At 58.2% G+C, this 55517-nt stretch carries 53 protein-coding genes and 5 pseudogenes; 33 read left to right on the forward strand and 25 right to left on the reverse strand.

Features of this window, described 5'->3' with window-relative positions; all coding sequences use genetic code 11:
- The coding region (locus tag AACY52_RS00005; protein ID WP_146186410.1) for an IS3 family transposase at positions 1–98 on the forward strand (98 nt) is incomplete at its 5' end.
- A 21-nt stretch (positions 99–119) separates the two neighbouring features.
- On the opposite strand, the gene AACY52_RS00010 is transcribed toward AACY52_RS00005, so the two are convergent.
- Positions 120–1130 (reverse strand): IS5 family transposase, encoded by a 1011-nt coding sequence (locus tag AACY52_RS00010; protein ID WP_339560147.1) that lies wholly within the window; start codon positions 1128–1130, stop codon positions 120–122.
- A 250-nt stretch (positions 1131–1380) separates the two neighbouring features.
- A complete protein-coding gene (locus AACY52_RS00015) occupies positions 1381–2289 on the reverse strand; it encodes a site-specific integrase (protein ID WP_339560148.1) in 909 nt (302 codons plus the stop codon).
- Positions 2290–2465: 176 nt separating this feature from the next.
- Here AACY52_RS00015 and AACY52_RS00020 point away from each other — a divergent pair, with 176 nt between their 5' ends.
- On the forward strand, positions 2466–3467 hold the full coding sequence (locus tag AACY52_RS00020) for a DNA-binding protein (protein WP_339560202.1): 1002 nt from the start codon (positions 2466–2468) through the stop codon (positions 3465–3467).
- 70 nt (positions 3468–3537) lie between these two features.
- Here the strand turns inward: AACY52_RS00020 and AACY52_RS00025 are convergent, their stop codons facing one another.
- A complete protein-coding gene (locus AACY52_RS00025) occupies positions 3538–4446 on the reverse strand; it encodes a hypothetical protein (protein ID WP_339560149.1) in 909 nt (302 codons plus the stop codon).
- A gap of 652 nt (positions 4447–5098) precedes the next feature.
- Here AACY52_RS00025 and AACY52_RS00030 point away from each other — a divergent pair.
- From AACY52_RS00030 to AACY52_RS00045, 4 genes are all read left to right on the forward strand, one after another.
- The gene (locus tag AACY52_RS00030) at positions 5099–5728 is read left to right on the forward strand and encodes a hypothetical protein (RefSeq protein ID WP_339560150.1); all 630 of its coding nucleotides are present in this window, start codon (positions 5099–5101) and stop codon (positions 5726–5728) included.
- Entirely contained in the window at positions 5715–7586 is a 1872-nt protein-coding gene (locus AACY52_RS00035) for a hypothetical protein (RefSeq protein ID WP_339560151.1), read from the forward strand. Before AACY52_RS00030 ends, AACY52_RS00035 begins: the two co-directional genes overlap by 14 nt.
- A 213-nt stretch (positions 7587–7799) precedes the next feature.
- Positions 7800–8756, forward strand: a complete 957-nt coding sequence (locus tag AACY52_RS00040) for an ATP-binding protein (protein WP_339560152.1) — start codon at positions 7800–7802, stop codon at positions 8754–8756.
- On the forward strand, positions 8749–11250 hold the full coding sequence (locus AACY52_RS00045; RefSeq protein WP_339560153.1) for a TniQ family protein: 2502 nt from the start codon (positions 8749–8751) through the stop codon (positions 11248–11250). Before AACY52_RS00040 ends, AACY52_RS00045 begins: the two co-directional genes overlap by 8 nt.
- A 289-nt stretch (positions 11251–11539) precedes the next feature.
- On the opposite strand, the pseudogene AACY52_RS00050 reads toward AACY52_RS00045, so the two are convergent.
- Positions 11540–11916, reverse strand: a pseudogene (locus AACY52_RS00050) (transposase); the annotation flags it as partial.
- Positions 11917–12348: 432 nt separating this feature from the next.
- Here AACY52_RS00050 and AACY52_RS00055 point away from each other — a divergent pair.
- Complete coding sequence (locus AACY52_RS00055) at positions 12349–12996, forward strand: HAD-IB family hydrolase (RefSeq protein ID WP_339428509.1); 648 nt, start codon at positions 12349–12351, stop codon at positions 12994–12996.
- A gap of 151 nt (positions 12997–13147) precedes the next feature.
- Here AACY52_RS00055 and AACY52_RS00060 read toward each other — a convergent pair whose 3' ends face one another.
- Entirely contained in the window at positions 13148–14692 is a 1545-nt protein-coding gene (locus AACY52_RS00060; protein ID WP_339436058.1) for a Fic family protein, read from the reverse strand.
- A 227-nt stretch (positions 14693–14919) separates the two neighbouring features.
- A pseudogene (locus AACY52_RS00065) lies at positions 14920–15036 on the reverse strand (LysR family transcriptional regulator); the annotation flags it as partial.
- Between AACY52_RS00065 and istB the strand changes: the two are divergent.
- Together istB and AACY52_RS00075 are read left to right on the forward strand one after the other, a co-directional pair.
- A pseudogene (istB, locus tag AACY52_RS00070) lies at positions 15028–15243 on the forward strand (IS21-like element ISPre4 family helper ATPase IstB); the annotation flags it as partial. The pseudogenes AACY52_RS00065 and istB overlap by 9 nt on opposite strands.
- A gap of 285 nt (positions 15244–15528) precedes the next feature.
- A complete protein-coding gene (locus AACY52_RS00075; protein ID WP_339421352.1) occupies positions 15529–16485 on the forward strand; it encodes a hypothetical protein in 957 nt (318 codons plus the stop codon).
- On the opposite strand, the gene AACY52_RS00080 is transcribed toward AACY52_RS00075, so the two are convergent.
- Positions 16482–17147, reverse strand: a complete 666-nt coding sequence (locus AACY52_RS00080) for a hypothetical protein (protein ID WP_339421353.1) — start codon at positions 17145–17147, stop codon at positions 16482–16484. The two genes, AACY52_RS00075 and AACY52_RS00080, sit on opposite strands and share 4 nt — an antisense overlap.
- Before the next feature lie 529 nt (positions 17148–17676).
- On the opposite strand from AACY52_RS00080, the gene AACY52_RS00085 reads away from it, so the two are divergent.
- Positions 17677–18057, forward strand: a complete 381-nt coding sequence (locus AACY52_RS00085) for a helix-turn-helix transcriptional regulator (RefSeq protein WP_339417054.1) — start codon at positions 17677–17679, stop codon at positions 18055–18057.
- On the opposite strand, the gene AACY52_RS00090 is transcribed toward AACY52_RS00085, so the two are convergent.
- The 4 genes from AACY52_RS00090 to AACY52_RS00105 form a co-directional block, all read right to left on the reverse strand.
- On the reverse strand, positions 17987–18544 hold the full coding sequence (locus tag AACY52_RS00090) for a hypothetical protein (protein ID WP_339417056.1): 558 nt from the start codon (positions 18542–18544) through the stop codon (positions 17987–17989). The genes AACY52_RS00085 and AACY52_RS00090 overlap by 71 nt on opposite strands.
- A 97-nt stretch (positions 18545–18641) precedes the next feature.
- Positions 18642–20129 carry an amidase family protein gene (locus AACY52_RS00095; RefSeq protein WP_339417057.1) on the reverse strand — a complete coding sequence of 496 codons (1488 nt, stop codon included), beginning with the start codon at positions 20127–20129 and terminating at the stop codon, positions 18642–18644.
- Between the two features lie 110 nt (positions 20130–20239).
- Positions 20240–20821, reverse strand: coding sequence for a hypothetical protein (locus tag AACY52_RS00100; protein ID WP_339417058.1), 582 nt, complete (start codon positions 20819–20821; stop codon positions 20240–20242).
- A 272-nt stretch (positions 20822–21093) separates the two neighbouring features.
- Positions 21094–22143 (reverse strand): MBL fold metallo-hydrolase, encoded by a 1050-nt coding sequence (locus AACY52_RS00105; RefSeq protein WP_339417059.1) that lies wholly within the window; start codon positions 22141–22143, stop codon positions 21094–21096.
- A 122-nt stretch (positions 22144–22265) separates the two neighbouring features.
- On the opposite strand from AACY52_RS00105, the gene AACY52_RS00110 reads away from it, so the two are divergent.
- The 4 genes from AACY52_RS00110 (at position 22266) to AACY52_RS00120 (ending at position 25403) form a co-directional block, all read left to right on the forward strand.
- Positions 22266–22892, forward strand: coding sequence for a TetR/AcrR family transcriptional regulator (locus AACY52_RS00110; RefSeq protein ID WP_339417061.1), 627 nt, complete (start codon positions 22266–22268; stop codon positions 22890–22892).
- A gap of 189 nt (positions 22893–23081) precedes the next feature.
- Positions 23082–24140, forward strand: a complete 1059-nt coding sequence (locus tag AACY52_RS00115) for a diguanylate cyclase (RefSeq protein ID WP_339417062.1) — start codon at positions 23082–23084, stop codon at positions 24138–24140.
- Between the two features lie 242 nt (positions 24141–24382).
- Positions 24383–24643: a hypothetical protein gene (locus tag AACY52_RS32080; RefSeq protein ID WP_370467836.1), complete on the forward strand. Its 261-nt coding sequence runs from the start codon at positions 24383–24385 to the stop codon at positions 24641–24643.
- A complete protein-coding gene (locus AACY52_RS00120; protein ID WP_370467998.1) occupies positions 24600–25403 on the forward strand; it encodes a PAS domain-containing methyl-accepting chemotaxis protein in 804 nt (267 codons plus the stop codon). Before AACY52_RS32080 ends, AACY52_RS00120 begins: the two co-directional genes overlap by 44 nt.
- Before the next feature lie 27 nt (positions 25404–25430).
- Here the strand turns inward: AACY52_RS00120 and AACY52_RS00125 are convergent, their stop codons facing one another.
- Positions 25431–26348, reverse strand: coding sequence for a LysR family transcriptional regulator (locus tag AACY52_RS00125; RefSeq protein ID WP_339417063.1), 918 nt, complete (start codon positions 26346–26348; stop codon positions 25431–25433).
- 80 nt (positions 26349–26428) lie between these two features.
- On the opposite strand from AACY52_RS00125, the gene AACY52_RS00130 reads away from it, so the two are divergent.
- Complete coding sequence (locus tag AACY52_RS00130; protein ID WP_339417064.1) at positions 26429–27130, forward strand: CTP synthase; 702 nt, start codon at positions 26429–26431, stop codon at positions 27128–27130.
- On the forward strand, positions 27127–27447 hold the full coding sequence (locus AACY52_RS00135; protein ID WP_339417065.1) for an antibiotic biosynthesis monooxygenase: 321 nt from the start codon (positions 27127–27129) through the stop codon (positions 27445–27447). Before AACY52_RS00130 ends, AACY52_RS00135 begins: the two co-directional genes overlap by 4 nt.
- Positions 27448–27709: 262 nt before the next feature.
- Here AACY52_RS00135 and AACY52_RS00140 read toward each other — a convergent pair whose 3' ends face one another.
- Positions 27710–28033 (reverse strand): DUF2025 family protein, encoded by a 324-nt coding sequence (locus AACY52_RS00140; protein WP_339417066.1) that lies wholly within the window; start codon positions 28031–28033, stop codon positions 27710–27712.
- 232 nt (positions 28034–28265) lie between these two features.
- Here AACY52_RS00140 and AACY52_RS00145 point away from each other — a divergent pair, with 232 nt between their 5' ends.
- Together AACY52_RS00145 and AACY52_RS00150 are read left to right on the forward strand one after the other, a co-directional pair.
- Positions 28266–29393, forward strand: a complete 1128-nt coding sequence (locus AACY52_RS00145) for a glycerophosphodiester phosphodiesterase family protein (RefSeq protein ID WP_339417067.1) — start codon at positions 28266–28268, stop codon at positions 29391–29393.
- Positions 29394–30056 carry a helix-turn-helix domain-containing protein gene (locus AACY52_RS00150; RefSeq protein ID WP_339417068.1) on the forward strand — a complete coding sequence of 221 codons (663 nt, stop codon included), beginning with the start codon at positions 29394–29396 and terminating at the stop codon, positions 30054–30056.
- Here AACY52_RS00150 and AACY52_RS00155 read toward each other — a convergent pair.
- Positions 30048–30911: a sterol desaturase family protein gene (locus AACY52_RS00155; RefSeq protein ID WP_339417069.1), complete on the reverse strand. Its 864-nt coding sequence runs from the start codon at positions 30909–30911 to the stop codon at positions 30048–30050. The genes AACY52_RS00150 and AACY52_RS00155 overlap by 9 nt on opposite strands.
- Positions 30912–31066: 155 nt before the next feature.
- Between AACY52_RS00155 and AACY52_RS00160 the strand changes: the two genes are divergently transcribed.
- Complete coding sequence (locus AACY52_RS00160; RefSeq protein ID WP_339417070.1) at positions 31067–31372, forward strand: PepSY domain-containing protein; 306 nt, start codon at positions 31067–31069, stop codon at positions 31370–31372.
- A gap of 55 nt (positions 31373–31427) precedes the next feature.
- Here the strand turns inward: AACY52_RS00160 and AACY52_RS00165 are convergent, their stop codons facing one another.
- Positions 31428–33056, reverse strand: coding sequence for a methyl-accepting chemotaxis protein (locus AACY52_RS00165; RefSeq protein WP_339417071.1), 1629 nt, complete (start codon positions 33054–33056; stop codon positions 31428–31430).
- Positions 33057–33314: 258 nt separating this feature from the next.
- Here AACY52_RS00165 and AACY52_RS00170 point away from each other — a divergent pair, with 258 nt between their 5' ends.
- Together AACY52_RS00170 and AACY52_RS00175 are read left to right on the forward strand one after the other, a co-directional pair.
- Positions 33315–34334 carry a transporter gene (locus AACY52_RS00170; protein ID WP_339417072.1) on the forward strand — a complete coding sequence of 340 codons (1020 nt, stop codon included), beginning with the start codon at positions 33315–33317 and terminating at the stop codon, positions 34332–34334.
- 226 nt (positions 34335–34560) lie between these two features.
- Positions 34561–36177, forward strand: a complete 1617-nt coding sequence (locus AACY52_RS00175; protein ID WP_339428519.1) for an inorganic phosphate transporter — start codon at positions 34561–34563, stop codon at positions 36175–36177.
- A gap of 62 nt (positions 36178–36239) precedes the next feature.
- Here the strand turns inward: AACY52_RS00175 and AACY52_RS00180 are convergent, their stop codons facing one another.
- The 3 genes from AACY52_RS00180 to AACY52_RS00190 are packed head-to-tail and all read right to left on the reverse strand — an operon-like array spanning position 36240 to position 38905.
- On the reverse strand, positions 36240–37214 hold the full coding sequence (locus AACY52_RS00180; protein ID WP_339417074.1) for a biotin-dependent carboxyltransferase family protein: 975 nt from the start codon (positions 37212–37214) through the stop codon (positions 36240–36242).
- A complete protein-coding gene (locus AACY52_RS00185) occupies positions 37211–38089 on the reverse strand; it encodes an allophanate hydrolase subunit 1 (RefSeq protein WP_339417075.1) in 879 nt (292 codons plus the stop codon). Before AACY52_RS00185 ends, AACY52_RS00180 begins: the two co-directional genes overlap by 4 nt.
- A gap of 57 nt (positions 38090–38146) precedes the next feature.
- A complete protein-coding gene (locus AACY52_RS00190; protein ID WP_339560154.1) occupies positions 38147–38905 on the reverse strand; it encodes a 5-oxoprolinase subunit PxpA in 759 nt (252 codons plus the stop codon).
- Positions 38906–39026: 121 nt separating this feature from the next.
- Here AACY52_RS00190 and AACY52_RS00195 point away from each other — a divergent pair, with 121 nt between their 5' ends.
- Positions 39027–39944, forward strand: a complete 918-nt coding sequence (locus AACY52_RS00195) for a LysR family transcriptional regulator (protein WP_339417077.1) — start codon at positions 39027–39029, stop codon at positions 39942–39944.
- Between the two features lie 33 nt (positions 39945–39977).
- Here the strand turns inward: AACY52_RS00195 and AACY52_RS00200 are convergent, their stop codons facing one another.
- Complete coding sequence (locus tag AACY52_RS00200; RefSeq protein WP_339417078.1) at positions 39978–40439, reverse strand: multidrug/biocide efflux PACE transporter; 462 nt, start codon at positions 40437–40439, stop codon at positions 39978–39980.
- An 89-nt stretch (positions 40440–40528) separates the two neighbouring features.
- Here AACY52_RS00200 and AACY52_RS00205 point away from each other — a divergent pair, with 89 nt between their 5' ends.
- Both AACY52_RS00205 and AACY52_RS00210 read left to right on the forward strand, forming a co-directional pair.
- A complete protein-coding gene (locus AACY52_RS00205; protein ID WP_339417079.1) occupies positions 40529–41383 on the forward strand; it encodes a LysR family transcriptional regulator in 855 nt (284 codons plus the stop codon).
- Between the two features lie 355 nt (positions 41384–41738).
- Entirely contained in the window at positions 41739–42233 is a 495-nt protein-coding gene (locus AACY52_RS00210; RefSeq protein WP_339428520.1) for a GNAT family N-acetyltransferase, read from the forward strand.
- A 65-nt stretch (positions 42234–42298) separates the two neighbouring features.
- Here the strand turns inward: AACY52_RS00210 and AACY52_RS00215 are convergent, their stop codons facing one another.
- The gene (locus AACY52_RS00215) at positions 42299–42781 is read right to left on the reverse strand and encodes a GyrI-like domain-containing protein (RefSeq protein WP_339417081.1); all 483 of its coding nucleotides are present in this window, start codon (positions 42779–42781) and stop codon (positions 42299–42301) included.
- A 196-nt stretch (positions 42782–42977) separates the two neighbouring features.
- On the opposite strand from AACY52_RS00215, the gene alaC reads away from it, so the two are divergent.
- Positions 42978–44189: an alanine transaminase gene (gene alaC, locus AACY52_RS00220; RefSeq protein ID WP_339417082.1), complete on the forward strand. Its 1212-nt coding sequence runs from the start codon at positions 42978–42980 to the stop codon at positions 44187–44189.
- 160 nt (positions 44190–44349) lie between these two features.
- On the opposite strand, the gene AACY52_RS00225 is transcribed toward alaC, so the two are convergent.
- Both AACY52_RS00225 and AACY52_RS00230 read right to left on the reverse strand, forming a co-directional pair.
- Positions 44350–45702 carry a GntP family permease gene (locus tag AACY52_RS00225; RefSeq protein WP_339417083.1) on the reverse strand — a complete coding sequence of 451 codons (1353 nt, stop codon included), beginning with the start codon at positions 45700–45702 and terminating at the stop codon, positions 44350–44352.
- An 83-nt stretch (positions 45703–45785) separates the two neighbouring features.
- Positions 45786–46319: a gluconokinase gene (locus AACY52_RS00230; protein ID WP_339427464.1), complete on the reverse strand. Its 534-nt coding sequence runs from the start codon at positions 46317–46319 to the stop codon at positions 45786–45788.
- 213 nt (positions 46320–46532) lie between these two features.
- Between AACY52_RS00230 and AACY52_RS00235 the strand changes: the two genes are divergently transcribed.
- The 5 genes from AACY52_RS00235 to AACY52_RS00255 all read left to right on the forward strand — a co-directional run bounded on the left by AACY52_RS00235 (position 46533) and on the right by AACY52_RS00255 (position 51326).
- Entirely contained in the window at positions 46533–47564 is a 1032-nt protein-coding gene (locus tag AACY52_RS00235; RefSeq protein WP_339417329.1) for a LacI family DNA-binding transcriptional regulator, read from the forward strand.
- Between the two features lie 189 nt (positions 47565–47753).
- Positions 47754–48386: a glutathione S-transferase family protein gene (locus AACY52_RS00240; RefSeq protein ID WP_339427465.1), complete on the forward strand. Its 633-nt coding sequence runs from the start codon at positions 47754–47756 to the stop codon at positions 48384–48386.
- A gap of 15 nt (positions 48387–48401) precedes the next feature.
- A complete protein-coding gene (locus AACY52_RS00245) occupies positions 48402–49154 on the forward strand; it encodes an NAD(P)-dependent oxidoreductase (RefSeq protein WP_339417086.1) in 753 nt (250 codons plus the stop codon).
- Positions 49155–49280: 126 nt separating this feature from the next.
- Positions 49281–50696 (forward strand): MFS transporter, encoded by a 1416-nt coding sequence (locus tag AACY52_RS00250; protein WP_339417087.1) that lies wholly within the window; start codon positions 49281–49283, stop codon positions 50694–50696.
- Between the two features lie 132 nt (positions 50697–50828).
- Positions 50829–51326, forward strand: a complete 498-nt coding sequence (locus tag AACY52_RS00255; protein WP_339417088.1) for a hypothetical protein — start codon at positions 50829–50831, stop codon at positions 51324–51326.
- A gap of 71 nt (positions 51327–51397) precedes the next feature.
- On the opposite strand, the gene AACY52_RS32085 is transcribed toward AACY52_RS00255, so the two are convergent.
- From AACY52_RS32085 to AACY52_RS00265, 3 genes and pseudogenes are all read right to left on the reverse strand, one after another.
- Entirely contained in the window at positions 51398–51967 is a 570-nt protein-coding gene (locus tag AACY52_RS32085) for a methyl-accepting chemotaxis protein (protein ID WP_370467999.1), read from the reverse strand.
- Positions 51941–52762, reverse strand: a pseudogene (locus tag AACY52_RS32090) (PAS domain-containing protein); the annotation flags it as partial. The gene AACY52_RS32085 and the pseudogene AACY52_RS32090, both read right to left, overlap by 27 nt.
- Positions 52763–52883: 121 nt before the next feature.
- Positions 52884–53753, reverse strand: coding sequence for a LysR family transcriptional regulator (locus tag AACY52_RS00265; RefSeq protein ID WP_339417090.1), 870 nt, complete (start codon positions 53751–53753; stop codon positions 52884–52886).
- 96 nt (positions 53754–53849) lie between these two features.
- Between AACY52_RS00265 and gstA the strand changes: the two genes are divergently transcribed.
- The 3 genes and pseudogenes from gstA to AACY52_RS00280 form a co-directional block, all read left to right on the forward strand.
- A complete protein-coding gene (gene gstA, locus AACY52_RS00270; protein ID WP_339417092.1) occupies positions 53850–54458 on the forward strand; it encodes a glutathione transferase GstA in 609 nt (202 codons plus the stop codon).
- Positions 54459–54698: 240 nt separating this feature from the next.
- Entirely contained in the window at positions 54699–55136 is a 438-nt protein-coding gene (locus AACY52_RS00275; protein ID WP_339417094.1) for a GNAT family N-acetyltransferase, read from the forward strand.
- Between the two features lie 59 nt (positions 55137–55195).
- A pseudogene (locus AACY52_RS00280) lies at positions 55196–55422 on the forward strand (methyltransferase); the annotation flags it as partial.
- Positions 55423–55517: the final 95 nt, after the last annotated feature.

Genomic DNA, 55517 nt, shown 5'->3' on the forward strand with positions numbered 1-55517 from the left:
TAGAGGACTACATACACTACTACAATCATTCGCGAATCAGGCTGAAGCTAAGTGGCCTGAGCCCTGTGGAATACAGGACTCAAGCACGGCGGGCATAGAAGGCGTCCAACATTTCGGGGTCAGATCAAATTTAAGTGCACACCATGTCTTGGCTTTGCGGGGCTGGGTAGATGACTTGGCCGGACGCATACCGCCATCCAAAGGTTCGACAGGGCGAACAGCGTCACCATCTGAGCAGTGTTTTTCACCAAGCCTCGGAAACGCACTTTCGTATAACCAAACTGACGCTTGATCACTCGAAATGGGTGCTCAACCTTGGCGCGAACCTGGGCCTTAGCTTTCTCGATCTTGCGCATCGCTTTGTACAGCGCGCTGCGTTTACCGTGTTTTTTGTAGGTACTGCGCCGGGCTGCAATCTGCCAGATGACGTGGCGTCCCGCATGCTCTTCGCGCTTCTCGACACCGGTATAGTCTGCATCGGCGCAGACCACGTTCTCAGCACCGTGTAGCAGTTTGTCGACTTGGGTTATGTCCGCGACGTTGGCCGCAGTGACCACCACGCTGTGCACCAGCCCTGACTCATCGTCGACACCAATGTGAGCTTTGGCACCGAAGTAATACTGGTTACCTTTCTTGGTTTGATGCATCTCAGGGTCGCGTTTGCCGTCCTTGTTCTTGGTCGAACTGGGCGCATGAATCAGCGTGGCATCGACGATGGTGCCTTGTCGCAGCGACAAGCCGCGGTCGCCCAGATAGCCATTGATCACGCCGAGAATACCAGCGGCCAACTCGTGCTTTTCCAGCAGGCGACGGAAGTTGAGGATGGTAGTTTCATCTGGGATCCGCTCCAGGCTCAGACCGGAAAACTGGCGCAAGATCGTCGTCTCGTACAGCGCTTCTTCCATCGCAGGATCGCTGTAACCGAACCAGTTCTGCATGAGATGAACCCGCAGCATCGCCATCAAAGGATAGGCCGGACGACCCCCTTCGCCCTTCGGGTAATGAGGTTCGATCAGGGCAATCAAACCCTTCCAGGGTACGACCCGATCCATCTCGATCAGGAACAATTCCTTGCGGGTCTGCTTGCGCTTACCGGCGTACTCGGCATCGGCGAAGGCCATTTGCTTCATTGAAAAGCTCGGCGATTGGTGTCCGGAGATTTTGCCAAATCAGGAAGTCTTTTTCAGGATTTCCTTAGTAGGCACTCAGAAAACAACTGCTTTGGTGAGCCAGCGTCTCGCATGATTTGGCATTAAATGCCGCACGTGCGGCTTGTTGATCCCAGCCTAACGTTATGAGCCAAAGACGAGTCGGCGGTATCCCGCTAACGCCCCGTAACCCAAGCACCTCGCTAATGGGCTTAGTGACGCGAGGCAAGCGTCATCTTGCTAAATCGCCAAAGGGCGCGCTGGTGTCTACATAGCGCAGTGCCGACTGCACATCCTTCCAGCCAACATAATCCATCAATGCCTTCGTACCCCACTCATTGCGGCTGGCCCAGGTTGCGAAACCGCGGCGTAATGAATGCCCGCTGAGGCTTGCACCGTCCACGCCATTGCGGGCAAACGCCATCCGCAACAAGCGCGACACACTGTTCGGATTCAAGCCTTCTAGAGCGACATGGCCCCAGCGGTCGATCGCGCGAAACACCGGCCCCTTCTGCAAGCCGCTGGCGTACAGCCAGGCTTCATAGGCCTGTACCGGACAGAGACGTTTCAGCGCCGGGACGCTGACCGTGCGCCCCTGGTTTTGGCGATCAGTCTTGCCACTGCTCAAAAAGATCTCCAGCCCCTTCCCCGTACGGACCTGGATGTCTTCGATACGCAGACGACATAAGTCATCGCTGCGAAAGGCTCGCCAGAACCCCAGCAGGATCAACGCCTGGTCGCGCAGTGCACGCAGCCGTTCGCCAGCGGCGGCAGAAGCGGTCTGTTCGGACAAACCGGCGAGACATTCCTCCAACGCCTCCAATTGCAGAGCATCGGCTTGCTGCACCATGCGCGGGTGCTCGGCCTGAATCCCGCGCAAGATATCGCGGACTTTGGACTCCTTGGTGGGGTCCTGAAAACCATGAAGTTTGTGCCACTGCGCCAGCGCCGCCAGATGCGTGCGCAAGGTACTGCTGGATAGCGACTCGGCGTGCTCGGCAAGGTATCGCACCAGACTTTCACTGGAAGCGGGCAGCAATCCGCCCCACTGGTCTTCGAAGTGCGCGACCGCCTGACGATAGCGCCGCAGCGTGCTCTCGCGCCGTGCTGCTTTGAGGTACCGCTCCGCCGGGGTTTTCATGCCATCTGTTCCTCGCATACCGCTAAAAACCAACCGTGCGCCGAAAAACTGCCTCACGTGTGGGAAATCAGGATTCTCGAACGTCAGTCCGTCGCCTCGAAAGCAATGGGACGCGCATTTGTACACTTGTAATTCCATACTCCATATACCACCACGAAATCGTAGGAGCGTTGGCCATGGCCCGCGGCGGAATCAACAAAGCGGTTGTGCGCATCGCCCGTGACGCCTTGCTCGCCCGAGGTGTTCATCCGAGCATTGACGCGGTGCGTGTGGAGTTGGGCAATACCGGGTCTAAAAGCACCATCCAGCGCTACCTCAAGGAGCTCGTCACCCCAGTCGCCCCGCCCGCCCCCACCACCCTCAGTGCCGAATTGGCTCACTATGTGGAAAGTGTAGCCGAGCGCGTGACCGAAGAAGCCCGTCTGCAGGTGGCTGAGGAACAGTCACAGGTCGACGAAGCGTGGCGCCGCCATGAACAGACGCAGGCCCAGCAGCGCGAACTGATCCATTCGTTGCACGAGCAAGGTCGCCTCCGCGACGGGCAACTCGACGATTACCATCGCCGCGAAGCGGCGCTGCAAAAACAGCTCGGCCTACAGCACGCCGCTTGTGACCAACTGAATCAGCAGCACAGCGACCTCCAGCAGTCACTGAATCAACACGCGGCCACCATCATCTCTCTGCAGGAGCGCAATGATCAGTTGAAGACCCAACTAGAACACTTCAGGCAGCAGCAACGCAGCCAGCGCGACCAGGATCTCGACCGCCACGACCAGCAAGTGCAGCACTTGAAATTGGAAAAACAGAGCCTGCAGAACACGTTGCTGCAAAAACAGGAGGAATTGGTCGGACTGTACCGGGACCAGGAGCGGCTGATGGCCGAGCGCCGACTCGAGACCAAGCAGGCCCATACCGACCGGCAGCAGTTTCGCCATGCTCAGTCGCAGTGGGAACAAGAGGCCGAGACCTATCGGCAACAGTTGAGCCAATGCGAGGAGAACCAAAATCGGTGGCAGGCAGAGCAAGCCCAACAACGCCTTGAACTAACGGAGCAGCGCAGTCGCCTGCGCTCAGCATTGCAACGGCAACGCAGCGATGCGCACGCCCTGCGGAAAGAGCAGCGACGCGCTCATGAATTGCAGGAACTGCTGGCAAAAAAAATCTCCACACCCGCTTGATCCTGGGAGCGAGGGAGGCCTCAATAAATTCCCCTCGCCACCCACTCCTCCGGCATAGGGCGTTCAGCTTCTAGTTCGCGCCTGTAATATCAAGACGAGGATCTAGTTCCCTCATCAACTGCCGGAGCAACCGTGGACAATGCGTTACGCCACGGGACAAACTCTTCAACAATTTTCGCACCAACGGTCGTCCCCCCAGGTAGATACACCACAGCATCGCCAGATCGGCTTTCGATGGGTGTTCACGCTGGGGCAGCCAACCGCGCTCTATCATGACGTCGCGTCCTTGCTCAAAACGGTAACGGCGCAACTCATACGAGGCCCGATTGGGAGACCAGTGAAATTGCAGGCGCTTAGTTCGTATGGACTGACGCGCACATAGCCACTCATTGATCAGCGACCACAGTTCGGCAAAGCAATCCTGCTGGGGGGGCGCGAGAGAGGCCAACGCCAAATAATTGCAAAAATGCTCATTCAGCCATCGCCGCTGCAAAGGATGACCGACGTCGGCTAAGAGCGCCAGAGGTACAGCCAACCGCGTCCAGTCAGGCACTCCTAAGGCCCATTTCATTCGCGCATTGACCCGCCCGCGGTAGGTAGACCCCTCCAGCGCCCGACAGCGCGGCTGGTGCGTTTCAATGAAACGTACCGCGACCATAGGGTCCTGGCTATCCCAGCCCAATACCGTCCACAGTTCGTTGTTCAGCACTTTTCCCAGTTCCGGACATCCGTGCAGCAGTCGCTGCAGGCACCCCGTTTTCAGTTGCACCCCATGATCGAGCAACGCATACCACTTGCGGTTCAAAGGTACCGCCCTGATCTGCTCCGCGTCCATGCCCGCATAAAAACCGGGGCGGTATAGAAGATCGCAAAAGCGCGCGTAATCACTGCGGTTATCAGCCCCGGACAGCCCGTACAGCGCGGCGCCCAGAAAACGCATGCGACAGCGATTGATGCTGGTACAAGAAAGTATCGTCATTGACCACCTCCGCCCCCGCACACCCCGTACAGAACTATAGCGTTCTTACATACCATTACTAGAACCTTCTAGGTCGGGCGCCCAACGCCTTGGGTTATGCGGAAATCGAGTTCCGCTAACGCATTGATTTGCCGACCCTATCCTCGACATCGATGGTCATTTGAACGGCTGATCTGCCGGATGCAGCGGTTATATGGGCTATTGCCCAGCAATGCCCAACTTGCTGTCTGCAGCCTATTGATTTTACGGCACTCTTTTTTCTGCGCACGCGCTGACCTGCGTTGTTCTGGGCACTGACAAGGCGTACATACCGGTTCACCTTAAAGGTCGATCTGGCCAACACTTCAGGCGGAATCGGAGGTCGGCCCAAACCTACCCAACACACCCGCCAACTGTCCCTGCTGTTCTCGGTACACGCATTACGTGGCAGTCGCCCCTCTACGAGCCTTTGTTCTCGCGGACGGCAAATCTGGAGAATAACTGTCGCGAGGGGTGGCTTGATCACCGACATGCTTCCTCCAGCAGTAGCACGTCGGCGTGGCGTGCCCCAAACGGCTCACTACCGCCTTCAGTACCGCAGCACGGAGTGATCTGGTTCGCTCCGTCCATCCACTGTCAACCGAGCGATATCATCATGCAGAGATCAGCGTCCTTGCCTATCGAAAGGGTCGTACGACAAACCCTCACCAAAGGCCGACCGGGCAGCCGGGTTACCTTTTTCCCGTCTCAAAAGCGCGGCGAACCCGTAGCCTGCGGTAATTTGCTGCAAGCAGACTTCTGTGTTCACTTGGAATACAGCCAGATCGTCCAGACGTACGAGTGCCGTCCACCGGCCTTGCGTTTTGCGGAAATCGATTTTAAAGCCGATTTTCTGCTGAAGTTGCACGACGGCTCGCAGGTCTATCACCGATTCCTGTTGCCTGATGATCAGGTGTACGGGCGCTCTCCTGGTCTGAGAAGGGCAATAGAAAATCAGTTAGCAACCTGTGATGCCAGCGTTCAGTGGCTAACGCCAGTGGAGATCCCACAACGACTAGTGACCTCCAATCTGCGTTACCTCTACCACCACAGTTTCGGAAGCACCCGACTGGCTGCGCTGAAGATTTACCGCCATGTTATGAGCCTTGCTGATCATCGCGCGACCGTTGGGTCTCTGCTTGCCAGAGGTATGACTGCGCAAGACATAAGCCGAGCTATCTTCTCGCACACCCTACGGATCGACTTAGAGAGGATGCTGACTTCCCAGACCGTGGTGCAGGGAGGGCATGATGGACATTTGTAAGTTCGCAGTCGGCGAGCACTATCGCTATCGGGGACAGACATTCCAGATAGTCGACGTGGCGGATGATGTCGTGCAACTGCGCGCATTGGAAGGTCAGAAGATCGTTATTCGTCAGACGGTTCGAACACTGGCTCAAGCCATGAAACGTGGAGACTTGATCAAAAAACAGGAGGCGCTGATCGATCCGCAGAAAATCCTGGCCGGCTTGCCCAGCACCTACACCGCTGCGTTTGATCGTAAGTGGCACTATGTTCAGGGTCTGATGGACCGCTTTTACGGGTGCATGCCAAAAAGCGGGTCGTGCCAAGCAATAAGCGAATTGGCCAAACAGATCAACGACGTCAGCCAACCCAGCTTCAGCACCGCCCGCGGTTGGATGCGGGTTTTCCGCAGATCGGGCTTTAGTGCCATCGCCTTAGTCCCGACCAAACGAAAAAAGATCAAACACCGCCTTCTGCAGCAGCCACACGAATTTCAACAGATCATCACGCAACTGGTTTCCACGCTCTACATGCAAAAAGAACCTGCCTGCAAGACGGAGGTGATCGATGCCATTCGCCTGGAGTTGCAAGCCTTTAACGACAGCAGGCCTGAACCTGATCAGTTGAAGATCCCCTCAGAATCGACGCTCAACCGGATCCTGCGCGAACAGGATGCCTACAACCGAGCCGTCGCGCAGAAGGGTCAAAAATATGCCCAGAAACATCAGGGATGGACGCGCAAGCGGCCTCGGTCGGCACGGCTGTACGAGTTGGTAGAAGCGGATACTCAGGAAATGCATGTGATGGTGGTGGACGATGACGGTCAAGTCGTCGGTCGACCCTATCTCACGGTTTTTCTCGAGGTGAGTAGCCGCATGCCGACGGCCTGGACGATCGGTTTTAATCCCCCCTCGTTAGACACCACCTTGAAAGCGCTCAAACTGTCGATTTCGTCCGAGAACGCTTATGGGGGCGTTGCTGAACGCTATGTGTTCGACAGCGGTAGCGAATTTGTTGGAAAGAATCTGCAACGCACCATCGCAATGATGGGGGGTGAGATCTGTTACTGCGAGCCCGGTACCGGTAATCAAAAACCCCACGTGGAAGCATTCTTCGGTACCTGGTCAAAGGAGATTGCCCATGTGATGCCCGGTACGACCTTCTCCAGCATCGCGGCACGCGGCGCCTACAACTCCGAAAAACACGCGGCGCTGAGACTCCCGGACGTGCTGGACATCTTCGGCCGCTGGGTAAAGGACGTGTACTGCGAACGTATTCACAGCAGCCTCAATACCTCGCCGCGGCTGGCGTGGGAGGCAGGCCAGCAAGCAATGTTCCCACCCAAACGGCACTCGACCTCGGAACTGCACCAACACTTTCTTCGGGCTTTCAAAGCTTCTCCACAACAGGGACGGCTTCGTCACAACTCACTGTTCTGGACAGGCCCCGCAGTGGCCTACCTGGCGAACCGCGAGCCGAAAGTCGAAAAGCTGCTGGTCTATTACGACCCCAGCGATCTGGGAACAGCCTGGGCGTCTCACCCAGATTACCCTGAGGAAGTCTTGGAGCTGCAAGCAGTGGATCCTGACTACCAGAGCGGTTTGACGATGCACATGCACCAGTTGACCCTTAAGCGCCTGCGCGAGCAGCGTAAGCGCTTCGATTCAAATATAGCGCGTCGAGCACGGACCGAGATTCTTCGCGACCTGGCCAAACTCAAGACGCCGGCGCAACGTCGCAAGCATCAGCAAAGCGCTGAAAAGGGTTCCCTATCGATCAGGAAGGAGCGCAAGGCAGTTGCGTCCTTGGTCAACCCGCGCAAACCGGACAAATATCACTTTCATGACGATGCCCCTGATGACGATGTAGACGTTTAGGTCTGAACATAGGAGGCCACACCTGATTGTTTTTAGTAGACGGTAGGGCCAGTGGGCCTAAGCGAAGTTGTTAGGTCAACGCGACCTAGGCACCTAAGCCTAGTGCGCCAAAGCTAGCGGTCGCGTGCTCGAACTGGACTGCCACACCGCCCTGGTTTTGCACAAAATTGAGCGGGTTTGGTGTCCCTCAGCCAAGTGTGAAGAGGCCACTCTATGAATCCCCACGTACAAGCCACACTGGATAGGTTTAAACACAGAGTCATTTTCTTTGGCAGTTACAAACGCGCTTTTTCGCAGATAGAAAACGCGATTGAAAACACACGGGCACTTGGTGAACCGACGTGTGCAATTCTCTGCGGCCCGAGCGGAGCGGGAAAATCCACGTTGTGTCGATATTTCGAAAAATTTCACAGTAGCGACCCTGTGATTCGTCGGGAGGACGGCGTCTACATCCAGCTCCCGGTCTTCTACTGTGAAGTTCCCTCCCCTACAACCGTGAGAGGCCTGACTAGCCGCATGTTGTCACTGCTGATTGACGAAATACCTAATGGAACCGTCGAGAGGCTGACTCACCGATTGATAACTTGCCTCAAGACGGCGGGTGTCAAAGTGATTTTTCTCGATGAAATTCAATTGCTCTGCGTCCATACCGTGAGCGAGAAGATCCGATTAGATTCACTGCAGTGGATCGTCTCTATGCTGAATACATCCGGAATTCCAATAATTCTATCGGGCACCGAGCTTTGTCGCGACATCAGGAAAAACCACGAACCGTTTGCCGTGCGTTACCCTTACTTTGCCGAACTTTCGGACTTCGAATACGGATGCGTTAATAATGCCGACTATATGGTCATCTTAAAAAAGCTCGACCTGGCCATGTACGAGATTGCCGAATTGGGCGGCGGACTTCACCTAAACGATCCAGCCATTGCGGCTGCACTCTACGTGGGCACCTGCGGCAATTTAAAAAGAATGCGACTTATCATAAGCGACGCGCTTAAATACTGCCTGCAAAGAGGAGACCCGCGCGAATTAAAAACAGAAGATTTTTGCCGAGCGTGTGAGGTAATCGACTTGCCTAAATGTTTGGCATCGACAAATCCCTTCGAGCTAAATTACATCGATGCAATGGAACTGATATCAATCTTCCAGGCGACTAGCCATGAGTAAATTAATTTTCATTCCCGTGCCTCTGCCAGAGGAAAGCCCAACCAGCGTTCTAAAACGTATGGCAGAACGACACGGCTGCACAACGCGAGCTGAACTATGCCATCTGGGTGGGGGTACCTCGCACGAAGGTGCTCTGCTTTACTCCGATAACGACACCATTCAACGCATTGCGGATCTCATACCTGAATTCGGGGATAGGAAAAATTTCCTAAGCTGTTTTTATACGACTCGAGCCAACTTTAGAGGGCCACCGACCAAGAACGTATTAGGCATTGAGTTAGAATCATTGATGCTTTGCAGCAAGGGGCCTCAATTTTGCTCGGCGTGCTGGCAAGAAGGATGTGAACGATTCTTCAAAGATCTCAAATTATCAATTTATTGCCCCTACCACGCCAGAAAATACCTAAGCCACTGTCCCGTTTGCGGTCATAGTCTAGCGTCACTCAAAGTATTATCTGGCAGTTGCCACTGTGTAACACTGCCTGAGTCGGAACATTGCGAGGCCAGGACGATGGTGATTGAGATTAAGTTGCTGGCCCTGTTCAGATCGAAAAACTCACATGACTTAGAAAAATTCCAGAGATATCTGCTGCTGCTGGGATACCGTAGTAAAGACAGCAGCACTTGTTTCGCGACCAGAGCAGTGGTGCTGATGGCCTTGGCCCTCGTTGCCGGCGACGAAGAAGGCATTCTGCGACAATTGACCGTGCTCAATCAAATATACCCGGGCGTACCCAAACGTATCATTTGCGCTAAATTGGCTGCGATCCCTACACATGAAACCTCCCGCTGCATAAGGCAGTTCCTGCGCACGGACCACGTGACGTCAGTTGATTATGAGAAAGATGGAGGCACCCACCTCTCGACCATCTTTTCCCTGTCAAGAGCGCAAATCGAGGAGTGGCAGTCGATAAGGGTCATCGAAGCTCGTATGCTGCGTCGGTATAAGGATCTAGCTCCCCGACATGGTTGCTACGATTGGCAGATTGCAGCCAAGATCGCAGAGGTACTCCTAGACGTACGATTGAAACGTCTCTTGGGGCGACAGTCTCCCCCCGTCGATCATTCGATTAAACAAGTGCAACAAATTTTAGTACTAAGCGTCGCGGCGATAAGACGTGCAGTGTTGAACGGCCTGCTATCACCCATCATAGGGCTTCGTGGACAATGGTATTTTAGGCAGACGGATATAGAGAAATTTTCGAAAAAATACACCTCGATCCAATTGCTCTCCATCCAATCGGGTTATACAACCAAAAAAATACGTAAAACACTTAAGCGTTTCAGGATCAATGACGACGAACTCATAGGCCCAGCAATAAACTTACCCATCATCAGTCTTCAACAAAAAGACGCCGTCTTAGGCTGGCTCAACCGAACGTCCATGATCAGATACCACAAGGTGCAACATCATCACCAACTCCCCCACCTGACGGGCAGTGAGGTCGGAATATGGCATTCGTCGGTTCAGGCTGCTATGCAAATGCATGTGCACCCATGCGTTGTCAAAGAGCTGATCGGAAGAGGTTTGCTTTCGTGTAGTTTCCGTCTCAAAAAGGGGAATGGTTACGCTGTAAGCCAAGCCAGCATTGACGACTTCGAGGAAACCTATATAAATGTGGGCGAAGCAAGAGCCCTTCTACAATGTAACTATACATCCACGACGCGCATATTGGGTGAACTCAATATCTTTCCGATGGAGGCAAATGGGTCAGATGGGGTTTATTCCACGTACTTTTTAAGATCTGAAGTAATTGCGATTGCGGGTTGCCTCAAATCTTCTTTCATTGACGAAAATCTTTATTCAGTTGACGAAGCACACAGGATACTGAAAATATCTAGAAACTCGATAAAGACCTTAGTCAATCAGGGGTTACTGCAAAAATCCGACGTGAAAAATATTCGTCATAAATTTATTACCAAACAAAGCGCTAATGAATTTTTAAAGAATTTCGTAACCGCTGATACTCTTGCTAAATGGTTGAATTTACCCAGCACCTGCTTGCGTCAGCAACTGAAAAAAATGGCGATTTCACCAATCGTAGGTGGTTTGAAACACGACCATAAACTTGACATCTTTCGTCGGACTGACATATCGCGGGCTTTCCCCGAGTTCCAAAACGTCGACTTAGAACTTCCATCCAAGCTGGAATATTTAGTCGCTATCACCAGCTTGACGACGAAATACGAACTATCAACTAAAAGCTTCACAGATATTTTCATTCGCTCCGGATACCTAACCCCCTGGGGCTCGGCAAGAGATAAAAAACATGTAACTAGGAGCGACGCAATAAAAGTATCCAAAATACTTGATAAATTTTTGACTTACCCTCAGGCAGATGTGTATTTGGGCCACAAGTCTAGGAGCCACTATCTGGTACTAAAAAGCAGGCTAACCTATGAGTGTCCAATGCGGCCACTTTCGCAAATCCGTATGATCAAGCGCAGTGACCTAGCGCAACATTTACTCGGCAAAGACTACGCAAGTCGATAAAAAAACTTTCGACTCCACGCGCCCACGCGGACCTCGCTCCACCCACCAACAATTGCACCGCGTTCATAAGCGTTGCTGACTTCTGGAGAGTATAAATTTCATTTTTTGGTAGCCGAGATAGCAGCGCTTTAAACCATGCAGGTAACAATACTCCTTAAGCTGAGAAATTATTCCTCAAATAAAAAAAGACCCGGCCGAATCCGGGCCCCGACAAACATTTATCCAAGCACGTTATTGAGCGCCTGCTGACGCTGAACTCCCGCGTCTTAGGCAGACCAAACAGCGTCGCTTTGCCGCTACGCAACGACCCAGCAAAGAACCAGTTTGACCGCCCATGTGTCCACGGATGAATCAAGTTCTCGATCTGGTTGTTGCCGATGGGCATAGCACCATCTTCTAAGTAGCGCGTCCGTGCTACACGGCGTTTCCAATCTAAGACCTGCCCGTGGCCGAACCCTCGGGCACAAGTTTACGCTGAGCCAATATCCACTCATGCAGCTATTCAGCGATGGACACCGCCGTTTTCTGGCGTAATCGTGAACGGTCTTCGTCGCCCATTTCCATGGTGTGTCTTTCGACATCGTGCAGCCCGCCAATCGAGTGAAGCGACTGCTCCGCAAACTGGCTTTTCAGCTCGCTTTGATCACGTTGAGCTGCCGAGGAACAAGTCGCTAAAAAATCTACTGATCGTGAAGTATCAGTTACAAAAGTCAGTAGGTTTTGACATCGGATATATAGGTCATCATGATAAACACTAGTAAATCAACACCCCTTGCGCTGAGACAGCGTGACAAGTGGGGTAAGCCAAGCAGCATCAAGGAGCCCTGACTTGTTCAGGGCTTTTTTATGTGCGTTGATTCGCCATTGCTTGAAGCACATCGCGCTAACCACCTCGCCGAGAGGGTTCGGATCGTACGAGCAATGCTGTAGCCTTGCATCCCAATTGCCATCAGTGTTGCACCGATAAAGTGATAGGTAGCCTTCATCGACGGGCTCTACAAAAGTCCAAAGATTGGCACGGGAGTAATCTCCCGCTGTAACACCTGACACGCACCTAAAAATATTAGATAGGACCGAGGCCAACCCGTGACCCCAGACATGCTCGAAGCCGGCCCCATCGACGCCAAAGTACTTTCCGTCTTTGACTTCGACGGCACCCTGACCCACCACGACAGTTTCGTGCCCTTCCTCAAGTTTGCCTTCGGAAACGGCGAGTTTTATGGCCGGATGGTAAAACTGGCCGTGCCTGGGCTGCGTTTCTTGTTGCGGCAGATCAGCCGGGATGAGTTGAAGGCGCAGTTGATCCGCACCTTTATGACCGGGGTGGAGAAGGCGTGGGTGCAGCAGAAGGCCGAGGAGTATTGCCAGCGCAATTGGGCGCGGTTGATGCGGCCGTCCGGGGTGCTTTCGGTGGAGCAGGAGTTGGGCTCCGGGGCTGAGGTGACGTTGTGCTCGGCTTCGCCGGCGTTGGTGTTACAGCCGTTTGCCAACCGGCTCGGGATCAAGTTGATCGGGACTGAGCTTGAGGTGGTCGATGGGGTGCTGACCGGGCGCCTGACCGGGAATAATTGTCGGTGTAAGAACAAGGTGTTGCGCCTTGAGGCAGTGTACGGAGACCTGGGGGATTATCGGCTCAGGGCCTGGGGCGATACGCGCGGAGATCGAGAATTGTTGGCGGCGGCGCAGGATGCGCATTTTCGGCATTTTCATGCGAAGAAGAAAAATCGGGGTCGGTTGAAGCGGTGATGCGGGGGGTTGGGGTTGGCGGGGGGGATCGAGGTGATCCCATCGCAGCATGGCTGGGGTTCGACAGCTCCCACCGTTTGATCGGTGTCAGACTGGGTAACGCACTAGCATGGGGTGCCCGGGGTTGAGTGGCCGCATAGGCCCATCCCGATCACTCGTTAACGCTACCCGATTCTTGTTCTTCAAATGCGGATCGCACCGCTTCCACTACCCGTTCGGCTAAGTGAGCAACTTCCAACTGCGGATACGCTTTTTTCAATTTCGCCGATATCTGCCAGCCATTTTCCTTTAGCGAGCGAATGACGCGGTTTGCGTCCTGATCCGGCATTTCCAGCACTTCTTTGAGCTGCTCCTGAGCGCGCTGAAAAATGACCAATACACGCGCCTCATCAGCCATCTCTGTCCGGACCGTATGCGCCACAACCTGTGCCGTATACAGGACATGCTCAGTCAAATCGGGATAGCGCCACGCGAATTGCGCATCTTCATAGTCATCAAAGACCAGGTTGCTGCGGGTGCCGTCATCGTAGACGACGAGTTCGCCAAACCGATAAGACGCGGCGTAGCGTTGCATGAATGGTCGCGAAAACACCTCCAGCGTGCGATCGTAACGCGCCCGAAAATCAATCGAACTTGTAATCGTGGCTGATACCGGCAGGATCACGCCATCAGGCACCGCATTATCACGGATCAAGGTATCGTTGATAAGAAAGCGATGGATCCGACCATTGCCGTCCCGCATGGGGTGGATATACACGAAGGCGAAAGCGATTACAGCTGCCCGGGCCAGCGACTCAGAACCTCGTGTTGCCAGCTCGAATGCTTTCAAGCCATTGAGCAGTTGCGTCAGCACCTCAAATTGCGGCGCAATGTAGTGCACGATGTCCTCGCGCATGGTCGCCTGCCCCACAAAGACCGGCGAGCGCCGCAAGCCCAGCCCGAGAGCCTCGTCTCCCAAAATACCGGCTTGCAACGTGTGCAGGCTTTCGTTGCTCAACGGATCCTCGATATGGCCACAGTATTTGGCGATCACGTGGGCAAACCGCTGGATCCTGTCGGCTTTGTCTGCCTCTCTCTCTATCAAAAAGCTGGCACGCGACTCCTTGAACGTCAGCCAACTTGCCGTGCGCATCAGGATATCGGCGCCAAAGGTCTGGTTCAGTTCTCGCAGTGCTGCACCCAGATCAAACTGCAGCGCGTCTTGTACAGCTTCGGTACGGCGGATCAGAGGGGAGAACGCTGGCACGCCGGGAAGATTATCGTTGATGCGCCAGCGTCGTATCCTTAGAGGCTCAACGCGGGTCAGGTAATGCTGCGATGAAACAGCATCGACATAGCCGCCATTGGTGACGTCTGGCACATCAAGCTGCCGTCCGGTTACCCATTCGTAAAGGAATCCGGTGCGGCGGGCATATTGACCAAAGGGCGTTTGCCGGCACCAGGCTTCAACGGGTTCGGGGCCGGCGGCAGCAAATAAGCGAGCGAAAAATTCAAGATGAATTTCTTCATACTTGAGCCCGAACTCGAAATGCCCCGCAAAGTCGTCCGACGGCTGGTAGCTGATGGGGTACTTGCGTTCGACATGTCCATTGCTCTCGTGGGTCATACGTGTCGTACCAATTACCGATTCGACGCGTAGCGGCTGTGCAAGGGCGATACGGTAGCGGTCAGCGAGTGCCTTGAAGCCTACTTGCATTGTCGAATCCCCTAACGAGAACTAAAAAACGATAACTATCAGGAGATAGTAGGCGAAAACGATAATTTCGTGACCACGAAAACGCTAATGCATACTCAAATTTGCTAATAAATCCACCATTCACGTTGAAAACGATAACGGCTCGTATAGAGGGATACAGGTTGATGGGGTCGACAACTCCCACATTTGATCTCTGTCGCTAGGTGGAAAGGTGCTTGGCAGTAGCGTCAGATAGTGGCTTTGAGGTCTACGCCCAGGGCTCTGGCAAAGGCTTTTACCAAAGGGTTTCTCGGCGCGTTGTGGCGCAGGATCAGGTTGAAAGCAGTGGTGAGGTGGACGTGCTTGAACTGCTGGACGACCGATACGGTAACCGCTCGACGCTAGTGACCAGCCAGATGCCAGTGGACAAATGGCACGCGCTGATCGGCGATCCGACCTTGGGCGACGCGATCCTCGACCGGCTGGTGCACAACGCTTATCGGATAGAACTGAAGGGCGAATCGATGCGCAGACGCGCAACGAAATTGACGACGACAGGGACTTCAGACTAACAATGCAAACCTGCGTCGCTGCGCTCGGAGTGCCTGGCCGGATGAGCGTGGAACGGGTGGCCGGATGGCGTGGAGTGCGCAGCCTGCCAGCATGTTCTATACCCTTGGTGCACTCACAGCAATCGGTGGCACCTTGGGCTTCATGAGTGGGCGACGCGTGGCTGAGAACCCGCCGCCCCCAACACTACACATCTAATGTGGGAGGGGCTCGCTCCCACATTTTTGATCTCCATAGGGCTGATATTTGCGTAGTATCGCGCTACTCATCTCACGGACCCGAGCCCCATGAAATTCGACACGGCCTACAGCCTGAGTCTCGACGACAAGCTATCGATTTACGACGTACGAGACCTGAATTTCGACGAAACCGCTGATTTCGACTCAGACAAGGACAGCTTCCTGTGCCCCAACGATGCCTGCCGCGCGACGTTTGATACGGGCGGCAATACGCTGAGCACTTTCAACGCGAAGAACATTAACTATCAGCGCACGCCGCATTTCAAGAACAAGACCAGCACCCAGCATATCGACGGCTGCCGCTACGCCAGCACGCACAAAACCACTACGGGTGAAGGTGACGACGAGCGCGAGGAAAATTTCCCATCGGAATTTGTGCTTACGCGGCGTCAGTACGAGCGCAAGGCGCCCCTGACTGGCACGGAGGGAAACATCCCTCAAGATGCAGCGAAAACACCCTCAACTCGTGTGTCCACATCCCATAGCACCAACGACAGCACTCCAGACAAAACCAGCGTCTTTGCCCACCCAGTGGAATGCTATGTGTCCAACATCAACGACAAGGACAAGCTCAAAAGCATGCCGTTGAAGATCGGCGAGCACACGGCAACCTACTGGACGTTTTTCAAGAAGATCGAATACCTGCAAGACAACAAGGGCTTGATCTACTGGGGCAAGATCAAGGCGATCAAGCACTACACCAGTAGCTTTCGCATCGACTTCGAGAAAAAACTGTGGCTCGATAAAAAGCCTTATTCGGTCAACGTTTACCTGAGCAAGAAACTCATTGAGAACTACCGCAAGCGCACGGCGTTCCTGGAGCAGATCAAGGCTGCGGTGGACAGTGAGCGGGCATTGTATTGCTTCTTCTACGGGGTGACGCCGGAGCTGAAGCAGGTGCCGAGCAAGAAAAATCCCGAGCAGACATTTGGGGTGTTCAGCGCAAATATCGAAAATCTGGATCACTTGATCATTCGTGAGGCGCCGGGGGTGGAAGGGCTTTAATCAACCTGCGCACGTAACGCGTGCCGATAGATCTCACGAACCTGTTCCGCTTTCGAAACAGGCACGCGGCCTACGGTGATCAACCAGTGAATCAACATCTCCTCAGCGGGGTAGATGTAACCCTTCTGCTGCTTGATGCTTCTAGGTCTTTGATTAGTAAGAGCGTCGTAGCGAACAGCGCTCCAGGGCTGGTTTACAAAATCAAAATCTTCAGCATCCCATTTGAAAAATCGAAGCACTTCATTGATGTGTGTTTGGCCACTGCGATCGCCGCGCTGGAGCATAAGAAAGGATTGGCGCAAATCGTTCGATAAGTGCTCGATGATTTGCGGATCAACAAAGTCCAGTAGCCCGCCCTTCATGGCCAAATCCATGACACCGTTTGTCCAGCGGTTGATAAACGTCTGCACAAACCCTTCGGCATCAGCTTTTTTCATGTCAAAAAACAGCATGCAATAACGGGTTTTCAAGTGAATCGCCAGCAGTACATGTTTACGCTGGACGGTTGCTGCGTGTACCAGCCACTGATCGGGGTTGGTATGCAGATCCTCCCCTGAAGCTTGCGTCGGAGGCGCTTGGTGAACCGTTGTGATTTTTTTGCCCTTATGAATGCGGCTGAAGAAATCACAGGCAGCTTGTGAACAATTGAACGTCAATGTCACCGTTTTTCCTTAAAGACTAAACAGGGCGCCTAAGCCAATACCCAGGGGGCTGATTCAGGTTCATCAACCCAATTGATTTCATAAGGCTGCCTGACCGCATAGCTAATGCCATCCCGAGCGTCCTCGCTGAGCACGGCAAGCTCAGTATCCGTCAACAAATCATGAGCCACGCAGTAGAGCGTTCTGTAGCGGTTGACCGGAGACAATGCACGTTCTCACTGACAGACTTGGCGTCACTCAGTACGCCAAGGTGGAACCGCTCCAGCGCGATTTTTCTCAGCGCTTTAAATTTCTTCCAGTCGCTTTCGGAAATAGCCCTCACCCCCTCCTGCGTCCCTCTCAGAGTTTGAATATCGCAATCCACGCGGTCAATTCGGCCGAGCGGAGATCCAGTTCGAAGGCACGATGTTGCAAGCCTCAAAAATAGTCCAAAGCAAGCGCTGAAAAATATCCAGTTGATGAGCGGTCAAAACAACTGTACAAAAACACAGTATAGTTTGTCCTCCCCGTCGAACCCTGGAGAAACCCCATGTCCTCTCTGGCAATGAGCTCTTTCGTAGAACAGCAGATCGTCCTGCATCAATTCACCGCCAAACACAGCGTACAGGCACGCGCGATGCTGAGCTGGAGCCGGGAAGACCTGGCCCGCCTGGCAGGTGTGTCGGTGGAGGCGGTTCAACAGTTTGAACGCCAGCGCGATGTGGGTGATGAAACCCGCCTGGCATTGGCGTTTCGGTTGGAGGCCGAGGGGTTGGTGTTTTTCCCGGGGTTTGCGCCCGGGTGGGGGATGAGTGTGCGCCGGTTTGACACGACCTCAACCGAGCCCACACCCCAAGGCATCATCTCCCGCTTGATCGGCACAACAACGGCATCAATTGACTCACCAACCCCTCAACCGAATGGTGCGTAGAGTCCAGCCCTATCACCGGGCACGTCAGCGCCTTTAACCAGGTTTCATGCCGACGCAAGCTACCCAGGCTGTGGTTACCGCCATCATAGCGGGCAGCCCAGGCCAGAAAGGCCACGCTATTTTCATGTCGGCTGCCACCTGGGAGGATTTCAGCGCCGTAACGCTGCACTTCCCGCAGGAGCCGACGGTGCAGGCGTACTTCCGAATCCAGGCGCAGGAACACCACGTGGGTGAAGTGCGGGATCACGGGGTCGCCCCAGCGGCACAGTGAGCCGGACAGCACCCAACCTTCGAGATCGGTGGTCGGGTCCTGCAGCAGGCGGATGCGTTCATCTTTGGGGCGTGCGACGGTGGAATAGTTTGGCGTCTGCTGCCAGTAAACGTTGTCCGAATCAAAATAGGCAACGTTCAAGCGTTCGGCCGAGGCCTTGCCCAACGTCGTGGTACCGGCGCCCGCTGCACCGAGGCTGTAAATTCTGTAGGCCATGGCGGCCCTCCATGGCACTGAGTGAAGACGCCGGGAACCTCAGGACGGCGGTTGCAGTACCCGACGCCCCATTTGCGATGTGAAATTATGTGCCCGGTCAAAGCCCAGGCTTGATTGCCGCCTGGGCTGCCTGCTCATACCCATGGGCCACTGCCAACAAAGTGGGCTCGGACCAGCGGGTACCAAAAAAGTAGGCACTGGTCGGTAGCCCGTCCTCGTTCGTCCCGGAAGGTACGGCGATCCCTGGGTAGCCGGCCGCTGCGACACCGAAGTAACTGTTGGTCTCGAAATCCGAGACCATGGCGTCGAGTTTTTCCGACTTGATCGGGCCGTCCACTGTGCTGCGAAAATCCTGGATGAGCGCGTCCCACAGTGGCTTGCGCTCCTCCAGCGTCAGGGTTGAAGCGCTGATTTGCTTGAGCACTGGCTGATGATCCGCGTCGGAGCCATCGCGTTTATCGTTGAACTTGATCAGTTCGGTCAGTGACTTGACCGGCAAGCCCGAGCGCTTGGCCAGGTAACCATTCAACTCCTCTTTCACATCCGAAAGTAGCAACTCGTCGTAGCGTGAAGCATCGGCCAGGCGCATGTTGACCGGCATCAATACCGCACCCTGCTCGCGAAGCACCTCAAGTGTCCGGCCAAATTGCACACTATTCACCACTGGCAGGGTTTCGCCATGTACGGAGAACGTCGCGGGATATCCAATACGCTTGCCTTTCAAGGCGCCCGAAACCAGTAGCTCGGTGTAATCAATACCTTGGGGCGCGCCTACACTCGCTGGGTCCTGAGGATCGCTGCCGGACATGGCGTTGAGCATCAGCGCTACGTCGAACACCGAGCGAGCCATCGGGCCCGGTGTGTCCTGGCGCTGGCTCGCGGGGATAATCCCATTGCGATCCAGCAGACCGACGCTGGGCTTGAGCCCGACAACACCATTGAACGCTGCCGGCACAATGATCGAACCATTGGTTTCAGCCCCCACCGCCAAGGGTGCCAGGCCAGCGGCGATTGCGGCGGCGGAACCGGAGCTGGAACCGCCGACGTCCGCATCAGGATGGTGAGGGTTGCGGGTTTGCCCACCCCGGCTACTCCAGCCGTCAGGGCCGCCTCGAAACCCAGCCAGTTCGGTCATATTGGTTTTACCCAGGATCACCGCGCCCTGCTGAATCAGGCGATCAACCAACGGCGCGTTCTTGCCGGCCGTTGCGCCGACCATTCCATACGCACCTGCACTGGTTTGCATGCCTGAGGTTTCAATGGTGTCCTTGAGCAAAATAGGAATGCCATGCAGCGGCCCGCGCACTTTGCCGCTGGCTCGCTCACGATCCAACTCGCGTGCGGTCTCGAGTGCTTCAGGGTTGAGTTCAATGACGGAGCTCAGTTGCGGGTCCACCTTGCGAATCCGTTCCTGCAGGTAAGTGACCAGATCGGCCGATGTGAGCCCGTCCGACCGGGCCATTTGCGTGCCGAGTTCTTTGACACTCAGGTACTCGGTACCTGGAGCTACGGGCGCGTAGTCGCCAGCAAAAGACTGCACGACTTGCCGAACGATGGAGCCCATACCATATGCGATACCTAACATAAGACCTCTTCGGGGGTAAGAAATGACGAAGGACCCAGATTGATCCGTGCCCCAGCCTAAAAACCCATCCCCCGTTCAGCAGCGCGACGCAGGTCATTTACAACGTAGGATTAGTCAACGCTGTGGGTAGCCACTCCTGCATCCATCAGATCCCGAACGCTCCGATACCCCTGTACCAGGCTTTTCAGCGAATCCCTCGACCATTGCGCACCGTAGAACCAAAGTGTCGCACCATCCCCCAGTGGTTCGCCAAGCACCGGATACCCACTCCTGCAAGCGCTATGGAACGCGGCGCTGCGGCTGTCGGACACCAACGCGTCCAGTTGATATTCATGCACAAGCTCATCGATTTCATTGCGCGTGTACTGCGGGCTATTGCCTTGGTGTGCAAGCACCGGCACCGGCTGAGCCCCCGCCCGTGACAGGATGTCCAGCGCTCTCAGGAAGGATGGGCTGTGGTCTATGAACGCATGTTCATGGCCGCCGGCAAACCGCTCGGCAAACCCCACGCGCCTGCCGCTCAACGCCTGGGCTGGCGTAAAGGGGCTGTTATTTTGGACGAGGGGCACTTGCACCATCACCGGCCCAGAAGGATCGACACCACTCAAGGCAATCAGAGACAGCGACGGGTCGCGCAGGGGTTTAAGAGGAAGTCCTGGGGCGTCATACCCCGGGACCGGAACGCTGCTCACAGGCTGATCATGAGCGCGGGGATCGACACCAAAATTGATGCCTCTCAGGCTCGCATGATCCTTGGACGTAATTGCCAGACCTGGACGTTCAGCGAGCACAGGTGCGGGTTGGTCTGTCGGACACGCCATACCCGCTTGCCAATATTTCCCACACTTACTCTCCATAAGATCTGCCCCCGAGAAATGACTTCCCGGGAATCATCGCACCCTTGCCTGGCACCTGTCGCAGCTCTGAAACAGCTTGATAACTCCTTTTTCCGATACCTCTTTCGTCAGTTGGCGAGGTGTTCCTGTGCGCCTCGGGTTTCCACCTCCAACCACCATGCATACCCACGCTCGGGTTGATTCAAGCTGAATGCCTGCCCCATCGGCGGCGTGGTAATCGAAACGCTGCGCTCCCAAGCCAGGGCCATGATGCGGTCAAACGGTTCGTGCCACGCGTGAAACGCCAGGTCGAAGGTGCCGTTGTGAATCGGCAGCAGCCAGCGGCCTTTGAGGTCGATGTGCGCTTGCAGGGTTTGCTCCGGCTGCATGTGCACATGGGGCCAATCGACGTTGTAAGCACCTGTTTCCATCAACGTCAGGTCAAACGGGCCGTACTGTTCGCCAATACGCTTAAAGCCATCGAAGTAACCGGTATCTCCGCTGAAAAAGATCCGCCGCGCGCCATCGATCATCACCCAGGAACACCACAAAGTCTGGTTGGCATCAAACAGGCCGCGCCCGGAAAAATGCTGCGCAGGCGCGGCGACAAAGCGAATGCCATCCACCTCGGTGCCTTGCCACCAATCCAACTGCCGCACTTTGCTTGCCTCCACGCCCCACTTCACCAGGATGTCGCCCACGCCCAGGGGCGCAAGAAAATAGCGGGTTTTGTCAGCCAATTGGACGACAGCCTTGCGGTCGAGATGGTCGTAGTGGTTGTGGGAAAGAATTACCGCTTCCAACGGCGGTAATTCCTCAAGACTGATGGGCGGCTGATGGAAACGCTTGGGGCCGGCCCAACGGAACGGTGACGCACGCTCGGCGAACACCGGGTCGGTCACCCAGAATTTACCGCGCATTTTCAGCAGTACGGTGGAATGCCCGAGGCGGAACACGCTGTGATCCGGAGCCGCCAGTAACTGCTCGCGGGTCAGCGGTTGCACCGGGATCTGCCCCACCGGTCGCGTGCTGCGCGGCTTGTTGAACAGCATGTTCCAGAAAATACGCAAGGTCTTGCCAAAACCACCATGCTGCACAGGGGCATCGTTGCTGAAGTGGCCCTGGTCTTGCCTGGGCGCTGCTGGCGAAGAATCGACACGGGACGAGATCGTGGCCATTACCGGGTGACTCCTACGGATCGCTATAAGTTACACTGCACAGTGTAGTTTCAAGATTGCAACAAAATCCGGAGCAAGTAAACTACCGAGTGTAATTTCCCCTGAAGAGCCGAGCGCTACCCATGACTGCCCCTCAACGCCTCACCGACCGCAAACGCGAAGCCATCGTGGCAGCGGCCATCGCCGAGTTTCGCGTTTGCGGTTTCGAGGTCACCAGCATGGACAAGATCGCCGCCACCGCCGGCGTTTCCAAGCGCACGGTGTATAACCACTTCCCCAGCAAGGAAGAGTTGTTCGCCGAAATACTCCATCAACTCTGGGCCAGCAGCGTCGCACAACTCGACGTCAGCTACGCCAGCGATCGCCCGCTACGTGAACAACTGCGTGGGTTGTTGGAAGCGAAGATGAAGATGATGTCGGACGCCAATTTCCTCGACCTGGCCCGGGTCGCGATCGCCGCCACCATCCACTCACCGGAGCGCGCACAAGACATGGTCACCCGCCTGAGCAAACGTGAAGAAGGCTTCACCCAATGGGTACGCGCCGCTCAAGAGGACGGCCGGCTCAACTGCAGCGACCCGGCCTTTGCCGCGCACCAGATCCAGAGCCTGCTCAAAGCCTTTGCATTCTGGCCGCAGATCACTTTGGGCCAGCCGGTACTCGACGCGGCCAATCAGGCCAGCGTTATCGAGTCAGCCATTGACCTGTTCCTGGCCGGCTACGCGGTCCCGCCTCCCGGTCATCAGTAACAAACCATTGCTTAAGCGACATTCCTGGTCGTTTTTGACGTGTTCGCACGCTGTCCTGCACAAATGGCTTGGAAGGACACTGATTATTCCCACGCGGATCACTGACAATATTCACAATTATCCGAGCAACGGTTCAACCCGCTGACGCACATTGCTGCACCCGCGGAAAAAGAACGGCCCCAGGAATTTATGGAAAACAGACGAGGCAAAGGGCTTTCATTTGCCAGGCGTATCTACAAGCCAAGGATTATCGGTTTTGGTATCGGCTGCATCAGTGTCGCAGGCGCCCTTTATCCGCTCGCGATGCCGGGCTGGGTCTGGGCATTCCTGCTGTTCCACGGTTTTGCCTGGGCGCATCTGGCGTACCAACTCTCGACTCGTTCGCAATTCCCCTATCAGGCTGAACAGCGCAATTTGCTGTACGACTCGTTGTGTGGTGGATTCTGGGCCGCGGCCACGCAGTTCACGCCCCTGACAACCGTGACGATCCTTTCAATGATGACCATGAACAACGTCGCTGCGGGCGGCAAGCGTCTGTTCCTGCGCGGGTTGTTGGCGCAAGCCGCCGGTATCGGAGTCGCAGGTGCGCTGTTCGGCTTCACGTTCAACCCCAATGTCAGCCTCACTCAGGTTTACACCTGCCTGCCGATGTTGACCTTCTACCCCATGGCCATCGGCGCGGTCTGCTACCAATTGGCGATCAAACTGTCGGAGCATAAGCGCGCGCTCGGCGCCCTCAGCCGCACTGACAGCCTCACCGGCCTGCTTAACCACGGTTCATGGAAAGACCTGCTGCACCTCAAGTTCCACAAGTGCCAGCAGCAACAAAGCCACGCCACGATTGCCTTGATCGATATCGATCATTTCAAACAGATCAACGACACCCACGGCCACATCGTCGGTGATGCCGTACTGCGCCAATTGAGCCTGGAACTGCGGCGCAATCTGCGTGAAAACGACTTGGCGGGGCGTTACGGTGGCGATGAGTTCTGTGTGATTCTTCCGCAAGTACCGTTGGAAGAGGCGACACAGGTGATGGAACGCATGCGCGAAACCGTCTGCAATTATCGCAACCCGCAGATCCCAGAGCTGCGTGTCAGCCTGAGCATCGGCCTGGCAGATTTCCAGCCCTTCTTCACCGATGCCGCGATGTGGCTGAATGCGGCGGATCGGGCGCTGTACGCCGCCAAGGACACCGGGCGTAACCGGGTCAATGTCAGCGAAGAAATGATCGCCCATTCCGCCTGAAGTTGTCCTACGACTCTTCGTGTGAATCTTCCTCTCAGCACCCGAGAGAAAGCACAATGCCACGACTGGTCAGCTATCCAAAAAAGGTCCTGCCCCTGGGGCGAACGTTTTGCCAGGCTGATCACTCTGAACCCGTTGTCCCCCCCCCTGTCAGCACAAGGAAGCTGAGAATGAGCAAGTCAACCGTATGGCGGATGCCTTACGGGGGCAGGCGCATACCCACGGAAACCCTAGAGGTTTGCTTGCCCAAGCCCCCGAACATGTTATTCAACGCCCACAAAAAAAGCATCAACACCTTGCAACACACCATTGCCCAACAGGCCAGCCTGCTGGACGTTATCGAGCGCGCCATGGCGGTGATCGAGTTCAACCTCGACGGCACCGTCATCACTGCCAACGTAAACTTCCTGCCGCGCATGGGCTACATACCTGACGCAGATCAAGGGTCAGCATCACCGCATGTTCTGCACCGCAGAGATAGCCAGAAGCTCGGCCTACAGTGATTTCTGGCAGCGCCTGAACCAGGGCGAATTGTTCAGCGGCCAGTTCGAGCGGGTGGATAAAAATGGCCAAACCGTGTGGCTCGAAGCCAACGACAACCCGGTCTACAACGCCATCGGGCGCCTGTGCAAAGTGGTCAAGTTCGCCTCCGACGTCACCGCTATGGTGCAACAACATGCCGCCGACGCCGCCAGCGCAGCCCGGGCGTACCACATCTCCCTGACCACTCGGGACATCGCCGAAAAACGCGCCGAGGTAATCCAGCAAGCGGCCAGTGGCATGCGCGACATTGCCGCGGACATCGATAGCTCTTCGCAACTGATCGCCAAGTTGGGCAAGCGTTCGCAGCAGATCACCACCATCGTCAACACCCTTCGCGGCATCGCAGGACAGACCAACCTGCTGGCACTCAACGCCGCCATTGAGGCGGCGCGTGCAGGCGAACAAGGTCGCGGGTTTGCCGTGGTGGCAGATGAAGTACGCCAACTGGCGGCGCGCACCAGCGGTTCCACGACGGAAATTTCCAGCATGATCGCGATGATCCAGAATGAAACCCGCCAGGCTATCCACAGCATGGACGGCACCCGCGACCGCGCTGCGCAAGGGGTCGACCTGGCGAATCGCGCCGGCACGGTAATCCTGCAGATTCGCGAAGGCACCAGCAAGGCGGTCCAGGCGGTTACTGGAACGGCTGGAGCAAAATACCCGGCTTACGGAAATGACCAAACAACTGACAGAACACATCGAAAGCCTGACGTGTGAAATGCATGAGCACTTTGTCCGAAAACCTCAAGAACACCCGTGATCCCCGGTGGGAGCGGCGGTACCACACTTCATCCCAATATGCCGCCCCAGTTCATCGAACAACGTCACCACCGAGCGCAACGCCCGGCAGTCCGCGCGCGTGAGCAACCACAACGCCGTATCGTGCCCGGCCAACGCGGGACCCAGCGTTTGCAGGCCTGCATCCAATAGAAAGTCCGGCAACGCCGCCACCCCTAGCCCCGCCCGCACCAACTCGGTGACCGACAACATGCTGTTGCAGCGATAACTGGGGCGCACACCGGGCAGGTGCTCGCGGCGCCAGGCGACCGTAGGGTGGTCGGGCAGGAAGTCATCCGGGGTGATCCAGGGCAGGTCGGCCAACTCACGGCCCGCGTGTTGGCGGGCGAAACCAGGGCTGGCGCATACCTGATAGGCCACGCTACCAAGGCGACGGCCCACCAGATGCTCCGGCGGCGTGCGAGTCAGGCGCAGGGCGATGTCAGCGTCGCGGCGGCTGAGGTTGGCGAAATCATTCGACGTGCTCAGCTCCAGGATCAGCGCAGGGTACTGCGGCATGAATTGCGCCAGGGCCGGCAGCAATAAACCCTGCAACACCGAATCGGTACAGGTCAGGCGCACCGTGCCGTTGATCACTTCACCCCCCTGCTCCACGCCAACACGCGCCGCCTCCAGTGCTTGTTCAGCGCGCTCCGCCTGCTGGGCCAGGTTGCTTGCCAGGCTGGTGGGCAAGTAGCCCGTGCGGCTCTTTTCAAACAGTGTCTGGCCCAGCGCCGCCTCCAGGCGCCGCACTGCGCGGAACACCGTGGACACGTCCACCCGCAACAACGCCGCCGCCCGCGCGAGGGTGCCGCCGCGCACCAGTGCGAGGATCAGCGACAGGTCAGGGTAGTCAATTGAATAGTGCGTGGCTGCATTGAACATGTGGGCAAATGCCAATTTTGATTGCGTTGGCGCCAATCTATAGTGCACCCCAGGACACCACAAGCCATGGGACGTAAACGATGAACGCCACACCCTTGCACCTCGCCCTGATCGGCGATTACAACCCCGATGTTATCGCCCACCAGGCCATACCCGTGGCGTTGCAACAAGCAGCTGACACCCTGGGTCTGATCGTTCATACCCAGTGGCTCGACACGGATGCGCTGCCCCAGTCACTGCATGGCTTCGACGGGTTCTGGTGCGTGCCCGGCAGTCCCTACCGCGACACCGATGGCGCACTGCGAGCGATCCGTTTTGCCCGCGAACAGCGGCGTCCGTTTCTCGGCACCTGCGGCGGTTTTCAACACGCGGTGTTGGAATATGCCCGCAATGTGCTGGGCTGGAAGGACGCCGAGCATGGCGAACTCGCTCCGCATGCAAAGCGCGCGGTGATCACGCCGCTGAGTTGCACACTGGTGGAAGCCACCGACACCGTGCGTTTGGCGCCCTACACCCGCATCGCCGAAGCCTACGGGACTCTTGATGTACAGGAAGGTTATCGTTGCCGCTATGGCGTGAACCCTGAGTTTCTCAATGCCCTGCTGGAAGGCGATCTGATCCCCAGTGGCCATGACTCGGCAGGTGACCTGCGCGCGGTGGAACTGCTCGACCACCCGTTCTTCGTGGCCACCCTGTTCCAACCCGAACGCAACGCATTAAAAGGCATCACCCCACCCTTGGCGATTGCCCTGCTCAAAGCCTGTCAGGCGGTGTCGGCATGATCGGGCGCACGCCTGCCCCGCCCTACTACGCGGTGATTTTCAGCTCACTGCGCACCGAGGGCGATCAAGGTTACGGCCAGGCGGCCAACCGCATGCTGGAACTGGCGCGCGAACAACCGGGGTTTCTCGGTGTGGAATCGGCACGGGAAGATGGCCTGGGGATTACCGTGTCGTACTGGGAGAGTGAGGCGGCGATTTTGGCGTGGAAGCAGCACGCCGAGCATCGAGCGGTGCGCGAACAGGGGCGCGCCACTTGGTACTCGGCCTTTCAGACCCGGGTGTGCAAAGTAGAGCGGGCTTACACATTCCACCATTGAAATAGTGCCTGAAGAGCAGCACAAAAACGCGGTGGGAGCTGACTTGTCGGATCGCCGCATCGCTACGATAGCCAGAGGTCTATACGTTTTCTGCGTAGCAACTGTCGAGCCACGGCGTGGCTGCGTCAGCGTTGTGTCAGACAGGCCGCAAACGCAGCCTCGCCAGGGCTCGACAGCTGCTACGCACGATCATATTTAAAGTGTGTAGTTAGCTATGCTGCGATTCGACAAGCGTGCTCCCACAGTTGATCGGCCTCGTTATTCAGCTCACCAGACTGCGCAACGCACTGATCTGCGCAATCTCCGCCCGCCGCATGTACACCCGCAGCGGTTCGGTGATGTTGATGCGGTCGTCGATGTTCTGATCCAGCAACAACTGGAGGCGCTCGCGGGACAGGGTCATGGTCTGCTCCGGGGCCGGCAGCCAGACAAACTCGGCGGTGGGGATGATGCCGTCATCGGCCACGTCCATACCGAAGGCGTCTTCGCTGAAACGTACGATGTACTGGCCGGTCTTGCGGTTGAGGCCAACAAACCCGTGGAGTTGGTCGGCGGCCTGGCAGATAAGCTCGGAGGTGATGCGCATGGTAAACCTCACTGAAAAGTCCTATATGGACTGGAAAGATGGTTTACACGCGTGGCAAAAAGTAGCGTCCTCTAATGGGGCAGCTTCGGGCAAGAGTACTGCAATGCATCCCCTAAAAACCCGAAAATTTTGCCCATGCGCACGTTAATGTCGGTTTGGTGATAGCGCCTCTCGCCATCAATTGTTAAAAAGGAGGCCTTCTCAAAGCCTCCCCCAAGAAAGGACTTCGCATATGCCTGTCACGTTTACCAAGAGCGCCCTGCTGCTGGCCCTGATGCTCGGCCTTGGCCAAGCACAGGCTGCCGACCCGATCAGCCCGGCTGAATTGGCGACTAACGAAGGCATCCCCTACCCTGCCGTGATCGCCCACCGGGGCGCTTCATACGACGCGCCTGAGTCCACCGCCGCCGCCTACAAGGTTGCGCGTGACTTGGGCGCCGACTACCTGGAACTGGACCTGCAGCGCAGCAAGGACGGCGTGCTGTTCGCCCTGCACGACAACAACCTGCAGCGCACCACCGACGTGGCCACCAAGTTTCCCGACCGCAAGGACGCCCCGGCCAACGAATTCACCTGGAAAGAATTGCAAACCCTCGACGCCGGCAGTTGGTTCAACGCCGCCTACCCGGACCGTGCGCGCCCGGGTTTCGTCGGCTTGAAAATCCAGAGCCTGGACGACATCATCAAGATCGCCGAGGGCAACCCGCAGCACAAACCCGGCCTCTACATCGAAACCAAGGAGCCCAAGCAATTCCCGGGCATCGAAGCCGACCTGAAGAACAAGCTGCTGGACAAAGGCTGGCTGAGTTCCGCCGGTTCCAAGCTGGGCAAGAGCAACACCGGCGTCGGCCAGGGCAAGGGCCGCGTGGTGCTGCAAACTTTCGAAGTGGCGAGCCTCAAAGCGCTGCAGAACGAAATGCCCAACACCCCGAAAATCCTCCTGCTGTGGGTGGGCGAAGGCAGCATCGAACCGAAAAACAAGCAGACCTTCGCCGAATCCGGCGAACCGACCAAGGCCGCCTACTACGCCAAGCAGGCGCCTAAGGACGCTGCCGAGTTCGAAAAATGGGTCGACGAAGCCAAGAACCTCGGCGCCATCGGCACCGGCCCATCGGCTGAGCTGACAAACCACGGCGACCAGAGCTATTCGGACTTGGTCAAACCCGAGATGAACAAGCTGACCCACGACAAAGGCTTGCTGGTACACGTCTACACCGTGGATGAGCCGGTCGACTTCGAGAAGGTGATGAAAGCGGGCGTCGATGGCATCTTCACCAACCGCGCCGCCGAACTGCTGAAGTTCTACAAACGCTGGCCGTCGTCCAGCGTGCAGGACCTGCTGAACGACTATAAGTACTGAGTGAAGGCCCAATGGCCAGGCCGCCTGTGGTTGGGGCGTGACTACGGCCTGATCCTCGGCGAGCTGGGGCGCACCGCGCCCCATGCGCATTACGCCCACCAGTTGATGCTCTGCGCCCGGCCAATCACGGTCAGCCTTGATGGCCAGGTCACCACAGCGCATCGCCTGTTTATCCCTTCGCGACAGACACACGCCATTCTCGACACTGAGGGTGAGGTGAAGGTGCTGTATGCCGAACCCGCCGTGTTTGATACCGCCCACTTGCAACACCTGTTGATCCACGAACAGCTGTCCCTGGAGGGGTTACGCCAACTCCCCCGGCGCACGCTGGATGATCCACGCGTGGAGCGTGCCCTTGCTGCACTGGATCAGCAATTGAGCGGCAAGGTTTCTGCCCACGCCCTGGCCGAAGCGGCGCACCTGTCATTGAGCCAACTGGAGCGGCTGTTCTCGGATCAACTCGGCTTGCCCGTGCGCCGCCTGGTGCTGTGGCGACGCTTGCGCATCGCCCTGCAATTGGCACTCGCCGGCGGCACGCTGACCGACGCTGCGCACGGTGCGGGTTTTGCTGATTCCGCGCACTTCTCACGGACCATGAAGCAGTTGTTTGGCGTCACGGCGGCAGCCTCATTGCGCCGGCTGGAGGTGCAGCTATTAGCGTGAATCGTATGGCAGTGCCGGTTCCTTGCTCAAGGCAACCGGCCTGAACGGGTCACGCAACTGTTCCCCATACGCCACCGGGAAATCCGGTCGACTGCCAATCCCCAGGTCTCCCGGCCCCATGCGATGCCCGTCGCGATAGAACGCCGTGCCCAGCAACCAATCCCACAGATTGAAAAACAGCCCAAAATTCACATCCCCGGCGCGACCGTACTTCATATGGTGAAACCGATGCACAGGCGCCCAGGCGAACACCCACCGCAACGGCCCCAGGCGCATGTCCACATTGGAATGCTGCAATAGCAATTGAACGGCGATGGCCAATGCCAGCAACTGCGCCACCGGAGAGGGAATGCCCAGCAGGATCAATGGCAGCAGCCCCGCCGTGGCTTCCAGCATCTGGTGCAACGGATGCTTCATCAACCCATTGAAACCGTAAAGCCGCTGCACGCTGTGATGCACCGCATGCAAACGCCACAGCGGCCTAATGCGGTGGCTGGCGTAATGCATCAAGGTAATACCGGCATCAGCGAGCACAATCGCCATCAGCAGTTGCTCCCACAGCGGCCAGCCACGCGGCCAGATACCTTCAAACGCCAACAGCGCCGTGAGCCCCGGCAGGATCAACAATCCAGCGGCATTCAGGCTTTCGTTGACCAAGGCGTGCAAGGTGTCGCGCCGACGATCGCCCAGGCTGCGATTCCACTGCGGTTCATAGGGCAGCCACTGCTCTGCCAGGAATGACACTGCGACGGCAATCACGAACAGCAGAATCAAGCTGTTCGGCTGCCAGAGTCCGCAACTGATAAACCCCAGCAAAAAGGCGGGCGCATAGATCCAACTCACTAAGCGTTTCATGCCGAGTCTCCTTTGAAGTGAGCCCCCAGCATGAAATCCCCCGCGCGCGTCGGATTGAACAAACTGCGCAACCGCTTGAAATAATTAAGGATGAATTAAGTTGCGCTGGATAACCTGATCCCACTTAAACAGCTCACCAGACAAGGACACACACCATGAAAAACCTGACCGTTTTGTTCGCCGCTACCGCCCTGACCCTGACTGCTGGCCTGGCTCAGGCCGACGTTCGCCCAGACCAGATTCCAGGCCTGTTGCAGTCCGGCGCCGTGAAGCCTTTCGAGCAGCTCAACAAAGACGCCCTGGCCAAACACCCCGGCGCCACCATCAATGACACCGAGCTGGACAACGAAGCCGGTCGCCTGGTCTACGAAGTGGACCTGACCGACACCACCGGCAAAAAGTGGGACCTGAAACTCGACGCCAAAACCAGCGAAGTCCTGGAAAACAAACTCGATACTTGAGTCGAATACGCAAAAAAAAACGCCACCCTAGGGGGTGGCGTTTTTTTATGCCCGATCAGGCGCCCAGACGCGCCGTCACCTCATTCAACTCGCTCGACAACCCGCGCAGGTTGTGGCTTGCCGCTTCGGTGCGCTTGACGTTGTCGAGGTTGGCCGTGGCCACAGTGGTGATTTGCGTGATATTGCGCGAGATATCCTCCGCCACCGACGTCTGCTCCTCGGCAGCCGTGGCGATCTGGCGGTTCATGTCGCGGATCGCCTCCACCGCCTGGGTGATGTGAGCCAGCATGGCACCGGCCTGCGTCACCTTCTCCACACTGTCATCACTGCACGACTGGCCGCTCAGGATGGCTTCGGCCGCGTCCACCGCGCCGGTTTGCACGGCCTCGATAATGCCGTTGATCTCGATGATCGACGCCGCCGTGCGTTGCGCCAGGCTGCGCACTTCATCGGCCACTACCGCGAAACCACGGCCGGCGTCGCCTGCGCGCGCGGCTTCGATGGCGGCGTTGAGCGCCAGCAGATTGGTCTGCTCGGCGATCCCGCGTATCACTTCCAGCACCTTGCCGATGCGTACACTATCGGTTTCCAGGCGGCGGATGATGGTGCCGGTGTTGAGGATCTCGTTGCGCATCTGGCCGATGGTGGCGATGGTAACCTTCATCACTTCACCGCCTTCGCGGGCCGAATGATCGGCCTCATCAGCAGCACGGGAGGCACTGGCGGCGTGGCGCGCGACTTCCTGGGCGGTGGCCGACATTTCCGTCATCGCCGTGGCCACCTGGTCGGTGCGGTTGAATTGATCGCTGGTACCGTTCGCCATCTGCCCGGCGATCGCATTCAACTCGCCGCTGGAGCTGACCAGGTCGGTGGCGCTGCGCTGCAGGCGGCTGAACGTTTCGGCAAGAAAATCGCGCAAGGTATTCGCCGCTGCGGCCAGATGGCCCAGCTCATCCTGGCGACGGCTGGCCACGCGCTCGGCGAAGCGACCGTGGCTCAGTTGCGTCACGTAATCGATCAGGCTGCGGATCGGCAGGATCAGGTTACGGTTGATCAGCCAGAGGCTGAACAGGCCGATCAACACACCGGACAGCAACATAACCGCCAGGCCCACCAACACGGTGCGCTCAGCGTAGGCGCTGATGGCTTTGGATTGCTGGCTGCCCTGCGCACGCAGGTCGTTGACCAGTGCACTCATCTGCTCGCTGGTAGCGCGGTCCACACCCTTGACCGCCGTGTCGCCGGCGGTTGCATCGCCGCCCGCCGCTACGTAGGCATCGCGGCCCTTCTGGTAGGCCACGCCGAGTTGCACGTGTTCCTGGCGCAGGGTTTCGATACGCCGGCTCACGGTCGGGTCGCCAGTGGTCTGGGTGACCAGCCGCGTGAGGATGTCTTGCACATCGCGCTGACGGTCCTGGAACTGGCCCCAATATTTCTCCATGTCCTGAGGCTGCTTACCGCGCAGCAGGACGTTTTTCCATTCCTGCACCTGCACTTTGAATTGCAGGTTGGCCTCGTCAATCATCTGTGAAGTCAGTAACGGCCCATCAATCAAACTGCGATAACTCTGCACGCCGTTGGACAGGAAGTTGAAACACGCCAGGGCGATCAGCAAGATCGCCAACAGGCTGCCACCGAGCAGCGACAGGATTTGTGCTCTCAAGGAGGTTCGCAAAACATTCATCGGGGAAAAGCCTCGATACAAGGAATTGGTGCGTGCACGCCTAACGTCCTTGTCGTCAAAGCACCGCCCATCCACGGCGGCTCATATGCCCTGAATCGGCCGAGCTGGAGGCTTCTTGAACGGCTGCTGACAAACGGTCAAATAAATGTCACCACGACGAAATAATTACAAAATCGTCACAAAACTGTCATTTCACCTTGCAATGATCGCCCCCGCGACCTGTGAAACGTCCTACAGGCCATTTCTCTGCGAGCCCCCATGAACCACAGCATTGATCACAGCCACCAGGACCCCGATCTGTTTGGCTTGCTCTACGGTTTCCGTTTTCGGCCCGGTGAAAAGGGCGAGCAGATAGATTCGGCCACGGCGCTTCAGGCCCTGCAGCAACCAGCCGACCCGCAAGTGTTTTTGTGGCTGCACCTGAACCTGGCCCACGCGGCGTGCGAACGCTGGATGCAGGCACACCTGGACCTGCCGGAAGAGTTCTTCGAAGCCTTGCATGAAGGCTCGCGCTCCACGCGTATCGAACATGTCGACTCGGCCTTGCTGGCAGTGGTCAACGACGTGGTGTTCAACTTCAGCAGCATGGTCTCGTCGGATATTTCCACGCTCTGGGTCTGCGCCCGCAGCCGTCTGTTGATCAGCGCGCGCCTGCAACCACTGCACTCGGTGGACAAATTACGTTCGTCGGTAAAGGCCGGTGAGAGCTTTCGCTCACCGCTGGCCTTGCTGGTGCACCTGCTGCGCGACCAGGGTGAAGTACTGACGCAGATCGTGCGCAAGACCAGCATCAGCGTCGACCATATCGAAGACCAGTTGCTGTCCTCGCGCTTGTCCACCAACCGCACCGAACTGGGTGCCGCGCGCCGGGTGCTGGTGCGTCTGCAACGCCTGCTGGCGCTGGAGCCGGGCTCGCTACTGCGTCTGCTCAACCGCCCGCCGCAGTGGCTGCAAAAGGAAGACGTGAAGGAACTGCGTAAATCCACCGAGGAGTTTGCGCTGATCATCAACGACCTGATGGCCTTGGGCGAACGCATCAAGCTGCTGCAGGAAGAGATCGCCGCCAACCTCAACGAGCAAAGCAACCGCACGTTGTTCACCCTTACGGTGGTGACGGTGCTGGCATTGCCGATCAACATCATTGCCGGTTTTTTTGGGATGAACGTGGGGGGTGTGCCACTCTCCCAGGATCCGGAGGGGTTTTGGATTCTGGTGGCGTTGGTGGCGACCTTCACGTTAATCGCTGGACGTTGGGCATTCCGCAAATTCTCGAGCTGAAATGAGATCAACCGTGGGAGCTGGCTTGCCTGCGATAGCTATTTGTCAGTGCCCTTTGCAGGGCCTGATACACCGCTATCGCAGGCAAGCCAGCTCCCACATTGGTTTTGCGGTGCTTTATGGACCGGCGGCAAATCCAATTCCCTAAACAATGACCTACCGCAGCATCTCTGTAATACTTTGCAATGACTATGCACGACATCCTCCCTACACAGGATGCTCCGGCATGGCCATCCCCTCCCTGACTGCCTCAACCCACGCTTCACCCGCAGCCCCAAAACCCCGGTTAGACAAGAAACCCAGCCTGGTCACGGTGATCATGTTCGTCGCCGTGCTCGCCATGGGCCTGTTGTTTACCGCCTACAGCCTGATGCATGACATGCGCGAAATGGGCGCGCAACTCACCACTTGGACACCGTTCCTGCTGTTGGGCGTGGCGCTGTTGATTGCCCTGGGTTTCGAGTTCGTCAACGGCTTCCACGACACCGCCAACGCGGTGGCGACGGTGATCTACACCCACTCGCTGCCGCCGTATTTTGCGGTGGTGTGGTCGGGCTTTTTCAACTTCCTCGGCGTGCTGCTCTCCAGCGGTGCGGTGGCGTTTGGCATCATTGCGCTGCTGCCGGTGGAGCTGATTTTGCAGGTGGGTTCATCTGCCGGTTTTGCGATGATCTTCGCGCTGTTGATCGCCGCGATCCTGTGGAACCTCGGCACTTGGTGGCTGGGTTTGCCGGCGTCGTCTTCCCACACTCTGATTGGCTCGATCATCGGCGTTGGCGTGGCGAATGCTTTGATGCACGGGCGCGACGGTACCAGCGGTGTGGACTGGAGCCAGGCGATCAAGATCGGTTACGCCTTGCTGCTCTCGCCGCTGATCGGCTTTGCGTTTGCCGCGATGTTGCTGCTGGCCTTGCGCGCCTTCGTCAAGAACCGCGCACTGTACAAGGCGCCGAAAGGCGACGCGCCACCGCCGTGGTGGATCCGCGGCATGCTGATCGCCACCTGCACTGGCGTCTCCTTCGCCCACGGTTCCAACGATGGGCAGAAAGGCATGGGCCTGATCATGCTGATTCTGGTCGGCACGCTGCCGATGGCCTACGCGCTGAACCGCGCGATGCCCGCCGAGCAGTCGTTGCAGTTCGCGGCCGTGGCTGAAGTCACCCAGGTCGCCCTGCTAAAAAGCGCGCCGCAAGCACTGACAGGCGACCCGCGTCCGATCCTCTCGACCTACGTGCGCACCAAGGAAGCCACGCCGGAACTGGTGCCCGCCCTCGCCGCGCTCGCCGGACAGATCGGGGACGAAGTCAAAGGCTACGGTTCCCTGGCCAAAGTGCCCGCCGAAGCCGTCGGCAACGTACGTAACGACATGTACCTGACCAGCGAAACCATTCGCCTGATGGACAAGGGCAAGGTCGGCCATTTCGACGCCGACACCCAGGGCAAGCTGCAACTGTTCAAGCAACAGATCGACAGCTCCACACGCTTCATTCCGCTGTGGGTGAAAATCGCCGTGGCCATCGCCCTGGGCCTGGGCACCATGGTGGGCTGGAAGCGCATCGTGGTGACAGTCGGCGAGAAGATCGGCAAGACGCACCTGACGTATGCCCAAGGTGCCTCGGCCGAGATGGTGGCGATGCTGACCATCGGCGCGGCGGACATGTACGGGTTGCCGGTGTCGACCACGCATGTGCTGTCGTCGGGTGTGGCGGGGACCATGGTGGCGAATGGCGGTGGGTTGCAGAGGCGGACTATCCGTAATTTGCTGATGGCGTGGGTGCTCACATTGCCAGCGGCCATTCTTCTTTCAGGTAGCCTTTACTGGCTGTTCACTAAACTCTTCTGACACAACTCAGGACAAAATGTGGGAGCGGGCTTGCTCGCTCCCACATTTGGTTGTGTATTTCTTCAGTGATTGAAGAGTCCAGCCATCGCGTTGAGCCGTTTCTTGTACACCCGCCGCGCCTCCAATGCTTCCTCCAGCGTCACCGCCACAAACCCGGCCCGCTGGTTCGGCTGCATCTGCCCGATCAAGTCCAGATCGGCACTGATCACCGTGCCAATCATTGCGTACCCACCGCCCGACACCGCGTCCCGATGCAACACGATCGGCTCCAACCCGGCCGGCACCTGGATCGAACCAATCGGGTAGCAACTGTCAACGATATTCGAAGGATCGGAGCCCGCGCCAAACGGCTGCTCCCTTGGCTGAAAGCTCAGTGCACTGCCGCCTTTGAAGCGATAGCCGATGCGGTCGGCTTCGGAACCCACCGTCCAGGGCTCGGCAAAAAAACTGCGTTTGGCCGCATCCGTGAGGCGCTCGTAATACAGCCCTGGCACCACACGCAGGGTCACATCACCGCCCACCGAACGGCGTAACGCCATCGGCAAACTGTTGCCCGCACGGCCCGTACCGCTGGCCTCACCGATGGGCAATTCATCGCCTTCCTGCAAGCGCCGACCGTGAAACCCACCGAGTGCGCCGAGGGTGTAGGTCGAACGACTGCCGAGCACCCGCGGCACATCAATACCACCGGCCACCGCGAGATAGGTCCGCGCGCCGGCCTTGGGAAATTCAAAGCGTAAAACCTGCCCGGCGCGCACCTGGAACGCGGTGTCCTGGTGCACCACTTCACCGTCCAGGCGCGGCGACATCAAGGCACCGCTGAGTGCCACCAACGCGTCCTGTTGAAACGCCAGTTCGGGGCCTATCAGCGTGCATTCCAACCCCGCCGCGCCGACCGGATTACCCACCAGGTGATTGGCCGCACTCAACGCATATTGGTCCAACGCGCCCGACGGCGGGATGCCCAAGTGGTAATAACCTTCGCGGCCAAGGTCTTGCACGGAGGTGGCGAGGCCGGGTTTGAGGACCTTAATCATGCCAGCGCCTCCTGCAGGGATTTCGGATAACCAATGGGGTCGGCGAGAAAGGCGTCGAGGGAAAACTCCACCGAGCGGATACGCAGGTCGAAACGTCCTGCGTCCACTTCGGCCACCGCTAGGTCGTAGGCGTCACGGTCCATCGGTTTGAATTGCACGATATCGCCGGGACGGAAGAACACCATGTGTTCCTTGAGGTACGCCAATTGCTGCGCCGGGTCGTAGATCGGCGCCGGGGTCACGCCGAACATCTGGTAACCACCGGCACCGCGTACCGAATAGATGCAACCAAAGCAGCCGCCGTGGCCGAGGGTGAGTTTCGGCGTGTCGGTGCGCGGGCGCAGGTACTTGGGCACCTGCAACTGCCGCTCGCGCTCGACCATCTGGAACATGAACGGCAAGCCCGCGACAAAGCCGACCATCGACACAAACCACGGCGCACCACTGTGGGCGGCGATAAACGCATCCACATCGGCCAGGCCATTGATGCGCGCCGCGTATTCAAGGTCGGTGCCGCTGGGGTCTTGATGGCGGTCGCGAAAGCGCATCAGGGTTTCATGGGTCCAGGGGTCGTTGTAGAGCACTGGAATTTCAATGATGCGCGTGTGCAGGGTGCGTTCGGCCACGGCCTGGGATTCGGCGGTTTGCACCGCATCGAGCAGTGCATGGGGCGCGATGCGGTCGGGGTCGAAGCGAATCTGGAACGATGCATTGGCCAGGCACACGTCCAGCACGCCCTCCAGCGCCAGGCGTTCCACCGCACGCGTCACGGCCATGCCTTTGAAAAAGGCCTCCAGGGACATGCTCTCGCTGACCTCGGCAAACAGGTGTTCATCACCGCCGAAGCTGTAGCGGATGGGAGACGTTTCAGCCATGTCTGTTCCTCTTGGAATCATTGTAGAAAGGCAGGCGAAAAAAATAATGTTTCGATCTTATTGGGGTGTTGTGACGGTGATGCCCGCTCGGTCCAGGGCTTCGCGGGTCGCTTCCACCAGTTCAAGCGCGCCGGGCGTGTCGCTGTGCAGGCAGATGGAATCGAATTCGATAAACAAGTCTTCGCCTTCAACGGTGCGCACCAGACCGGTCTGACACGCACGCAGGACTCGCGCCGCCACCGTCGCAGGATCCAGCGCCCGCACATTGCGCGTAAACACGATGGAGCCCGTCAGATCGTACTCACGGTCGGCATAAAACTCGCGCACCACCGGCTGCCCGAGTTCCTGGGCGACGCGCCAGATCACCGAGTTGGGCATGCAGTACAGCAGCAATGTCGGCTCGATGATTTGCAGGTTTTGCACCAGCAGCCGCGCGGCTTCTTCGTCGCGGGCGAGGTGCATATACAGCGCGCCATGGGGCTTAATGTGTTGCAGGATCATACCTTGGGCACGTGCAATTTCACGCAGCGCGCCGAGCTGATAGAGCATGTCGTCCACCAGTTCCTGCGCCGGGGCGTTGATGTAGCGCCGGCCGAAGCCGACCAAATCACGAAAGCCAGGGTGCGCACCGATAGCGACGCCCAGTTGCTTGGCACGCTCGACGGTACGGCGCATGGTGCCGGGGTCACCGGCATGAAAGCCGGTAGCGATATTGGCCGAGCTGATATAAGCCATCAGCTCCGCGTCGACGCCGTCGCCAATGGTCCAGGGGCCGAAGCCTTCGCCCATGTCTGAGTTGAAATCCACTGCCTGCATCAGGGTCGCTCCGCCAAAAGGTGATGCTGGAAAGTAGGCTGCAGCTTGACCCCTTGGGAAGATCTATTATCAGATGGCCCATCTTCTGAAAATCAGATAGCCCTACGTTTTGGAGAGGCAGATGTCCCTGACCTTGCGCCAAGTCCGCTATTTCGTCGCCACGGCTGAGATTGGCCAGATTTCCCAGGCGGCGATTCACCTGAATATCTCCCAATCGGCAGTGACCACGGCGATCAAGGAATTGGAGGCCATGCTGGGTGTGCAACTGTTCGTACGCTCGGCCCAGGGCATGAACCTGACCGACGCCGGCCGGCACTTTCTCAACCGCGCCTATGTGATTGTGCGCAGTGTCGATGATGCGTTGAACAGCCCGTTGCCCGACTACCGCGCCAGTGGCGTGTTGCGCCTGGCGGCCAGCTACACGGTGCTCGGCTACTTCCTGCCCCACCACTTGCAACGCATGGAACACTGGCACCCGGACGTGACCATCGAGGTCTTTGAGCAGGAGCGCCAAGCCATCGAACAAGGTTTGCTCGACGGCCAGTTCGACATGGCGGTGGTGCTCACCGCCAACCTCACCCACCCGGATATCGTCTCGGAAATCCTGTTCAATTCGGAACGCCGCCTGTGGCTGCCCAGCCATCACCCCCTGTGCGAACGCGGCGCCGTGAGCCTGGCGGATGTGGCCCAGGAGCCCTACATCCTGCTCACCGTCGACGAGGCCGAGCACAGCGCCATGCGCTACTGGGAGCAGGCCGGGCAAGCGCCAGAGGTGCGGCTGCGCACCAGTTCGGTGGAGGCAGTGCGCAGCATGGTTGCCAATGGCAGTGGTGTGGCGATCCTGTCAGACCTGGTGCACAGGCCTTGGTCATTGGAAGGCAAACGCATCGAAACCCTGACCGTCACCGACCCGGTAACGCCCATGAGCGTCGGCCTGGCTTGGCACCGCGAGCGTGCGTTTACCCCGGCGATGCAGGCGGTGCGCGATTACTTCCACGACGCGTTCCTGGCGCCGCAGCAGTTGTCGGCGCGACGCTAGAGCCGGGCTTGCAAGGTGGCGGCAGCAACTGGATCACCGGTCAGCGCATTGAGGCTTCGGGGGGGATGTTTCTTTAAGCCCCAGGCGCTTCTCGCGCAGCACGTCATAGCCCCAGTGATACACATAGGTGTACGGCAGGAAAAACAGCAGTACACCTATGTCGAGGATGAACGCCTGGATCAGACTGATGTTCAGCCACGCCGCGATCAGCGGCACGCACACCAGAATCAGCCCGCCTTCAAACAGCAACGCATGCAACACCCGCGTCCACGGCGTGTTGGCCAGTTGCAGGCGCACCTTGAGGCGGTCGAACAGGCCGTTGAAGATCACGTTCCAGGTCAGCGCGATCAGGCTGATCGCCAGGGTGACCATGCCCATTTCCAGGGCGGGCTTGTCCATGATCCACGCCAGCAATGGGGTGCAGATCAACAATGCCAATCCCTCAAAACCGATGGCTTGGCAAACACGTTCAGTAACCGACTTGGTAGGGCTCATAACCTGGGCTCCGTGAGTGACGAGGGTTGCCATGATCACTCTCTGACTCGATACTTCATAACCAATAACCATCGACCAAGGCGATAGTAATGGCCTCCCATGAAGTGCTGCAGGCGTTTGTGCAGGCCGCCACCCAGGGCTCGTTTTCCGCCGCGGCGCGCAAGCTGGGCAAGAGCCAGTCCACCGTCAGCGCGGCAGTGGCGAGCCTGGAGATTGACCTGAATGTGGTGCTGTTTGACCGCACTAGCCGCAAGCCGACGCTGACGCCGGCCGGCCATGTGTTGCTGCAACGCGCCGAGCAGGTGCTGGAGGCCAGCAGTCGTTTGGAGCTGGCAGCGAGCCAGTTGGCCCAGGGTTTGGAGCCGAAACTGACCATCGCCATGTCCGATACTTACCAGTCCGATCGCTTCGAGGTCGCGCTCAGCGCCTTTGAGCAGCGTTACCCGGACCTTGAACTGGAATGCCTGATCGCTGAGTGCGAGGATTTGGTTGCCTTGGTACAAAGTGGCCGCGCGCACCTCGCTTTTATTGAAAAACAGGATAACTACCCGCCCGACCTCACCGGCGCGCCGGTAGCAGAAAGCACGGAAATCTCACTGTTCGTCGCGGCCAGACACCCACTGGCCAACCTGAAAAACATCCCCGCCGACACGCTGCGCCAGCATCGCGAACTGCGCCTGGCCAGCATCATCAACCCGACTGAAACCCGCCCCAGCGGCCGCGTGTGGTCGGCGCCGAGTTACTTGATGTTGATGGAAATGGCGCAACTGGGCTTCGGCTGGGCACCGCTGCCGCGCTGGTTGGTCGAGCGTTTTGATGGCGGCCAATTGGTCGAGCTCAAAGCACGCAGTTGGCCGCGCTCGGTGGCGGTGGATGCGCTGTGGTCGCGGCAGCACCCGCCGGGGCCGGCGGGGAGTTGGTTGTTGGGCAAGATGCTTGAGTGATCCCGGCCAGACAATGAAGATCAAAGCGGGCTTGCTCGCGAGAGCGGGGGGGGGGGGGTGAGTCAACTTATGTGTGGCTGGAAACATCGCGTTCGCGAGCAAGCCTGCGCTCACATTTTGATCACCTACCGTGCGCTCGATCCCGCATGCCTTCGGTGACCAGCGTCACCAACCGATCCAGGCTCTGACCCCCTCTGTCATGAAACCTCTTGAGTCTTATGAGTGTTGTGTTCAGAGATTCAATGGGCGCACGGGACTCACTATAGTTCGCGTCGCTCAAGGTTTCCGGTCGACCCGACAGACGCCAAACCCGCTAGAATCACGCCTCTTTGTAGGATTTCGGATGCGCCCCCCCATGGAAACCCGCCTCGTCTCCTATGAGACGCTGAGCCTTGTACAGAAACAGCAACTCGACACCCTGCAAGTGCATCCCGAGCAACTGGCGTATTCCGGTGATATCTACTGTGCGCTGAACAGCCTGCTGGTCAATCCCAATCCCGACGCGATCAAAGGCTTCGCCCTGCTCGCCGACGACCAGCCCGTGGCCTTCCTGTTGCTCAAACGCCCACCTTGCCTGCCCCATTGGGCCGATGAACACAGCGCGACGCTGCATGCATTGCAGGTGGACCGGCACCAGCAAGGGCGCGGATTCGGCAAGGCATGTTTGCAGGCGTTGCCGGCGGCGGCATTGCAAGCGTGGCCACAGATCAAGGGCTTGGCGTTGTCGGTGGACGCGGAAAATGTGCCGGCGATGCGACTGTATCTGGCGGCTGGATGGGTGGACAGTGGGGAGGCGTACAAGGGGCGAATTGGGTATGAGCGCCGGTTGAGGTGGGCATTTAATCCTTAGCGGAATGTCACGTAAACAGGACGTTCGCACGTGCATGTCCTGTTTACGTGGCATGGGCAGCAGTTTCAGCCTCTTTCGCCGACCGGCAACCAGATCTCCACCGTGCCGGTGCCTTTGCGCCCATCAAAATCCGCACTGTAGCGCTCGAAATCCGCGCCTATCACCTTATAGCCCGAAGATGGCAGCCATTCGAACATGATGCGCTCGTAGGTTTGCTCAAGCGCCTGCACCGGCCCGTAATGCGGGAACACGGCATAGTTGAGCGGCGGAATTTCGATAGACTCGAAATTGCCCGGCACTTCGGCTTTGCTCGGGACTTCAACACCGGCCATGTAATCGAATTCGCCGTGATGGGAGTTATGGCAAACGCCATACGTCACCCCGCCAACGCGCTGCTTGATGTCCTTGATGCAGGTATCAAACAACTCCCACAGTTTGGGGATATCACCCACGGTGGCCTTTGAATAACGCCCTTGTACACCGGCAATCACCAGAGCCTTGCCCGCTTCCATGCGCGGTTCTAACGGTTGTTTTGTCTGCTGATCCATACGAACAGTCTCCTTCTTATGAGGGAACAAACCCGCATCGAGTATAGGGGCATATCCGTATTGGACTCCATGCAGAAAATTTTCCTACGCATCTGGACAACTGGCCATCACCGACCGTATTGTCTGCTCCGCAGGCCACCGCAGTGGCCGACGTCGCTCGGACGGTTCCGGGCGCTTACGTACCCTCGAGGCAACAATGGCTGACCAAGGTTTGCCGCGCCGCTTTGCGCGCATAGATCGACTCCCCCCTTACGTGTTCAATATCACTGCCGAGCTGAAGATGGCTGCGCGTCGGCGCGGCGAAGACATCATCGACTTGAGCATGGGTAACCCTGACGGCCCGACCCCACCGCATATCGTGGAGAAAATGGTCACCGTCGCCCAGCGTGAAGACACCCACGGCTACTCCACCTCCAAAGGCATTCCGCGCCTACGCCGGGCGATTTCGCGCTGGTACAAAGACCGCTATGAAGTGGACATCAACCCGGAAACCGAGGCCATCGTGACCATTGGTTCCAAGGAAGGCCTGGCGCACTTGATGCTGGCCACCCTGGACCAGGGCGACACTGTTTTGGTGCCGAACCCGAGCTACCCGATCCACATCTACGGTGCCGTGATTGCCGGCGCCCAGGTCCGCTCGGTACCGCTGATTCCTGGCGTGGACTTCTTCGCTGAACTGGAACGGGCGATTCGCGGTTCGATCCCCAAACCGAAGATGATGATCCTGGGCTTCCCGTCCAACCCCACTGCGCAGTGCGTGGAGTTGGATTTCTTCGAGCGTGTGATTGCGCTGGCCAAGCAGTACGACGTGCTGGTGGTGCACGACCTGGCCTACGCCGACATCGTCTACGACGGCTGGAAAGCCCCGTCGATCATGCAGGTGCCGGGCGCCAAGGACATTGCGGTGGAGTTTTTCACCCTGTCCAAGAGCTACAACATGGCCGGCTGGCGCATCGGTTTCATGGTGGGTAACCCGGAACTGGTCAACGCCCTGGCGCGGATCAAGAGTTATCACGACTACGGCACTTTCACTCCGCTGCAAGTGGCGGCGATTGCGGCGCTGGAAGGCGATCAGCAGTGCGTGAAGGACATTGCCGAGCAGTATCGCCAGCGGCGTAACGTGCTGGTCAAGGGCCTGCATGAGCTGGGCTGGATGGTCGAGAATCCAAAGGCGTCGATGTACGTCTGGGCGAAAATCCCCGAAGCGTATGCTGCCATGGGCTCGCTGGAGTTTGCCAAGAAACTGCTGCTGGAAGCCAAGGTGTGTGTGTCGCCGGGGATTGGGTTTGGCGAGTATGGCGATGATCATGTGCGCTTTGCGCTGATCGAGAACCAGGACCGGATTCGCCAGGCAGTGCGGGGGATTCGCGGGATGTTCCGGGCGGATGGCCTGGTCACCAAGCCCTGACCCGACTCACCTGTTGGGATGTGATTAAAACTGTGGGAGCGGGCTTGCTCGCGAAAGCGCAATGTCAGTCAATGGAGTTGGCGACTGATCCACCGCATTCGCGAGCAAGCCCGCTCCCACATTTGCATCGGGTTTTCACCCAAGCTTCAGGGTGTGTACGTCACACCACCAACGACAACAGCATGATAAAGATCAACGCCACGATCGACAGAATCGTCTCCATCGCCGTCCACGTCTTGAACGTCTCAGCCACGGTCATGTTGAAGTACTGCTTCACCAGCCAGAACCCCGCATCGTTGACGTGAGACAGGATCAACGAACCCGCCCCTGTCGCCAACACCAGCAGCTCACGGTTAACCCCTGGAATCATGCCTACCACCGGCACCACAATGCCCGCGCCAGTAATGGTCGCCACGGTGGCCGAGCCCGTCGCGACGCGAATCACCGCCGCCACCAGCCACGCCAGCAGGATCGGGTTGATCTGCGCGTTCACCGCCATATGGCCGATCACGTCGCCCACACCGCTGGTCACCAGCATCTGCTTGAAGCCACCACCGGCACCGATGATCAGAATGATCGCGGCGGTCGGCGCAAGGCTGGCGTCGAGCAACTTGAGGATTTGCTTGGAGTGAATGCCCTGGCGATGGCCGAAGGTATACAGCGACAGCAGCAACGCCAGCAGCAGCGCAGTGATCGGGTGACCGATCATGTCCATCCAGTTGCGCACCACGTTGCCTTCGGCAAACGCAATGTCGGCAAAGGTTTTGAGCAGCATCAGGAACACCGGCAGCAGCACGGTGACCAGGGTGATGCCAAAGCTCGGCAACGACTTGTTATCGGTATCGCGGGCCAGTTGGTCGACCAGTTCCTGGGACGGGTTGCCCGGGATGTACTTGGCGATAAACGTACCGAAGATCGGGCCGGCGATGATGGCAGTCGGCAGTGCGACGATCAGGCCGTACAGGATGGTCTTGCCGATGTCCGCGCCAAACACGCCGATGGCCAGCAGCGGGCCCGGGTGCGGTGGCACCAGGCCGTGTACGGCCGACAGGCCGGCCAGCAGCGGGATGCCGATCTTGATAAGCGACACGCCGGTGCGTCGCGCGACGATGAATACCAGCGGGATCAGCAAGACAAAACCGATCTCGAAGAACAGCGGGATACCCACCAGGAACGCGGCAAACATCATCGCCCACTGGACCTTGTCCTTGCCAAAGGCGCGGATCAGGGTCTGGGCGATCTGATCGGCGCCGCCGGATTCGGCCATCATCTTGCCGAGCATGGTGCCCAGCGCGAGGATGATGCCGACAAAGCCGAGCACCCCGCCGAAACCGTCCTGGAACGCCTTGATGATCTTGTCCACGGGCATGCCCGAGGTCAGGCCGAGGAAGCCGGCCGCGATGATCAGTGCAATGAACGGGTGCACCTTGAACTTGGTGATCAGAACGATCAACCCGATGATAGTGACCACTGCGTCTAGCAGCAGGTAGGACTCGTGGGACATGCCAAACATGGGGGGTCTCTCCTGTTTGTTGTTGTTATTAAAGCGGGTGTTGAATCTTTCGCCGGGGATAGCGCTATCTTTCCGGCAAAAAATTATCGGGTTGGTTCAAAGCCGTGTTGCAGCCACCAGGTGTTGGTCTGCTCGGCCAGTTCCTCGATGCTGTCTTCGCTGGCGTTGAGGGCCAGGGTCAGCGGTTCGCCTATCGGCGATTCGAGGGTAGCGAACTGGCTGTCGATCAGGCTGGCCGGCATGAAATGGCCGGGGCGATGCGACACGCGGTCGGCGGCCACTTCGCGGGTCAGCTCCAAAAAGACAAACCCCAGGCCCGGCGCGGCTTCGCGCAGGTGGTCGCGGTATTTTTTCTTGAGTGAGGAGCAGGTGAGCACCGGGTGCTCGCCTGCCTTGAGCGAACGGCGCAGTTCATCGCACAGGATGTCGAGCCAGCCGGCGCGGTCGTCGTCGTCGAGGGGGTGGCCGGCGCTCATCTTTTCGATATTCGCGGCGGGGTGAAAGCTGTCGCCTTCAATGGCAGTGGCGCCGTTCAGCCGGCACAGGGCCTCGCTGACGCTGGTCTTGCCACAGCCGGCAACACCCATGATAACCAGGGCGGTAACAGGTTGACTCATGAAACACCTCAGGACGCAGATAGCGCTACCTTTGCACGCTGTAAGGCTAGTGCAAAAACAGGCTTTTCCCGCGCCGTCTTGTCTTTTTTTATGGAGTGACGCGTGCATCCGCTTCAATCATTCGAACGGGATCAGGCAACCCAACGTTCAAGCATTTGCAGCCGTTTGGAGACAGCGCTACCTTAGTGCCTCGATTTTTGTTTGGCAAGCCGCCTGATGACCTCTAAGAACGATAAAAAATTGCGCACTACGGGTCGCCCGACCCTTAACGAAGTCGCCCGCCTGGCCGGCGTCAGCCCGATTACCGCGTCGCGCGCCCTGCGTGGCATCAGCACCGTCGCCACCGAGTTGGTGGAAAAAGTGCAGCGGGCCGCCGCCGAACTCAACTACGTGGTCAACCCCGCCGCCCGCGCCCTGGCCTCGGCCCAGAGCCATTCGGTGGTGGTGTTGGTGCCGTCGCTGTCCAACCTGCTGTTCATCGAAACCCTCGAAGCCATCCACCAGGTGCTGCGGCCCAAGGGCTTTGAAGTGTTGATCGGTAACTTCCACTATTCGCGTGATGAAGAAGAAAACCTGCTGCGCAACTACATGGCCTACCAGCCACGTGGATTGCTACTCACCGGGTTCGATCGCACCGAAAGCGCCCGACGGATGGTCGAGGCCAGCAACGTGCCCTGCGTGTACATGATGGACCTGGACCCGAATGCCGGCGTGAACTGCGTGGGTTTCTCGCAGCTGGCGGCGGGTGAAACGGCGGCAGCGCATTTGCTGTCCCGTGGGTACAAACGATTGGCGTATATCGGCGCGCAACTGGACCAACGCACCTTGCTGCGTGGCGAAGGTTTCCGCCGGGCGCTGCAACAGGCCGGCCTGTATGACCCGGCGCTGGAATTGCTGACACCGCGGCCCTCTTCGGTTGGCTTGGGTGGCGAGCTGTTTTTGCAACTGTTGGCCGCCCATCCGGATGTGGATGCGATCTTCTTTGGCAACGACGACCTGGCCCAAGGCGCGCTGCTGGAAGCCATGCGCCATGGCATCAAGGTGCCGGAGCGCGTCGCGGTGCTGGGTTTCAACGACCTGCCCGCCTCGTCCTATATGGTGCCGCGCCTGAGCAGCATCAGCACGCCGCGTGAAGCGATTGGCCGGCGTTCGGCGGAGCATTTGCTGACGATCATGGCGGGTAACAAGATCGCCAAGCCGGTGGTGGATATGGGGTTTGAATTGCAGGTGCGGGAGAGTACCTGACCTGTAATGCAGCACACCCTCCACTGTGGCTTGCCTGCGATGGCGGTAGGTCAGCTGACACTTCATTGCCTGGCACACCGCTATCGCAGGCAAGCCAGCTCCCACATTTTTTACCGTGCCCGCGTTGAAATATCGCCGTAGCTTCCTGCCCCTGCTAGATTGGCTGCTCTCCATCGCAAGGGAAGCACCATGGGACACTCACTGAAAATCCTCGGCCGCACGTCCTCCATCAACGTGCGCAAAGTGCTATGGACCTGCCAGGAACTGGGCATCGACTACCAGCGCGAAGACTGGGGCATCGGCTTCAAGCCCACTCAGTCCGCTGAATTCCTCGCCTTGAACCCCAACGCTCAAATACCCGTACTGATCGACGACCACGGCGTGCTGTGGGAGTCCAATACCATCTGCCGCTACCTCGTGAACCTCTACCAACGGCATGACCTGCTGCCCGCCGAACCTGCGCCGCGGGCCCGGGTCGAGCAATGGATAGACTGGCAAGCCATCGAACTCAACCGCGCCTGGGGCGATGCGTTCACGGCCTTGGTGCGTAATAACCCGGATGGTCTGGACGCCGCGCAGATCGCCGCTGCTGTGCAGGTCTGGAACGACAAGATGGGCATTCTGGAACAACAGCTCGTTCGCACAAACGCTTACGTGGCCGGTGATGAATTCACCCTCGCCGACATCCTGATCGGGCTGTCGGTGCACCGCTGGCAGATGACGCCTATGGCACGCCCGCCCTACCCGGCTATTGCCGCGTACTATCAGCGGCTGAGCCAGCACAAAGGCTTCCAGACTTTCGCACTTGACGGCCATAACTAAAATAAGGACTCCACCGTGAAAGGCCTCAACGTACTGCTCACTGGCGCCTGCGGCAGAATCGGCAAGACGTTTTTCGAAGCCTCGAAAGACCGCTACCGTTTCACCCTCACGGACCGTATCGCGCCGAATTTCGACCTGGCCGAGCACCGTTTTGTGCACGCCGACCTCAGCGACCCATCCAGCCTGGTCGCCCTGCTCGACGGCATCGAGGTTATCGTGCACCTGTCAGGTATTCCGCACGCCAGCGCCTCATTCGACGAATTGCTGCCCAACAATATCCTCGCCACCACCTACCTGTTCGAAGCCGCCGTGGCCGCCGGGGTAAAACGCCTGGTGTTCGCCAGCAGCGCCCAGACCATCGAAGGCTACCCGGTAGACCGCCAGATCACGCCTGGCATGCAGGTCATGCCCGCCAACCTGTATGGCGTGAGCAAATGCTATGGCGAAGCGCTGTGTGGTTACTACGCAGCCAAAACGCCACTTTCGACGATCGCCCTGCGCATCGGCGCCTTTGAATTCCCCGAAACCCACGACCTGAACAACGCCCGCGACCTCAGCGCCTGGCTCAGCCCGCGTGATGCGGTGCAGTTGCTGCAGCGTTCGGTAGAGGCTGAAGGCGTGAAGCACCTGATCGCCCATGGCATATCCAATAACCGCTTCAAGCGCTTGGACCTGAGCGAAACCACACGCGTGCTGGGTTACCAACCGGTGGACGACGCCTTCCAGACGTTTGAAATACCCATAGCCTACGGAGGCTCTGCGCCATAAACCTTTAAATATGAAGTTTTGGCGCAATAAATCGGTGAATATGCAGCCAAACATGCACAACTTCACAAGCACCGATTTCCGTTAGCCCGCTAAGATTCCAGGTCACTGCCCCTGGAATCTCCTCCCATGTCCACACTCACCGCCTCTGCCGCCGACGGCATCGACCCCCTCCGTGCAGCCCATATCAGCGCGCGCATCGACCGCCTGCCCGCCGTTGCGACGGTCTGGCGCCTGGTGGCACTGCTGTCGATTGGCGGCTTTTTCGAGCTGTATGACCTGTTCCAGACCGCCTATATCAGCCCCGGCTTGATCAGCGACGGGATTTTCCATACCGGCAGCGCGGGCGTATTCGGTTTCTCCGACCAAGCCGCGTTCGCCTCGGTAACCTTCCTTGGCCTGTTCCTCGGCGCCAGCCTGCTCAGCCCCATCGCCGACCGCTACGGTCGGCGGGCGATCTTCACCTTTGCGCTGATCTGGTACACCGTCGCCACCGTGTTAATGGGTATCCAGACCTCCGCCGTGGGCATCATCTGCATGCGTTTTCTGGTGGGGATTGGCCTGGGCATTGAGCTGGTGACCATCGACGCCTACCTCTCGGAACTGGTGCCCAAGCGCATGCGCAGCTCGGCGTTTGCCTTCGCGTTTTCTATCCAATTTCTGTCAGTGCCGGCCGTGGCATTGATGTCGTGGTGGCTGGTGCCGCAAGCGCCGTTCGGCGTGTCCGGCTGGCGCTGGGTGGTACTGTCGAGCGCGGTGTTTGCGTTGTTTATCTGGCAACTTCGCAAACGCCTGCCGGAATCACCCCGCTGGCTCGCGCAAAAGGGCCGCTTCGAAGAAGCCGGTGCGATCATGGATAACCTGGAGGCGCGCTGTCAGAAAGATCACGGCAAACCGCTGGAGGAGCCCGAGCCGCAAGCCGTCAGCGTTCAGGGCAGTGGCCGTTTTGCCGATATCTGGCAACCGCCGTACCGTCGCCGCGCGTTGATGCTGATTGTGTTTCATGTGTTTCAGGCCATCGGCTTTTTCGGCTTTGGCAATTGGTTGCCGGCGCTGCTTTCGGGCCAGGGCGTCAGCGTGACCCACAGCTTGCTCTACGCTTTTATCATCACACTCGCCTACCCGCTGGGGCCGTTGCTGTTTGTGAAAGTGGCCAACCGCTTTGAAAACAAATGGCAGATCGTCGGCTCAGCCATGGGCGCGGTGATCTTCGGCAGCCTGTTCGCGCTGCAAACCACGGCGGTGGGGCTGGTGATCTGCGGGGTGATGATCACGTTCTGCAATGCCTGGCTGAGCTTCAGCTATCACTCGTACCAGAGCGAGCTGTTCCCCACCAACATCCGCGCGCGGGCGGTGGGGTTCTGTTATTCGTTCAGCCGCTTGTCCACGGTATTCAGCAGCCTGTTGATCGGTTTTATCCTTGAACACCTGGGCACGCCAGGGGTGTTGGCGTTTATTGCCAGCAGCATGTTGATCGTGATGATCACCATCAGTTGGTTCGGGCCGCGTACGCGTAACTTGGCATTGGAAAATATCGCCCATTGACGGCAACGGTTGGCCGCCTGCGGGACACTACTTGCCGCGGCGGCGACATCATCCCCAATAAAACCGGGCGCTTCGCACCCGGCACGCTATTTGCTCCAGCTGTGGCACCGAACACTCCACAGGTGACCGATCATGCTGGTTAACAACAACACCCAAGCCGTGTCGACCGTTCAACAGATCAAACGGCCTGATATGGACCCTGCCAACGCCGCTGCCAGCGCGCTGTACAGCGGTGCCCTGCAGGCGACGCAGCAAAGCGTGACCATGCCGGCCGCGCAAAAGGAACTGGACAAGGCCACCGACCGTATCGACGAGGCCTTCGCCAAGACCCGCGTGCAACTGCAGGCCTCCGCTTCGGCCTCCGATGTGCCGGCGACCAGCGCTACCTCCGGCGCGCGGGCGGATTTTACCGACTACATGAGCAAGACGCCGGCCGAGCGTATCCGTGAGCAATTGCTCAAGGAACAGGGTTTGACCGAGGCGGATGTGCAGAACATGTCGCAGGAAAAGCAGGACGCTATTTCCAAGCAAGTGGCTGACCGTTTGAAGCAGCAACAAGAGCAGCAGATAGCGGCGAAGACGGCTGAGCCTCAGGCGCAAACCGTGAAAGAAACCTTGGCCGCGATCTAATCTTGTTCGACCTGTAATGAGCGGGCTTGTCGAGTCGTCGCACCGCCCGCTCACTACAAGCCTGCTCAGTGTTACTGAAGTTGTAGGGTCGAGTTGAACTGCCCGATCGCATCCACCACATGCCGTGACCCTTCCTGAATCTCCAGGATCACCTGCCCCGCTTCATTTGCCAGCTCCACCCCGAGCCCCGTGCGGCTCAAGCTCGATTGCATGCTCGACACCGCGCTCAGCGACAGGTCGTGGTTCTTGCGCACCACACCCACTATCTCCACCGTCGCTTGGCTGGTGCGCGCCGCGAGGCTGCGCACTTCGTCGGCCACCACTGCAAAGCCGCGCCCTTGCTCACCGGCCCGCGCTGCTTCAATCGCAGCGTTCAGCGCGAGCATATTGGTTTGCTCGGCAATGCCGCTGATGGTCTGGACGATGGCGCCGATGATGTCCGACTGCTTGTTGACCGCATCAATGCTCTCGGCGGCCTGGTTCAAGTCGTGGGAAATCTGTTCGATGATCTGCACGGTTTGCTGCACCACCTCCGAGCCCTTGCGCGCGCAGGCATCGTTTTGCACCGAGGTGGCGTGGGCCGAGTCGGCAGCGGTGCGCAGGGTGGTGACCTGGTCGGTAATGTCGCTCGCGAACTTCACCACTTTGTACAAGCGGCCATTGGGGTCGAAGATCGGGTTGTAGGAGGCTTCCAGGAACAGGGTCTTGCCGTATTTGTTTTTGCGCTCGAAGCGGTGTGAATGGTATTCACCGCGATTGAGGGAAGCCCAGAATGCAGTGTAGGCCGGCGACTCCACTTCGTTGCGGTGGCAGAACATGCTGTGGTGCTGGCCGACGATTTCATCCAGGGAATACTGCACGGTCTTCAGGAAGTTTTCGTTGGCATTGAGAATCTGGCCCTGAGGCGTGAACTCGATGACTGCCATGGAACGGCCGATGGCGTCGATCAGGCTCTGGTTTTCATGTTCGTGGTGAACCCGCGCAGAAATATCCGACGCGACTTTGATCACGCTCTGCACCTGATTGTCCTTGTCCAGCACCGGCATGTAGCTGGCTTCCAGCCACACCTCCTGGCCGTGCTTGTTCAAGCGCATGAAGGTGCCACTCAGCGCCTCGCCCCGCGCCAAGTCGCGCCATAGCTTGGCGTAACCGTCGGTGTGGGTGTAGGCCTCGTCGCAAAAGAGGCGGTGATGCTTGCCGCGAATCTCCTCGGCGCTGTAGCCCATGGTTTTGCAGAAGTTGTCGTTGGCGTCGAGGATCACGCCACTGGCGTCGAACTCGATCATGGCCATGGAGCGGCTGATGGCCGCGAGTTTGGCGTTGGTTTCGGTAAGTGCGCAGGAAAAGCGTTGGATTTCAAGCAGGTCGGATTTGTGATGGCGGTTGAACATGGTCAGATCACCCTGGATTCCCGGCGCACGGAAGGCGCGTTCCATTCATATGTTGGGTAGTGCTGGTACACCTTCATGGGGAATAACCATCCAAATCGCTTTATCTGCCAAGCGTCATCAACGGTTATGGGTGAGCATAGACAGGGCTAGGCACTATGCAAGGCCACTAATCAGCCAGCATTTCTAATAAAGCGCGGGCAGCGGCTGAAGGGTCACGGGTGGGCGAGCCGACCAAGGCAAACTCACGGTGCAGCGGCACCGTCAGCGGCATCACGCGCAAGCCTTTGCGCTGGGCCGGCAGAGCCATTTCCGGCACCAGCGTAACGCCCACGCCCTCGCGCACCAGGCTGAACGCGCTGTTCCATTCGCGCACTTCCACGCGGATATCGCGCAGCGTCAGCCCCGCTGCGGCGCCCAGGCTGCGCGCATTCGCGGTACACCCACCGGTGGCGAGCACGAACGGCTGCTCAAGTAACGCCTCAAGCGACACACTGGCATCGGCCGGGCGTTGCGCCAGCGCATGGGCCACCGGTAGCACGGCCATCCAGAAGTCCCGGCCCAGTACCGTGGCATTGCGCTCGGGCTTGGGGTTGAGCACGACACCCAGGTCGATCAACTCCGCGTCGAGCAAGGTGAGCACTTCATTGTCGGTGACATCCAGGGTGGTCACCTCGATCCCCGGATAAAGCTGGGCAAAGCGCTGCAACAACGGCGTCAGGAACCTGGCCAGCACCATGGGAAAACTGGCGATACGAATCGTCCCGCGCAGCATTGGGCGGGCTTCATCCACGGTGCTGCGAATGGTCTGCAAGGCTTTGAGCATCACCCGCGCCTGTTCGATCACACTCAAGCCCAGGGCGGTGGGCAAGGTCTTGCGTGGTGCACGGGTAAACAGCTGCGCGCCCAGGGTCGCCTCCATGCCGGCCATGGCCTGGCTGGCGGCGGATTGAGTCATACCGACGCGCTCGGCGGCGGCAGTGATGCTGCCGTGATCGGCCACGGCCACCAGCAGGCGCCAGTGCATCAGGTTCATCATGGCATTCGCTGTCCTTATGGCAGGGGGCTGAAGGTTTAATTTTACGCACGGTGCCATGCCCGCGAGACTGGCGCAAATTCAACGGAGCTGTTCAAGATGAAACTGTATTTCTTCCCCCACGCCTGCTCTCTCGCACCGCATATCGTGCTGCGCGAACTGGCGTTGCCGTTCGACCTGGTGCGGGTCGATAACCAGGCCAAGACCACCGCCGACGGCGAAGACTTCCTGCAGATCAACCCCAAGGGCTACGTTGCAGCGCTGAAACTGGACAACGGCCAGGTGCTGACCGAAGCCAGCGCGATCCTGCAGTATCTGGCTGACCTGAAACCCACAGCAAATCTAGCGCCGGCCAATGGCCGCTGGGAGCGTGTGCGTTTGCAGGAATGGCTGAATTTTATCGCCACCGAAGTGCATGGTGGGTTGGCGGTGTTCTTCAATGATGCGATTCAGGGCGAGGTGCGAGCCATGTTCCAGGCGACGCTGTTCAAGCGTTTTGCGGTGCTGGTGCAGACGCTGGAACGCCAGGATTACTTGCTGGGTTCGCAGTTCTCAGTCGCGGATGCGTACCTGTTCGTGGTGCTGCGCTGGGCGGCCTTTCACGCGATTGATCTGAGCGAGTGGCCGGCGCTGGCGGCATTTGAGCAGCGGGTCGGTGAGCGGCCAGCAGTGATTGCCTCGCTGGCCGCCGAATCCCCCGAAAGCTGAGTTCATTCAAAAACGGGTCTCAGTGACCGAACAGACCTGTCTCGGTTTTCTTGGCTTTCTTGTCAGCGCGTTTTTCATCGGCGGTCTTTGCCGGTTTTTTCTTCGCGGCTTTCTTTGAATCCATACCTTTGGCCATGATGCGTGCTCCACTGAACAGGGGATGTAGCACTGGGTATACCACCTATTACGACGTAGAAGGCGCTTATAATCCCCAGCCCTTGATAACGCTGCCTGAACACCATGCCCGAATTACACATCGAACCGCTGGCAGAGCCGTTGTGGCCGCTGCTGAACAAGTTTTACCGCAGCCATAATTCGCCGATGAAGGCGCTCAAGGGCGGGCGTTTGTGGGTGGCCCGGGAGGGTGAGATCGTCGCGGGGCTGTGCCTCACGCCGGTGGTGGGTGGGCAGTGGTTGAGCGGTGTGTGTGTGGCACCCGCGTATCGCGGCCAGGGGTTGGCGGCGCGATTGATTCTTACGGCGCTGACTGCTTGCGAGGGAACCGTTTGGTTGTTGTGTCATCCGGATCTGGAAGGGCTATACCAGCGCATGGGATTCACTCAGGACACGCTGCTGCCGCAATCGCTTAGCGAGCGGTTGGTGCGCTACAAACGCAACAAACCCATGATCGCGATGGGCTTGGATCGTTTGGTGACGTCGACCCCGGATAATGTGTGATCAGCGCCTGCGAGCCCCATGCTAGCCTCGGTGGCACAGTGGCGCTTTACAGGATGATCATGAACACGACGCTTGCAGTTCTCTCCCTCACCGCCCTGCTCGCTCCGGTCTTGAGCCAGGCAGCCGAGGCACCGATCAGCGCCAAGCAATACCAGAACGTGCTCGCCGGCAGTTGGCGCGACCCGGCCAACAGCGCCCGCGACGGCTATCGCCATCCATCGCCGCCGTGCAGGCCGCAAGCAGCAGTGCTTACGCACGCACATCCGAAGAAAACCTGAAGAAAAAGGATGGGAGGACGTTGCGGCTCGTAAAGCCTGCTAAATAACCTGAGCAGAACGCAGGCTCAAAGTGGAAGCGGGCTTGCTCGCTCCCACATTTGGA

Origin of the sequence: Pseudomonas sp. EA_65y_Pfl1_P113, assembly GCF_963970525.1 — a bacterium.
Lineage (GTDB): Bacteria > Pseudomonadota > Gammaproteobacteria > Pseudomonadales > Pseudomonadaceae > Aquipseudomonas > Aquipseudomonas tritici.

Excerpts from the sequence above, each read along its gene's own strand:
- AACY52_RS00010 (WP_339560147.1), bottom strand. The coding sequence starts at position 1,130 with ATGAAGCAAATGGCCTTCGCCGATGCCGAGTACGCCGGTAAGCGCAAG.
- AACY52_RS00015 (WP_339560148.1), bottom strand. The coding sequence starts at position 2,289 with ATGAAAACCCCGGCGGAGCGGTACCTCAAAGCAGCACGGCGCGAGAGC.
- AACY52_RS00020 (WP_339560202.1), top strand. The coding sequence starts at position 2,466 with ATGGCCCGCGGCGGAATCAACAAAGCGGTTGTGCGCATCGCCCGTGAC.
- AACY52_RS00025 (WP_339560149.1), bottom strand. The coding sequence starts at position 4,446 with ATGACGATACTTTCTTGTACCAGCATCAATCGCTGTCGCATGCGTTTT.
- AACY52_RS00035 (WP_339560151.1), top strand. The coding sequence starts at position 5,715 with ATGGACATTTGTAAGTTCGCAGTCGGCGAGCACTATCGCTATCGGGGA.
- AACY52_RS00040 (WP_339560152.1), top strand. The coding sequence starts at position 7,800 with ATGAATCCCCACGTACAAGCCACACTGGATAGGTTTAAACACAGAGTC.
- AACY52_RS00045 (WP_339560153.1), top strand. The coding sequence starts at position 8,749 with ATGAGTAAATTAATTTTCATTCCCGTGCCTCTGCCAGAGGAAAGCCCA.
- AACY52_RS00055 (WP_339428509.1), top strand. The coding sequence starts at position 12,349 with ATGCTCGAAGCCGGCCCCATCGACGCCAAAGTACTTTCCGTCTTTGAC.
- AACY52_RS00060 (WP_339436058.1), bottom strand. The coding sequence starts at position 14,692 with ATGCAAGTAGGCTTCAAGGCACTCGCTGACCGCTACCGTATCGCCCTT.
- AACY52_RS00075 (WP_339421352.1), top strand. The coding sequence starts at position 15,529 with ATGAAATTCGACACGGCCTACAGCCTGAGTCTCGACGACAAGCTATCG.
- AACY52_RS00085 (WP_339417054.1), top strand. The coding sequence starts at position 17,677 with ATGTCCTCTCTGGCAATGAGCTCTTTCGTAGAACAGCAGATCGTCCTG.
- AACY52_RS00090 (WP_339417056.1), bottom strand. The coding sequence starts at position 18,544 with ATGGCCTACAGAATTTACAGCCTCGGTGCAGCGGGCGCCGGTACCACG.
- AACY52_RS00095 (WP_339417057.1), bottom strand. The coding sequence starts at position 20,129 with ATGTTAGGTATCGCATATGGTATGGGCTCCATCGTTCGGCAAGTCGTG.
- AACY52_RS00105 (WP_339417059.1), bottom strand. The coding sequence starts at position 22,143 with ATGGCCACGATCTCGTCCCGTGTCGATTCTTCGCCAGCAGCGCCCAGG.
- AACY52_RS00110 (WP_339417061.1), top strand. The coding sequence starts at position 22,266 with ATGACTGCCCCTCAACGCCTCACCGACCGCAAACGCGAAGCCATCGTG.
- AACY52_RS00115 (WP_339417062.1), top strand. The coding sequence starts at position 23,082 with ATGGAAAACAGACGAGGCAAAGGGCTTTCATTTGCCAGGCGTATCTAC.
- AACY52_RS00120 (WP_370467998.1), top strand. The coding sequence starts at position 24,600 with ATGTTCTGCACCGCAGAGATAGCCAGAAGCTCGGCCTACAGTGATTTC.
- AACY52_RS00125 (WP_339417063.1), bottom strand. The coding sequence starts at position 26,348 with ATGTTCAATGCAGCCACGCACTATTCAATTGACTACCCTGACCTGTCG.
- AACY52_RS00130 (WP_339417064.1), top strand. The coding sequence starts at position 26,429 with ATGAACGCCACACCCTTGCACCTCGCCCTGATCGGCGATTACAACCCC.
- AACY52_RS00135 (WP_339417065.1), top strand. The coding sequence starts at position 27,127 with ATGATCGGGCGCACGCCTGCCCCGCCCTACTACGCGGTGATTTTCAGC.
- AACY52_RS00140 (WP_339417066.1), bottom strand. The coding sequence starts at position 28,033 with ATGCGCATCACCTCCGAGCTTATCTGCCAGGCCGCCGACCAACTCCAC.
- AACY52_RS00145 (WP_339417067.1), top strand. The coding sequence starts at position 28,266 with ATGCCTGTCACGTTTACCAAGAGCGCCCTGCTGCTGGCCCTGATGCTC.
- AACY52_RS00155 (WP_339417069.1), bottom strand. The coding sequence starts at position 30,911 with ATGAAACGCTTAGTGAGTTGGATCTATGCGCCCGCCTTTTTGCTGGGG.
- AACY52_RS00160 (WP_339417070.1), top strand. The coding sequence starts at position 31,067 with ATGAAAAACCTGACCGTTTTGTTCGCCGCTACCGCCCTGACCCTGACT.
- AACY52_RS00165 (WP_339417071.1), bottom strand. The coding sequence starts at position 33,056 with ATGAATGTTTTGCGAACCTCCTTGAGAGCACAAATCCTGTCGCTGCTC.
- AACY52_RS00170 (WP_339417072.1), top strand. The coding sequence starts at position 33,315 with ATGAACCACAGCATTGATCACAGCCACCAGGACCCCGATCTGTTTGGC.
- AACY52_RS00175 (WP_339428519.1), top strand. The coding sequence starts at position 34,561 with ATGGCCATCCCCTCCCTGACTGCCTCAACCCACGCTTCACCCGCAGCC.
- AACY52_RS00180 (WP_339417074.1), bottom strand. The coding sequence starts at position 37,214 with ATGATTAAGGTCCTCAAACCCGGCCTCGCCACCTCCGTGCAAGACCTT.
- AACY52_RS00185 (WP_339417075.1), bottom strand. The coding sequence starts at position 38,089 with ATGGCTGAAACGTCTCCCATCCGCTACAGCTTCGGCGGTGATGAACAC.
- AACY52_RS00190 (WP_339560154.1), bottom strand. The coding sequence starts at position 38,905 with ATGCAGGCAGTGGATTTCAACTCAGACATGGGCGAAGGCTTCGGCCCC.
- AACY52_RS00195 (WP_339417077.1), top strand. The coding sequence starts at position 39,027 with ATGTCCCTGACCTTGCGCCAAGTCCGCTATTTCGTCGCCACGGCTGAG.
- AACY52_RS00200 (WP_339417078.1), bottom strand. The coding sequence starts at position 40,439 with ATGAGCCCTACCAAGTCGGTTACTGAACGTGTTTGCCAAGCCATCGGT.
- AACY52_RS00205 (WP_339417079.1), top strand. The coding sequence starts at position 40,529 with ATGGCCTCCCATGAAGTGCTGCAGGCGTTTGTGCAGGCCGCCACCCAG.
- AACY52_RS00210 (WP_339428520.1), top strand. The coding sequence starts at position 41,739 with ATGGAAACCCGCCTCGTCTCCTATGAGACGCTGAGCCTTGTACAGAAA.
- AACY52_RS00215 (WP_339417081.1), bottom strand. The coding sequence starts at position 42,781 with ATGGATCAGCAGACAAAACAACCGTTAGAACCGCGCATGGAAGCGGGC.
- alaC (WP_339417082.1), top strand. The coding sequence starts at position 42,978 with ATGGCTGACCAAGGTTTGCCGCGCCGCTTTGCGCGCATAGATCGACTC.
- AACY52_RS00225 (WP_339417083.1), bottom strand. The coding sequence starts at position 45,702 with ATGTTTGGCATGTCCCACGAGTCCTACCTGCTGCTAGACGCAGTGGTC.
- AACY52_RS00230 (WP_339427464.1), bottom strand. The coding sequence starts at position 46,319 with ATGAGTCAACCTGTTACCGCCCTGGTTATCATGGGTGTTGCCGGCTGT.
- AACY52_RS00240 (WP_339427465.1), top strand. The coding sequence starts at position 47,754 with ATGGGACACTCACTGAAAATCCTCGGCCGCACGTCCTCCATCAACGTG.
- AACY52_RS00250 (WP_339417087.1), top strand. The coding sequence starts at position 49,281 with ATGTCCACACTCACCGCCTCTGCCGCCGACGGCATCGACCCCCTCCGT.
- AACY52_RS00255 (WP_339417088.1), top strand. The coding sequence starts at position 50,829 with ATGCTGGTTAACAACAACACCCAAGCCGTGTCGACCGTTCAACAGATC.
- AACY52_RS00265 (WP_339417090.1), bottom strand. The coding sequence starts at position 53,753 with ATGATGAACCTGATGCACTGGCGCCTGCTGGTGGCCGTGGCCGATCAC.
- gstA (WP_339417092.1), top strand. The coding sequence starts at position 53,850 with ATGAAACTGTATTTCTTCCCCCACGCCTGCTCTCTCGCACCGCATATC.
- AACY52_RS00275 (WP_339417094.1), top strand. The coding sequence starts at position 54,699 with ATGCCCGAATTACACATCGAACCGCTGGCAGAGCCGTTGTGGCCGCTG.